Origin of the sequence: Amycolatopsis ultiminotia (assembly GCF_039536925.1) — a bacterium.
Taxonomy (GTDB): domain Bacteria; phylum Actinomycetota; class Actinomycetes; order Mycobacteriales; family Pseudonocardiaceae; genus Amycolatopsis; species Amycolatopsis ultiminotia.
In genome coordinates this window covers 22,135-79,805 of the sequence record NZ_BAAAZN010000031.1, presented here as the reverse complement: position 1 = coordinate 79,805, position 57,671 = coordinate 22,135, and the positions used below count along the sequence as shown (strand labels likewise).

Below are 57,671 nucleotides of genomic sequence, written 5' to 3'. Positions count from 1 at the left end.
TCGGACGTGAAGTTCATCCAGCCGGTGAAGGGCTGGGACACCAGCGCCGCCGGCAAGCAGGTGCCGGGGCTCGACGTGTGGTCCACGGCCTACCGGCAGGGCAAGTTCGACGAGGTGGCCCCGCACTTCGCCGAGATCAAGGACGCGGTGATGGGAATGGTCAACGACAGCGTCTTCGACCACGTCGCCATCCCCGAGGCGGCGGGAACCGCTGCCGAGCGGATCGACCGCAGCCTGGGGAGCTGAGCGGATGGCCGTGCTCTCGATCCGGTCCAAGGCACCGGAATCCTCCCCGCCGCGGCGGAAGAAGCCGGTGCGGCGGCGCAACGTGATCGGTGCCCTGCTGGCCGTGCCCGCGATGGTGCTGTTCGTCGTCTTCGCGATCTACCCGATGCTCCGGGTGTTCTACCTGTCCCTGTTCGACTACAGCCTGACTACCCCGCCGGAGTTCATCGGATTCGACAATTTCACTTATCTGGCAACGGATCCCCAGTTCGGCGCCGCACTGTGGCAGACCGTGCTGTATGCGGCGGGCACCTACGTCCCGGCACTCGCACTGGCGCTCGTACTCGCCCACGTACTCAACAGCCGCGCTCCTGGCAGCGGCCTGCTGCGGTTGCTGTACTTCCTGCCGGTGGCGATCAGCTGGGTTGCGGTTTCGGTGATCTGGCGGGTCGTGCTCAACCCGGACGGCCTGCTCAACCAGGCGCTCGGCCTGCACCTCAACTGGCTCACCAGTTCCGGCAGCGCGATGTGGGGCCTGGTCGTGATGGGCGTGTGGAAGGAGACCGGGTTCTTCCTGATCCTGTTCCTCGCCGGGCTCCAGTCCATTCCGGAAGAGCTCTACGAAGCGTCCCGGTTGGACGGTGCGGGTACCTTCGCGCGGTTCCGGTACATCACCTGGCCGATGCTGCTCCCGGTGACCGCGGTGTGCTCGGTGATGGCGGTGATCCGCGGGTTCCAGGCGTTCAGCCCGCAACTGGTGCTCACCAACGGTGGATTCGGCACGCAGGTGGTCAACCTGTTCGTGTACAAGACCGCGTTCGAGAACGCCCGGATGGGCCGGGCCTCCGCGGTCGCGGTGCTGATGTTCCTGCTGTTGTTCGGGCTGACCCTGCTGCAGCTGAAGGTCTTCGCGAGGAGGGACCGATGAGCGGGCCACGCAGTGGTGCCGCCCGGGTGGGGCGCCTGACGACGCTGATCGTCGCCGGGCTCGGCGGGCTGGTGTTCGCGTCCGTGCTGGTGTACGCGGTGCTGACCGCGCTCAAACCGGCATCGGAGGTGCTGGCCGTTCCGCTGCGCTGGCTCCCGACGACCTTCGAATGGTCGAACCTCACGCTGCCGTTCACCGAAACACCGTTCGCGCGGTACTTCCTCAACAGCACCGTGGTCGGGATCAGCGTCACCCTGCTGAACGTCGTGACCTGCACCGCGGCCGGGTTCAGCTTCGCGAAGTTCCGCTACCGCGGGCGCGACGCCGCGTTCATGATCGTGCTGGCAACACTGATGATCCCGGTGGAGATCATCTACGTCCCGCTCTACAGCCTGGTGTACTCGCTCGGCTGGGTGAACAGCTTCGCCGGGCTGATCGTCCCGGCCGGGACCAGTGCGTTCGGGATCTTCCTGATGCGCCAGGCGATCGGCAACGTCCCGGACGAGCTGCTCGAAGCGGCCCGGCTCGACGGCGCGGGCGATCTGCGCACGCTGGTGTCGATCGTGGTGCCGGTGGTGCGCGGTCCGATGGCGGCACTGGCGTTGTTCATCTTCATGCTCAACTGGGATTCCCACCTGTGGCCGCTGCTGATCGCTTCCGACGACGAGCACCGCACGCTCCCGGTGGGGCTGGCCGCCATGCAGGCGGACAACCTCGGCAGCGCTGCGGTGCCGATGATGCTCGTCGCAGCCCTGCTCGCGGCGTTGCCGACGGTGCTGCTGTTCGTCACGCTGCAACGCCGGTTCGTGGAGGGCGTGACCATGTCGGCCGGCATCCGATGACCGCCACCTGGGTCGCGGTCGACGGCGGCCAGAGCGGACTGCGGCTGGTCTCCGGTCCCGATCGCCGTGTCGGCAAGGGCCCGGGATTCGACTACAGCCACGGCGATCCGGTCGCCACGATCACCGCGGCCGTGCGGATCGCGGCGCAGGACGCGGGGCTGTCCGGCCCCGCCGGTGTGGTCTGCCTCGGCCTGACCGGCTGCCCGGCCGAACCCGAAGACCGCACCCGGCTCGGCGTCGCGGTGGCCGCGGTGCTGGACGCCGCCGAAGTGCGGCTGTGCGAGGACATGGTGATCGCGCACGCCGGGGCACTGCCGCCGGGGCACGGCGTCGTGCTGGCGGCCGGGACCGGCGTGGTCTGCCTCGCGGTCGGCGAGAACGGGTCGTATCGGAAGGTCGACGGTGGCGGGCACCTGCTCGGAGACGCCGGGGGCGGGTTCGCCATCGGACGGGCCGGGCTCACCGCGGTGCTCGCCGCCGCGGACGGCCGGGGCCCGGCGACCACCCTCACCGCCGCCGCCGAACTCCGCTACGGACTCGGGCCGGGGCTGGCCCAGCGGATTCACCAGGCACCCGCTCCAGTCGCCACCATCGCCGCATTCGCACCCGAGGTCTTCGCCGAGGCCGCCCGGCAGGATCCGGTCGCGAGCGCGATCGTGACCGGTGCGGCCGAAGACCTCGCGCACACCGTCGCCGCAGCCGTGCGGGCGCTCGAGCGCGACGGTGTTCCGGTGGCCTGTACCGGCCGGGTGTTCGAGTCGGGTGAACTGCTGCTCGCCCCGCTACGGGAGCAGCTGGCCACGCTGGCTCCGGAGGCACAGCTCGTCCCGCCCGCGGGCGATCCGCTCGACGGGGCCGTCCGGCTCGCCACCGCCGCTCCCGGTACGTACGCCGGTCTCCTGTCCGTGCACCACGGTCCAGCCGTCTTTCCCACCGTCGAGGAGACCACAGTGGACGCTCTGCTCCCTTTCCCGCCCGGTGCCCTTCTGGTGTCCTGCCAGGCGCAGCCGGGCAACCCGCTGCACGGCCCGGCGTCGATGGCGAGGATGGCCGCCGCCGCAGCCGCCGGCGGTGCGCGTGCGATCCGCGCGAACGGCCCGGTCGACGTCGCCGCGATACGGTCCGAAGTGGACCTACCGGTACTCGGCATCAACAAAGTCGCCTTACCGGAAGGAGTGTTCATCACGCCTTCGTTCGAAGACGCCGCCGCGGTCGTACGGGCGGGCGCCACGATGGTGGCCATCGACGGCACCACGCGGCCACGTCCGGGCGGTGGCACCCTCGCCGCGCAGATCCGGCAGATCCACCGGGAACTGGGCGTACCGGTGATGGCCGATGTCGACAACGTCGCCGCGGGCGTTGCGGCCAGGGCAGCCGGCGCCGACGTGGTGGCCACGACCCTGGCCGGGTACACCGGCGGCCCGGTGCCGGAGGGACCGGACATCGAGCTGGTCGCCGCACTGGCCGGACGGCTGGACTGCCCGGTGGTCGCCGAGGGCCGCTACCGCAGTGCCGAGGACGTTCGGGCGGCGGTCGACGCGGGCGCGTACGCCGTCGTGGTCGGCACGGCCATCACGAACCCGATGGCGATCACCACCCGGCTTGCGAAAGCCCTGTCTTGACCGCGCGAATCGGCCACGGACAGGTCGTGCTCGACGTGCCGGCCGGAACCCCGCTCGGCGGTTACGCCGCGCGAGCCGGCACGAGCACCGGCACGCTCGATCCGCTCGAAGTGCACGCGGTGACGATCAGCGCGGGCGGGCGCCGGTTCGTCTGGGTGGTCGCCGACCTGCCCGCGGTGAACACCGATCTCGCCGGACCGCTGGCGAGCAGACTGGCCGGTGCGCTGCGGACCCGCCCGGAGCTGGTCTGGCTGTCGGCGACGCACACGCATTCCGGACCGGAGCTCGGCTGCCGGCCCGGCGGTGGCCGGACCCCGCCGGCGTGGCGCAGCCGGGTGGCCAGAGCCGGGCAGGACGCGGCCGCGCAGGCGATGGTCGCCGAGGCACCCGCCCGGCTCACTGTCCACACCGGACTCCTCCGCGGAGTGGGCGGGCAGCGCAGCGGAGCACGTCCGAGGACGGATGTGCCGGTGACCGTGCTGGCCGTCCGCGACCGAAGGCTGGTCCGCGGGATCGTCGTCGTGCTGCCGGTGCACCCGACCGTGCTCGGTGCGGACAACCTGCTGGTCAGCGCCGATCTGGCCGGCGCGGTCCGCCGGGCGGTGGCGGCCCGGCTCGGCGGCTGGGCGATGGTCGCGACCGGCGCCGCAGGGGACGTCAGCACCCGGCCGCACCGCCGCGAACAGCGACCGGGTGAGCTGGACCGGCTCGGCGCGCTGGCCGCCGAACAGCTCCTCGCGCTGGTCAACGCACCGGGCAGGCCGATCGACCTCGGCCACCTGCCGATTGCCGGCGCGCGGACCTGGTCGCTCGGCCTGCCGGGACGTACGGACGAACCGATCCCGAAGACAGCGGCTCTCCGCAGCCGGCTCGACGCGGCACAGCGAACCGGCGACGCGGTGGCAGTCCGCACCGCGGAGACCGCGCTGCAGGGCGCCGAACTGGCCGCGTCCGCGAGGATCCGGGACCCGCGCCTGGTGGTGAGCGCGATCCGGCTCGGCGAGCTGGCGCTGATCGGCCTCGGCGGCGAGCCGTACCTGGCGATCGAAGCCGCGTTGGCGTCCGAAGTGGACAATCCGGTCACCTTGGTCGGCTACACCGGGGGATATCTCGGCTACCTCCCCAGCGCTACCGCCTACAGCACGAACGTCTACGAGGTCAACATCTCCCCCGTCGCCGCAGGCAGTGCCGAACTCGCCGTATGGGAGGCGGTCCGGCTGTGGCACAACTGCTAAAGCCAGATCTCATGTGGCGGCCGCGAAGGGGATTCGGGCTGACCTTCCCTGGATCAGGCGCGCAGATGGGCGGCGAGCAGATCGCGGGAATCGTGGTCCCAGTTGTGCTCGATCAGCCGGGTGTGCGGGATCAGCCTGCGCACCAACGGGTTGCGGGATCGGCGGATCCGGTCGGCGACCGCGGGCAATGCGGCCAGCCGGTGCTGGATGGACTGGAGATCGCCGAAGCTGAGCAGCCCCCGTTCCAAGCGGTCCCGCATTGCCCGCGGGTCGGCCGGTACGGCGAGGGAGAACAGCGACTTGTCCCGTCCGTAGCAGAAATCGTGCAGGAACAGCAGGTCTGTGACGTTCTGTTCGGTCGCGGCGGCCCCGAACACCGCCAGGCCCAGATGCGCGCGGAAGTCCGCGTCCGGCAGATCAGGGTTGCCCGCGTACTCGCGAAGCGCGACACGGTTGACCGTGACCACGGGGTCCCGGTACGGATTCTCGTCCAGGCCGAGGAAGTCGAACCCGAAGGGGCGAAGTCGGCGGCCGACGAGATTGGTCTCGTTGAACTCGGCGTGCTGCGCGACGAAGGTGAAGAACTCCTGTGAGGGAAAGTAGGCAGCGAAACCGTGATCACGCACCCAGCGAACGCTCTCCGCCACGTTCGCCGGCGGCTGGCTGATGACGTTCAGGTCGAAGTAGTAGGCCCGGGAGACCTTCTTCGCGAACTCGAGGTCGACCGTCCACTGGCTGAAGATCACCGTCCACCGTGGATCGTAGGGCAGTTCCGCGCCATTGGGCCCACCGACGAAGTAGTTGGGGTGCACGATGATGTCTGCCGCCGGATTGTGCGACCACACCTCGTCGGAGAGCCGTCGGACGAATTCGAACTCGATCTCGTAGTAGTGCCGTGCACCGCCGCAGTCGCCACCGGTGCAGATGTCGATGTCCGAGGATTCGATGAGCAGACCGTCGGCGTTCGGGTAGAAGTCGAAGTACAGTTCGCGCGCGTAGTCGAGCATGAACCGTTTCGCGTCCGCCTTCGTCGGATCGAGGTTGTAGCCCCAGGAGTGGATTCCCTGCAGCCGGGCCAGTTTTCCGTCGGACTGCTGGGCTTTGAGGTCCGGGCGAACGAGGGCGTACTGGTTGGTTCCGTCGTAGGTGTAGGGCGTGAACCCCAGCAGGACCCGGATGTTCCTGGTGTGCGCGTAGTCGATGAGTTCGCCGGCGAAGTTCTCCACGACGTTGCGGTGTGCCCGGTTGTACTGCCAGGTGATCGGGTACCTCCGGGACCGGAATGCGCCGCCCATCCAGAGCACGACCCGCTCGACGCCGTCCTCGGCGAAACTGTCCATGATGGACTTCCAGGTGTTCAGTCCGGCCGTCGGGATGCGGCAGAACGTCAGATAACAGCCCCGGCCGACAGGCCCGCCTGCGGGCGTTACGGGGTTTTCCGTCCGCGGTAGCGGCACCGCGTGTGCCGGACCCGCGGAAACCGCCGCGTCGAGGACCGTGCCCGCGAGCGCGGCACTGCCGATCCGTAACACGTCACGTCTGCTGACCATGCTGGCCCCCACGGTGTCCGGAGGTGTTCCTTCGACGTTAGGCCGGGGTTCAGCAAAGGAGAAGCAGGCTTGAGTGGTTGCTGTAGACCACTGGTGATCTCAGGAAGAACGGCCGGGCTGCAGGATCGCGGAGTCGGACGGCCGGGCCTCGGCAGCAGGAGCCGGCCGGGTGATGGCAGGCAGAACGACGGCAACGGTCAGACCGCCATCGGGATTCGGGGTGGCGGTGACCGTGCCCTGGTGGCTTTGCGCGATCGCTCGAACGAGAGTGAGCCCGAGGCCGTGGCCCGCGGACTGGACCCTGGTGCGCCGGCGGTAGAACGGCTCGAACAACCGGCGGGCCTCCTCTGCCGTGACGGTCCCCCCGGTGTTGCTCACGGTGAGCACCACGGTGGCCCCCTCGACCACCGTGGTGAGCTGCGCGGTACCGCCGGAGTGGTTGTGCCGGATCGCGTTGTACAGCAGGTTGGAGACCAGCTGGTGCAACAGGTCCTTGTCCCCGTCGACGTATCCGGGATGCAGGTCGCGGTGCACGCTGATCCGGTGGTCGGCTGCTTCGGACCTCACTTGTGCCAGCGCGTCCACCGCCACCGCAGTGAGGTCCACGGGCTGTGCATCGGTGATGCCGTGATCGGCGACGGACAGGGCGAGCAGGGATTCCACAGTCGCGATGCTGCGGTCGTTGGTGGTCAGCAATTTGGGCGCCAGCGTGGCCAGGTCGTGTTCCTCGGGGTGCGCGACGGCGACCTGCAACAGCGTGCGGGTGGTCGCGAGCGGGGTGCGCAGCTCATGCGAGGCGTTGGCGGCAAAGCGTTGCTGTGCCTGGAAACTGGCGTGCAGCCGGTCGAGCATCGTGTCGATCGTGTCGGCGAGTTCGGTGAACTCGTCCCGGCGCCCGCCGAGGTGGATACGTTCGTGCAGGGTGTGTCCCGCGACGGTGCGTGCGGTGCGGGTGATCCGGTGCAGCGGAGACAGGATGCGTCCCGCGATGAACCAGCCGGCGCCGAACGCAACCAGGGCCAGTCCGATCAGCGCCACCCCGGACGCTTCCAGCAGCACGGTCAGGAAATCGTCCGCGGAGGCGATGAGCGCGAACGGAGGCGAGCCGCCGACGTGGGTGGCCGGGATCATCCTCGTCGGCTGGGCCGAGGGCTTCAGGTCATAGGTCGGCAGGTAGCGCATCAGGAGGTACACCGTGGCCAGCAACACCAGGCCGCAGGCCAGCACCATGCCGCCGTAGAGCAGGGTCAGCCGCAGCCGGATGGACAGCCGGGTGCGGCGCAGTGCCGGGCGGACACTCACGAGGCGGCGGCGAGGTAGTAGCCGGCACCGGTGGCGGTGTGCAGGATCGGTGGGTCACCGAGCTTGCGCCGCAGGGTGGAGACGGTGATGCGGACCGCGTTGGTGAACGGATCGGCGTGCACGTCCCACGCCTTCTCCAGCAGGTGTTCCGCGCTCAGCACCGCACCGTCGGCTCGCAGCAGCAGCTCCAGCACCGCGAACTCCTTGCGGGTCAGGCGCAGGGCGTGGTCACCGCGGCGGACGTCGCGACGAGCGGGGTCGAGCCGGAGGTCGGCGTAGGTCAGCACCGGAGGGTGCGCCGGGGTGGCCCGCCGCTCCAGCGCACGCAACCGCGCCACGAGCTCGGGGAAGTCGAACGGTTTGACCAGGTAGTCGTCCGAACCCAGCTGCAGCCCGTGCACCTTGTCGGCAAGGCTGCCCGCCGCGGTCAGCATGAGGATCCGGCAGTCCGGCCTGCTGGCCACGACCTGCTCGCAGACCTGGTCCCCGTGCACACCGGGGAGATCGCGGTCGAGGACCAGTACGTCATACTCGTTGACCGCCACGCTGTCCAGCGCGCTCGCGCCGTCGCCCGCGACGTCGACCGCCATACCCTCCCGGCGGAGACCGGCCTGCAGTGCCTCGGCGAGGAAAACCTCGTCCTCCACGATCAGCACCCGCATCCGTCCGCCCTCCCGTTCCGTGCGCGCCCTGGCCCGAGCAGCGTGATCCCGATGATCCACAACCGCACATATCGAAACCGTATGGAGATCAACAGACGCTGACGATAACCCCGGACCGGCTGGATGGATGCGACCGCGGCACCGCCCCGGTCCCCGGCGGAACAACCACCGCCGGGCCGTTCACCACCACGGAGGAATCCCTTGTCCTACTTCCGAAAGACCGCCATGGTCGTCGGCGGCCTCGCCATCCTGCTCGGCACCGGCGGCACCGCGTTCGCCGGCACCGGCGCCACCGACACCGTCCCCGGGCACCCGATCGCCTGCCGGCCTGCCCAGCAGGTGCCGCCGGGCACGCCTTCGGTACCGGCACAGCCGATCGGCAGCAAGCCGACCCACGAGGTGCCACCGGGCACCCCGTCCGTCCCCGCGCAGCCGATCACCTGCCAGCCTGCCCAGCAGGTGCCGCCGGGTACCCCTTCGGTCCCCGCACTGCCGATCGGCCACGCCGAGTGACCGCTTGAGCTCCGGCGGCTCGCGTGGCCGGGACGGTCCCCGTCGCGCGAGCTGCCGCCTGGCCCGGACCACCCGTCGCGCTCAGCCGGACTCCGGCGCAAGCGCTTGCGACGTGCGGTTTCGTGGCACCGGGCAGCCCGCGGTCAGCCTGCTTTCCGGAGGGTCTTGCGGTGCTCGCGGTTGATGTCCATGAGCCCGTCCAGCGCCTCGCGGGTGCGGATCAGATCGACGATGTGCTCGGACAGCCGGTCGCGCTCCTGTGCCATGCGCTCCAGTGCGGCGTCGGAATTCTCCTCGCTGGGCGCGTCGCCGCACGGCAGCAGTTCCGCAATGGTCCGGCTGGACAGACCGGCGGCGTACATCCGCTGGATGAACTCGACCCGCTCGACGTGGTACTCGGTGTAGTGCCGTTGCCCGCTGGCACTACGGGTGCTGCTGAGCAGCTCCTGCTCCTCGTAGTAGCGCAACGACCGGACGCTCACCCCGGTCCGTGCAGCCAGTTCCCCGATGCGCACCTTCGTCCTCCCGCCTGTGGCTCGTGCCACAGATCTTTGCCCCTCACATCGATGTCAGGTTCTAGCTTAGCGGTGGCACCGCGAACCGGGTGCCACAGAACTCGAAGGAGCACGCGGTGGCAACGCTTTTCGACAGTTACCGGCTCGGCGGGCTGACCCTGCCGAACCGGGTGGTGATGGCCCCGATGACCCGGGCAAGGGCCGCAGAGGGCGATCTGGCGACCCCGTCGATGGCGACGTACTACGCACAACGGGCGACCGCCGGGCTGATCGTCACCGAGGGGGTGCAGCCGAGCCTGATCGGACAGTCCAACCCACGCACACCGGGTCTGTACACCGACGAGCACGTCGCCTCGTGGCATCCGGTGACCGCGGCCGTGCACGCCAACGGCGGACGGCTTTTCGCCCAGCTCATGCACGGTGGCCGGGTGTCGCACGTGGACACCACCGGACTGCCGCCGGTCGGCCCGTCGGCAGTGGCCGCGACCGGCGAGGTCTTCACCCCGACCGGACGGCTGCCGGCACCGATCCCGCGTGCGCTGGAAACCGCCGAGGTACCCGAGCACGCCCAGTCGTACGCCGTGGCTGCCCGGCACGCCGTCCAGGCCGGGTTCGACGGCGTCGAACTGCACGGCGCCAACGGCTATCTGATTTCGCAGTTCCTCTCGTCGAACGCCAACCTGCGCACGGACCGCTACGGCGGTCCGGTGGCCAACCGGATCCGGTTCGCGGTCGAAGCAGTGGCCGCCACCGTCGATGCCATCGGCGCGGAAAGGACCGGTATCCGGCTCTCCCCCAGCGGCGGGTTCTGGGGTGTGCAAGAGACCGAGGTCCCCGAGCTCTACGCCGCACTGCTGAAGGAACTGGCTCGCCTCGAGGTGGCCTACGTGCACCTCGAGGCCACCGTCGACGAGGAGATCCTGCTCGAACTGCGCCACGCCTGGCCGGGCACGCTGATCATGAACCCGGTGTTTCCGATGGGGCCCAAGCAGGCCGGCCGGGCCGAAGCCGAGCACTGGCTCGAACTGGGTGCCGATCTGATCAGCTTCGGCCGTGCCTTCATCGCCAACCCGGACCTGGTCGAGCGGCTGCGCACCGGGGTCCCGATCGCCCCCGTCGACGAGGCCACCTACTACGAGGGCGGCGACCGGGGTTACCTGACCTACCCGGCGTATCAGTACTCAGCCTGACGCTCCCCGACCCGCGCGGAAGCCTCGTCCAGCGCCGCGGTCTCGTCCGCGGTCAGTTCCAGCGTTGCCGAGGACAGCAGTGCCGGAAGCTGTCCGACCGTGCGGGCACTGGCGATCGGGGCGACGACCTCCGGACGGCCGCGCAGCCAGGCGATGGCCACCGTGGAAATCTCCGCCGCGTGCGCGGACGCCACCTCTTCGAGGACGTCGAGGACGGCGAGCCCGGCGTCGGAGAAGAACTGGTTGGCGAGGAACTGCCGCGGGCCCTCGCCGAAGTCCTCCTTCCTGCGGTACTTGCCGGTGAGGAACCCGCTGGCCAGCGCAAAATACGGCACCACGGCGATGCCGGCGTCGGTGGCGACCGGAGCGATCTCGCGCTCGTAGGGCAGGCGTTTGACGAGGTTGTAATCCGGCTGGAGGACGGCGGGCGGTTCGTACCCTTCGCGGCGCGCGATCTCCAGCCATTCGGTGATCCGGGCGCCGGTGTAGTTCGACAGCGCGACCGCGCGGATCTTGCCTGCCTTGCGCAGCGCTTCGAACGCACCGGCGGTCTCCGCGAGCGGGGTGCTCGCGTCGTCGCGGTGGGCGTAGTACACGTCGATGTAGTCGGTGCCCAGCCGCTTCAGCGAGGCGTCCGCAGCCGCCGCGACGTTGTCCGCGGCCAGCCCCTGGAACTGGGGGTGGATGCTCACCTTGGTGCCGATCACCACGCTGTCGCGGTTCTTCCGCGCCGCCAGCCAGGACCCGATGATCGTCTCCGACTCGCCGCCGGAATTGCCCGGCACGAACGCGGAGTAGTTGTCCGAGGTGTCGATGAAGGTGCCACCGCCTGCGACGAACGCGTCCAGCACCTCGTGCGAAGACGCCTCGTCACTGGTCCATCCGAACGTGTTTCCCCCGAGCACCAACGGGAAGACGTCGATACCGGTGCGGCCGAGCTGTGTCATCGAAGATCCTGCCTCCATCGCCCACGCTGTCCTTCATCCAAGGGATACCACAAGCCGGGTGGTCGGCCGTTGATCTTCTTGCCAGGTGGTCGGCGCGGTGCTATTGCACGAGCCGATCGCGAAGAATGTCGAGATCCTCAGCGGTGACACCTGCGTCGAGGAGGTACTGCCAGGCGTCGAAACCATCGAGAACGTGCAGCACGGCGTCCCGCGTCGTGGTATCGCGTTCCTCCAGGACGGCCCGGATGAGCGGGCCCTGATCGTCCACGCCCAGCGCGGCGTACAGGGGTTTCAGTGCCTCGGTCGACAGGTCGTAGTCCGCCGCGATGGCGTCGGGTTCGACCCCGGCCAGTGCGAGCAGCAGGAGCGAGACCAAGCCGGTCCGGTCGCGGCCGGCACTGCAGTGGAACAGCACGCCACCCGGTTCCGTCCGCGCGAGGGCGGTCAGCACCGCGGCGCAACGTTCGGCTTTCCGCTCGAGGAAAACGCGGTAGTAGAGCGGGCTGCCGTCGAGCTGTTCGGTGCGCACGTACTGCCAGAACTCGACGTCGCCGGCATCGTCGAGGGGAACTTCGATGCGCACCGTGCCGGGTGGGGTGAGCGCGCCCGCCGCGGAGCCGCCGAACTGCGCGGCACCCACGAATCCCGCCCGAGCCGCAGCAGCGGGCCGGATCTCGTCGGCGTTGCGCAGGTCGACGATGGTCCGGACGCCGCGGGAGCGAGCTTCGGACCACCCCGCTTCGGTGGCGAAGCGGAGGTCAGCCGCGCGGAAGAAGGCGCCCCGGCGGGTGTGGTTTCCCGATCCGGCCGGCAGACCGCCGAGATCCCTGGTGTTGAAGAACCCTTCCCAGTCCACCACTCGGTTTGTCCCCATCCGGGCACATTACCGCCGGCCCGGATGGGACGGACCGACGAGAAAGTCACCGAACCGCGCCGGGGTTCCGAGGCGTTCGGTGACTCCGCGGGCCGGTCAGCGGCGCGGTTCCCAGCGGAAGAGCCGGGACGCCACGGCCAGTGCCACGACGAGCCAAGCCACGACCGGGCCGAACTGCGGCAGGGCCTGTGCCCAGGTCGCAGTGCCGTTCCAGGCATCGACCACCAGTTCGGTCGACGCGCCGCCGGGAAGCAGGCGCTTCGGCACCGTGAGCTGGTCGGTGCCGGTGATGCCGACCCAGAAGGACACCCCGATCACGATCATGGTCACCGGCAGCGTGGTCACCTGGGCGTGTTCGGGCGAGTTGGTCAGTCCCGCCGTCGCCAGGCCGAAGCCGAGCATCAGGATCACCGTCAGCAGCACCGCCACGACCAGCATCGGGACGTTGGCGGGTGCGCCGACGACCACGCCGAGCACGATCAGGATCACCGCGATCTGGAGCACCGCGATCCCGGCCAGCGGGAGCACCAGGCCGGAAAGGATGCCGCGGTCGCTCGCCGCGGTGGAGCGCAGCCGTTTGAGGAAGAGATTCTGCCTGCGCGAGGCCAGGGTGGTCACGACGCTGGTGTAGAAGCCGATTCCGGTCACCACGAACAGCATCGCCGCCGCGATGAAGCCGATACTGCCCAGCTTTTCGAAGACGTCGTGCTGGTAGATCAGGTACGCGCTGAACGCGACGGGCAGGATGATGCTCGTGAGCAGGACCAGCCGGTTGCGGAAGATCTGGACCAGCTCACCGCGAGCGATGGCAAACATGGGGATTCCTTTTCTGGGAAGGTGCTCAGTCGTTGCCGATGGAGCGGAAGACGTCGTCGAGTCGGGTCGGGCCTGCCTGCAGGTCCCGCAGTTCCATCGCGTGGTCCTGTGCCCAGCCGAGCAGGGTGTGCAGATCCTTCTGCAGGCCGAAGGTCTCGATCAGGAATTTGCCCTCGGCGTCGCGCGTCGCGGGCAGTGGCAACGCGGGCGAGTGGTTCGGCAGCCGGAAGGTGATGGTGGCAGGCAGCATCCGGGTCAGCTCGGAAACCGTGCCCTCCCGGTGGAAGACGCCGTTGTGCATGAGCCCGATGCGATCGGCCCGCTGCTGGGCCTCTTCGAGGTAGTGCGTGGTGAGCACGATCGTGGAGCCCTCGGCACGCAGCCGGTCCACCGCGTCCCACAGTGCGTCCCGCGACTGGATGTCCAGTCCGGTCGTCGGTTCGTCGAGGAAGATCAGTTCCGGCGTCCCGTACACCGCGGTGGCGAAGTCCAGCCGGCGCTTCTCACCACCGGAGAGCTGGGAAACCTTGGTGCCCGCCTTGCGGGTGAGGTCGACGATGTCGAGCACCCGGTCGATCCGGTCGGTGCGCCGGGTGAGGCTCCCGATCAGCCGGACCGATTCCGCTACCGTCAGATCCGGGGAGAACCCGCTCTCCTGCAACATGATTCCCATCCGCGGGCGGACCGCGGCCCGATCGCGCGGGTTCTTCCCGAAGACCCGCACCGAGCCGGAGGTGGCACTGCGGTGGCCTTCGATGATTTCCAGGGTGGAGGTCTTGCCCGCACCGTTCGTGCCGAGCAGGGCGTAGAACTCGCCGCGCGCCACTTGGAAGGACAGGTCCTTCACCGCGTGGAAATCGCCGTAGGTCAGGTTCAGACGTGCAACGTCGATGACTGGTGTCGAGGGCATGCCAAGAGTTCACCGGTTTTCCCCGGCACCCGGCAGTGCAACCACGTCATCTATCCCACATGACATTCCGCTGCCGAAGACATGACGTGGCGTCACTGTTCGCACCGGCGCGCAGGCAGGCATGCTCAGCCGGCGACTGTCCTCGCCGGTACCACGGAGGCACCATGAACACCCGGCCCGTGCGCGTCCTGCTGACCGTGATCATGACCGGGTTTCTCTTGGTGTGCCTGGTGTTTCTTCTGTACCAGCTGCACGTGCCCTACCCCGCCGGAGTGCACCGCTGGCTCGCGGACCACAAGTGGCTGATGTGGACGGCCGCGATCGGCACCGTGGTCAGCTCGCTCGCCCTTGCGCCGTTGACGATGTTTTCCCGGCACCCCGCCGACGATCGATGACCACAGACAGCACCGACCGCACGGTTCAGTGCGGCAGGTCCGGTGTCAGTGTTGTGGGCCGCGGGGCAGGGTTGCCGAGCGACCTGGCCAGCACGCCGCCCGCCACCATCACCAGCCCGATGGTGACCAGGCCCCATTTGGCCGAGCCGAACAGGCTGGACATCCAGCCCACCCAGTACGGGCCGAGGAAGCCGGACAGGTTGCCGATCGAGTTGATCACCCCGATCGCCGCCGCCGCGGCCGCACCGGCCACGAAGGCGGCCGGCATCGCCCAGAACGCGGGGAACGCTGCCATCACACCGATCGCGCACGCGCACAACCCCGCGTAACCCAGCCACGGCGTACTGGTCAGGAAGGCCGAGACGATCAACGCCAGCCCGCCGACCACCATGGGCAGCATGGCGTAGGTCGCCGATTTGCCCGCGCGGTCGCACGCACGGCCCCAGAACACCATCGCCACCGCACCCACCGCGTACGGCGCCGCGGTGAGCAGCGTGACGGTCAGGTTGTCCTTGATCAGCAGGCTGGACTTGATGATCTGCGGCATCCAGAAGCCGAGACCGTAGAGCCCGAAGGCGATGCCGAAGTAGACCAGGCCCAACGCCACCGTCCGGCCGTGCACCAGCGCACGGCGCACCGGCATCGGATTGTTCCGCTCGGTTTCGGCCTGCTCCTTGGCGAGCACGTCCTCGATCGCGGTGCGCTCGTCGGTGGTGAGCCACTTGGCGTCCGCCGGACGGTCCGGCAGCAACCACAGCAGTGCGATGCCGAGCACCACCGCGGGCGCGCCCTCGATCAGGTACAGCCACCGCCAGCCGCTCAGCCCGGCCAGCCCTTCGAGCTTGAGCAGCAGTCCGCCCAGCGGCGCGCCCACCGCCGTGGACAACGGCACCGCGACCATGAACAGCCCGGTCACCGTGGCTCGCCGGGCAGCGGGGAACCAGTAGGTCAGGTACAGGATCATCCCGGGGAAGAAGCCCGCTTCGGCCACTCCGAGCAGGAAACGCAGCACGAAGAAGCTGACCTCACCGGAGGTCGCCGCCCCGCACGCGGCGACCACACCCCAGACGATCATGATCCGGGCCATCCACCGGCGGGCGCCGACCCGGTGCATGATCAGGTTGCTCGGCGCGTCGAGCAGGATGTAGCCGAGGAACAGCACACCGGCGCCGAACCCGTACGCGGTCGCGCTCAGACCGAGTTCGGCGTTCATGGTCAGCGAAGCCACCGCGAGGTTCGTGCGGTCGAGATAGGCGACGAAGTAGCAGACTGCCATCAACGGCACGAGCCGTCGCGTGGCTTTCCGCACCGCCACGGACGTCGGATCGGTCATGGCCCCCTCCTCGGACACCCGGCGGGAAGGCGACGCTAGCAGAGCGGGGCGTAAATTGGTAGGACCAGTTTACCCCTTCGACGGATGCGGAAGCCGGACTCGATCGGGAAGGATGGCCCCTGTGGGGACCAGCAACGAGCAGGTGTGGAGCGCTACGGTCGACCACCTGCGCGCACTCATCGACAGCGGCGAGCTGCCGTCCGGCTCCCGGTTGCCCGCGGAGCGCCGGCTGTGCGAGCAGCTCGACGTGAGCCGCGGCTCACTGCGCCAGGCACTACGGGTGCTGGACTCGATCGGCTACGTCTCCATCCGGCCGGGCTCGGGTACCTACGTCCGTGACCGCGCGGGCCCGGACCAGCCGCTGCGCAGCTGGTTCCGCGAGCACGACCAGCTGGTGGACCGGCTGTTCGACCTGCGCGTGACGGTCGAGCCCACACTTGCCGAGCGGCTGGCCGGACAGCACACCGAAGCGGTGCTCGCCACGCTCAAGGCCAACGTGGCGGAAATGGCCGCGGCCGCCGCCGAAGGCGACATGCTGCGGGTGATCGCCACGGACGCGGAGTTCCACCGCGTGATCGCGGACAACGCGGGCAGCGACGACGTGGCCGCGCTGCTGCGGTCGGTGCTGTCACTGGTCGGCGAGGAACGCCGTGCGGCGCTGCGGCTGCCGGGGCAGATCGCCAAGGCGGTCAAGGAACACCGCGCGATCCTCACCGCCGTCCGGCACCGCGACGGGGCACGAGCGCGTGAACTCACCCTGAGCCACCTGCGGGAGGCACAGAGCCTGGTGCACCGCTACACCGACGACACCGAAAAGTCCACTTCGGACTGAGGCTCAGTAGAGGTTCTGCCGGTAGTCCAGGTCGAGCCCGGTCCGCAGCATCTTTTCGTTGGCCATGGTGCGCACCACCTTGGCCTTGGCCCCGCTCGTCTCGTTGAGCTTGACGTGGTCGGTCCAGATCGCGGACGGTTTGGGCAGCTCGCCGGGATCGACGTGCCATTCGGCGTCCCACAAGCGGGATTCGCGCAGCGCCGGGGTGTGCCGGAGCCGGACCTGCGCGACCTCGACCACCAGTACCGCCTTCGGCGTGCTCCTGCGTTCGGACATCGACTCGCGCAGTTCGGGTTCGGTGCTGATGGTCGCGGTGCCGGTCAGCTCCAGCGTACGGTCGTCGCCGGGGGCGACCGCCACGATCGCCACCTCGGGACGTTCCAGGATGTTGTGGAAGGTGTCGGTGCGCCGGTTGCCGGGCCGGTCGGCGACCGCGACCGTGGTCGGCCCGATCGGCCGGACGACACCGGGCGGATCGCCCTTGGGGCTCGCGTCGGCGTTCCCCTCGTGGTCGTGCGAGGCGATCACCGCAAACGGCGCGGTGGCGAGGAACGCCTCCGCCGCCGGTCCGATGACCGTGCCCTCCTCGGTGTCTGCGGTCCCGCCTTCGCCGGGTCCCCACAGGTTCGACCGGATCACCGCCTTGCCGCAGTGCAGGAAGGCCTCCTCGACGGCGAGGCCGCCCCGGTCCACCGTCCCGTTGATGCGCAACGTCTCGCGCCAGCCGGGCAGCAGCACCAGCAGCGCGGCGCCGGTCCCCTGCGCGGCATCCGCCGGCACCGGCAACCGCAGCCGGGCAGACGTCTCCGGGGCGGCGAAGCCCGGAGCACCACCGACCACCGCCGCCCGCGGCCTGCCCTCGGTGTCGACATACCCGAGCACCGCCGCGGGCGCCCTGCCCAGCAGCGCGTGGCAGTGCGAGTCGAGCCGGTCGATGGACTTCATCATCACCGGCAGCGACCTGCTCCCCACGACGTGCTCGAGCTCGGCCACGTCACAGATCGTCCGCATGAGGTTAGGTTAACCTAATAATCCGGATCCGGCGACGACCGCTGCTCCCACCGCGGACGACGGCGCCTCCCCGGGAGGTGAGTCCGGGTTCCGATCGCGGGCCACGAACCGGGACCCGGTCCGGCAGTGTCTCGTTCACGCTTTCACGTACGCCGCCAGGTGTTCCCCGGTCAGGGTGGAGCGGGCGGCGACCAGGTCGGCTGGGGTGCCCTCGAACACCACGCGTCCGCCGTCGTGGCCGGCGCCGGGGCCAAGGTCGATGATCCAGTCGGCGTGTGCCATCACCGCCTGGTGGTGCTCGATCACGATGACCGACTGCCCGGCGTCGACCAGGCGGTCCAGCAGGGCGAGCAGCTGTTCGACGTCGGCGAGGTGCAGTCCGGTGGTCGGCTCGTCGAGCACGTAGACCGCACCCTTCTCGCCCATCCTGGTGGCCAGTTTGAGCCGCTGCCGTTCACCGCCGGACAGCGTGGTGAGCGGCTGGCCGAGGGTGAGGTAGCCGAGACCGACGTCGGCGAGCCGGTCGAGGATCTTGTGCGCAGCGGGCAGGTGCGCTTCGCCGGAGCCGAAGAACTCCTCGGCCGTGGCCACCGACATCGTGAGCACCTCGCTGATGTCCTTGCCGCCGAACCGGTACTTCAGCACCGACGCCTGGAACCGCTTGCCATCGCACTCTTCGCACACGCTGGCGACGCCGGCCATCATCGCGAGGTCGGTGTAGATCACGCCGGTACCGTTGCAGGCGGGGCACGCGCCCTCGGAGTTCGCGCTGAACAGTGCCGGTTTCACCCCGTTGGCCTTGGCGAACGCCTTGCGGATCGGCTCGAGCAACCCGGTGTAGGTGGCCGGATTGCTCCGCCGCGAACCGCGGATCGGGCTCTGGTCCACCGAAACCACGCCTTCCCGGCCGGCCACCGAACCGTCGATGAGCGAGCTCTTGCCCGAACCGGCCACGCCGGTGAGCACACACAGCACCCCGAGCGGGAGGTCCACCGCGACGTCCCGCAGGTTGTGCTCGTTCGCACCGCGGATTTCCAGCGCACCGGCGGACTCCCGCACCACGTCCTTGAGCGCGGCCCGGTCGTCGAAATGCCGTCCGGTCACCGTGTCGCTGGTCCGCAGCCCCTCGACGGTGCCCTCGAAACACACCGTGCCGCCCGCACTGCCCGCACCGGGACCGAGGTCGACCACGTGGTCGGCGATCGCGATGGTTTCCGGCTTGTGCTCCACGACGAGCACGGTGTTTCCCTTGTCCCGCAACCGCAGCAGCAGCTCGTTCATCCGCTGGATGTCGTGCGGGTGCAGCCCGATCGTCGGCTCGTCGAACACATAGGTGACATCGGTCAGCGACGAGCCGAGGTGCCGGATCATCTTGGTACGCTGCGCCTCGCCACCGGACAGGGTACCTGCCGGGCGGTTGAGGCTGAGGTAGCCGAGCCCGATCTCCACGAACGAATCCAGCGTGTGCACCAGGTTCGCCAGCAACGGCGCAACCGACGGCTCGGTCAGCCCGCGCACCCATTCGGCGAGGTCGCTGATCTGCATCGAGCCCGCCTCGGCGATGCCGACCTTGCCGATCTTCGACGAACGGGCCAGTTCGCTCAGCCGGGTGCCCTCGCACTCCGGGCAGGTGCGGAAGACGACCGCCCGCTCCACGAACGCCCGGATGTGCGGCTGCATCGCGTCGACGTCCTTGGCGAGGAACGACTTCTGGATCTGCGGGATCAGCCCGGTGTAGGTGAGGTTGACGCCCTCGACCTTGATCCTGGTCGGTTCCTTGTACAGCAGGTCGTTCAGCTGCTTCTTGGTGAACCGGCGGATCGGCTTGTCCGGGTCGAAAAACCCGCAGCCGCGGTAGATCCGGCCGTACCAGCCCTCCATGCTGTAGCCGGGGACGGTGATCGCGCCCTCGTTCAGCGATTTGTTCTCGTCATACAGCTGCGCCAGGTTCATGTCGTTGATCGAGCCCCGGCCTTCACAGCGCGGGCACATGCCGCCGGTGACGCTGAAGCTGCGCCGTTCCTTCACCTGCCGTCCGGCCTTCTCCACGGTGACTGCGCCCGCACCGCTGATCGAGGCGACGTTGAAGGAGAACGCTTGCGGTGAACCGATGTGCGGCTTGCCAAGCCGGCTGAAGAGGATGCGCAGCATCGCGTACGCGTCGGTGGCGGTACCGACCGTGGACCGCGGGTCGGCACCCATCCGCTGCTGGTCGACGATGATCGCGGTGGTCAGCCCGTCGAGCACGTCGACATCGGGCCGGGCCAGGTTCGGCATGAAGCCCTGCACGAACGCGCTGTAGGTCTCGTTGATCAGCCGTTGCGACTCCGCGGCGATCGTGCCGAACACCAGCGAGCTCTTGCCGGAGCCGGAGACGCCGGTGAACACCGAAAGCCGGCGCTTCGGGATCTCGATGCTGACGTCCTTGAGGTTGTTCACACGTGCGCCCAGCACGCGGATCAGGTCGTGGCGGTCGGCAACGGGCAGCTTCGCGTGCTGCGAATCCCGCTTCGTGGCGGTGCTCATCGGCTCTCCTTCGGCTCGGGCGTGGTCAGCGCAGTTCCTGGATTCGCAGCAGGTTGCCCGCCGGATCGCGGAACGCGCAGTCACGGACGCCGTAGGGCTGCTCGGTCGGTTCCTGGACGACCTCGGCGTCGCCCGCCTGCAGCCGCTCGAACGTGCCGTCGAGGTCTCTGGTGGCCAGCAGCAGCGTGCCGTAGGTGCCCTTGGCCATCATCTCGGTGACGGTGCGGCGTTCCTCGTCGGTGATACCGGGGGTGGCCTCCGGCGGGAACAGCACCACGTTCGTTTCGGGCTGGCCCGGCGGGCCGACGGTGATCCAGTGCATCCCCTGGTAGCCGACGTTATTGCGGACTTCGAAGCCGAGGGTGTCGCGGTAGAACGCGAGCGCGGCGTCCGGATCGTTCTGCGGGAGGAAGCTCGAGTGAATGGTGATGTCCATGGCGCTCACGCTAAGCGCGGTCCCCGGCCGCCGCTTCTCGATTCCTGATCGGTCTGGTCACCTGTTTCGCGACGCACGGCGGCATCCCCTCGGTCGACTGTGCGTGCTCGGCCCGGTACCGGCTCGGCGAAACCCCCACCAGCTCGGTGAACCGGGTGCTGAAGGTGCCGAGCGAGCAGCAGCCGACCGCAAAGCAGACCTCGGTCACGCTGAGCTCTCCCGCCCGCAGCAACGCCATCGCGCGCTCGATGCGCCGGGTCATGAGGTACGAATACGGTGACTCTCCGTAGGCCATCCGGAACTGCCTGCTGAGGTGGCCCGCCGACAGATGCACGCCCTTGGCCAGCGATTCGACGTCCAGCGGCTGGGCGTACTCGCGGTCGATCCGATCCCGGACCCGGCGCAGCCGGACGAGGTCGCCGAGCCGCGCGCCGGCGGCGGAACTACTGGTCACCTGCGCGATCGTGCCACGTGCTGGCAACGAGTCCCAGCCGGAAACTTTCCACCCGCGGTCGAGGTCGCTCGCGTGGGCCCTCCGGTCGTCAGTCCGCCGGGACGGCGCGGGTGCGCTGGTAGTGCCGCCGCGCTTTCATCCGGTTGCCGCAGACCGCCATGGAGCACCACCGGGCACGGTTGGGTTTGCTGTGGTCGACCAGGAACAGCCGGCATTCCGGGTTGGCACACGGGCGCAGCCGGCCGGGGCTGGACACCCGGAGCTCGTCCCAGGCGAGCACGGCGCGCGCCGCCGCGGACCGACCTTCCGGCAGATCCAGCGACCACGCCACGCCTTCACCGGTCAGCGATGCGGCGTAGTGGACGCCGTCGACAAAGCGCCTGAGCAACTCCGGCTTACCGCCGCCGCGGACGACTTCCTGCAACGCAGTGCGCGCGTCGAGCAGTGTCTGCCACTCGTCGTCGGAGGCCGGCTGGCCGTGCTCGACAAGCCAGCGACGGCCCGCCTGCGGATCGGCCAGCTCGTCGCGGTGCTCCCCGTCCAGGACGGGCGTGGTGTTCAGCAGGTCGAGCAGCAACGCCTCGTCGGTCATCCCTAACCCCTAAATCAGTCTTGACAGGTTAAAGTCTAGCGTGCTTCAGTCTAACCATCAAATTAGATTTAAGGGGTTATATATGACCGGGACAGTCCACCACCGCTACGCGACCGTGCAGGGCAGGCAGCTCTTCTACCGGGAGGCCGGGCCCGCGGACGCGCCGGTGCTCGTGTTGCTGCACGGGTTCCCGACCAGCTCGTTCATGTTCCGCACGCTGCTGCCCGAGCTGGCCGGCCGCTATCGCGTGATCGCACCGGACCACCTCGGGTTCGGCTACTCGGACGCGCCGCCCGCGGACGAATTCGACTACACCTTCGACGCGCTGACCGATCTGACCGCCGGACTGCTGCGCGAGCTTGGCGTGTCGCGGTACGCGATCTACGTGCAGGACTACGGCGCCCCGATCGGCTGGCGTCTCGCACTGGCCGACCCGTCCGCCATCACCGCGATCATCACGCAGAACGGCAACGGCTACGACGCGGGCTTCGTGCCCGATTTCTGGCAGACCGTGTGGGACTACCAGCGGGAGCAGACGCCCGAAACCGAAGCCGGCATCCGCGCTGCACTGACGCTGGAGATGGTGAAATGGCAGTACGTCACCGGCGTCGCCGACGAAAGCGTGGTCAGCCCGGACACCTGGCACCAGGATTTCGCACTGCTCTCCCGCCCCGGCAACGACGCCGTGCAGCTCGCGCTCTTCCGCGACTACGCGACCAATCCGCCGCTGTACCCCGCCTTGCACGAGTACCTGCGCCGTACCCGTCCGCCGGTGCTTGCAGTGTGGGGCAAGAACGACGAGATCTTCGGCCCGGACGGAGCACGGGCGTTCGCCGACGACGTGCCCGACGCCGAGATCCACCTCCTCGACGGTGGCCATTTCCTCCTGGAAAGCGCGGGTGCCGAAGTCGCCGAACTGATCCGCGACTTCCTCGGCAGGCACGGGTCGGCGTGAGCACGGCAACAACCCGAAGAAATTCATCGAGGAGGACCCGAAATGCCCGCATCGCTGAAGAATCGCAAAGTACTCGTGATCGGCCGTGGCAGCGGTATCGCGCAGGCGATCACACTGTCCATTCTGGACGTCGGTGGCACCGTGGTGGCGGCAGGCCGTGATCCCGGCGCACTCACCGCGGCCCACTCCGGCTCGCACGTCACCGTCGAGCGGGTCGATCTCACCGATGAAGCGAGCGTCGCCGCACTGGCCGCACGGAGCGGTACGGTCGACCACGTGGTGTCGACCGCGTCGGCACGCGCACGCGGCACCGCGGCGGACCTCGGCCACGACACCGTGCTGAATTCCTTCGACACCAAGGTGGTCGGCCCGATCCTGCTGGCGAAGCACTTCGCGCCGCGGATGCCGGAAGACGGCTCGTTCGTCTTCTTCTCCGGCGCTTCCGCGCGCAAACCGATGCCCGGCATGCTCGCGGTGGGCGCGACGAACGCCGCGGTGGACGCACTGACCCGGGGCCTGGCGGTCGAGCTGGCGCCGATCCGGGTGAACGCCGTCTCCCCCGGCACCATCGACACCGGGGCCTACGACGGACTCGGCGACCGGCGGAAGGCCGAACTCTTCGCGGCGCGTGCGGCCGGCAGCCCCGCGCGCCGCATCGGCCGTTCCGACGAGGTCGCCGACGCCGTGCTCTTCGCGCTCACCAGCACTTTCACCACCGGTGTTGCGCTGTCGGTGGACGGTGGTGAGTCCCTTGTCTGAACCCGGTCAGCCCGCGGTCTCCTCGACCGACACCCGGTCCGGGTAGAACGCCACGTGGTTCTTGATCGGGGCGACCGCGTCGTACGGCGCCTCGTAGACCCACACCGCGTTGGTGCCCTCCGGCACGCCGCCAAGGCTGTAGTACGCGGCTTCGCCCTTGTACGGGCAGTACGTGTGGTGCTCGGTGCGGCTCAGCACCGACGTGTCCACGTCCTCGAGCGGGATGTACTGCACCGGCGGATAGTTCGCCTCGCGCAGCACCTGGGCCCGTTCCGTCTCGGCGACGATCCGGTCACCGGCCCTGACCACGACGCGGGCGGGATTCGGCTCGACCGTGATCGGGTGGTCGGGACCGGGGATCTTCGGCTCTGGCATCGGTCTCCTCCTCCGCGCACCGGTGTGCGCCACCTCCCACAGTAGGCGCGTCAGGACGAAACGCGCTCGGGCGCGGTGCGGCGCAGCCAGTACAGCCCGATCACCGGCAGCACCAGCGGGATGAACACGTATCCCTGGCCGTACACCGACCACACCGTGGCGTCCGGGAACGCCTGCCGGTCGAAGATGCTGAGCGTGCCGACGGTGAGCACGCCGAGCAGTTCGACCGTGCACGAGGCGAACGCGATCCGCCACCACTTCACCCCGCCGCGGGCGAGCGCGACCGTGGCGAGGATGTACACCACGGCAGCGAACGCGGAGAGCAGGTAGGCCAGCGGAGCCTCGTGGAACTTCGTGCCGATCTGCACGCCCGCCCGCGAGGTCGCGGCGAGCGCGAAGATCGCGTACACCGCGACCAGTACCCGTCCGGGGCCGGTGGCCGTCCTACGCGCTTGCTCCACTCCACACCTCGTTCAGTCGCAGCACCATCACCGGGATGGCCAGGCAGGCGATGCCGAGCACGACCGTGCTCGACCGGCTGCGCTCGGCCAGCGCCCACGCCGCACCGACCGGCAGCACGACCAGGCAGCCGATCAGATAGGCCAGGTAGGTGGCGATGCTGCCCGGCCGCTCTCCGCCCGCCAGCAGCACCACACCGACCACGAGCTGGGCGACGAGCAGCAGTTCCACCACGGCGAGCGCGACGAGCAACGGAGTGTCCGGGAGCCGGTTGCGCACCGACTGCACGAAGCTCCACAACGCGACGAGCAGGGCGCATCCCGCCACTGCCACCGCGAAACCGAAGATCACCCGTTCCTCCTCCTGCCCGCCGCGCCCAAACTTACCCGCCTGGCTGAGCGCACCGGACGGGCGAGGCCTGCCGGCGTGGTCAGGGCCACGCCGTGCCGCGCCGGGAGGCCGTCGGCGGAAAAAGGATCACCGGCACGAGTTGATGACATTCTGCCAATTTCTCCGGACTCCTCGACGCCACCTGGGTCGGCAATCCGAAACGGCAACCGTTACCGCCCGACCGGGTGGTCAGGAATCACCCAGGGTCCCCGCAGTGGCGGACCGGGCGCACCGGCGTCGCCCTGATCAGCGGAGCCGAACCCCCGGGTTGGCGGATTGGCCACGGCGCACCCGCCGTGCGGGAATGGTGTTACCGTCCGACATCGGCCGGACGGCGTTTCACCGGAATGCGGAGGTGCCGTTTTCATGGATGTCCGCTGCTTCCTCGACCCGGTGTTCTTGGACGAACCACGGGAAACGCCCGAGCCGGCCGCGGACCTGCCCGCACCGGGACCGATGTGGACGGTCGGCGTGCGCGGGAGCTGGCTGCCGCCCGACCGCGATCTTCCCGTACAGGGCTGGAAAATCCAGGTCTCGGCCGAGATGGACAACGCGCGGGCGTACTCACCAGGGTGCCCGAGCACTGCCTCGACCACCGGGTTGCCCACCAGCACCTGCGCTCCCGCGCGATCCTGCTGGCCCGGAATTCGAAATACTTAGCACACTCCGGAAATGGCAAACTCAGCACGAGTTATCCTGCCGGCGAGTCCGCGCTGGAACGGATACTTCGCGACCTTTCCGCCGAGCTGCCCGGTGCGCACGGCGCCGGTATCCTGAGCGATCTGCGATACCGAGAAGTCCCGCTTTACGTGCGATACGGCGGATTCGCCGAACGCTGGACGGAACACGACGGAACCCGCGTGCCGGCGATCCGTCGTCCGGACGGGACACTGGTGCCGGATCCGCGGGAACCAGCGTTCTCCGTACCGGATTGGGTGCGGATTCCGGACTGCCTGGCCGAAAGCGTCGCTGTCCGCACGAGCAGCGCGCAGTCCCCGTACCGGGTCGCCGGCTGGGAGCACCACTACCTGGCGATGCAGCAGATGCCCGGAACGTCGCTGGGCAACTGGCTCGCGCTGCACTACCCGCTCACCCGCCGCGACAGCACCGAGGCCGATCTGCTGGCCTGCCGCGAACGCGCGCTGGCAGTAATGGCGCAAGTGCAGCGCATCATCGGCGAAATCCACCGCCGCGGGATCGTGTTCGGCGAGCTGCACGCGCTGAACGTGCTGGTGGACGGCGACGACACGGTGTCACTGGTCGACTTCGAGATGGCGATCGAAGCCGGGTCCGGGGACCGGCTCACACTCGGTGCGCCGGGGTTTCCCGCACCGGCCGACCGGCCCGGGTTCGAGATCGACGAGCAGCCGCCCGACTGGTCGCTGGTGCGCAAACAGATCGCCGAAGCCGTGCTCACGAGTGCCACGCCGGAACGCAGGGACCGGCTGTTCCCCGGCGATATCGAGCAGTTCCGGGCAGCCGGCGCAGGGTTCGCGGTGGGTGCTGCGGGAGTGCTGCACTCCTTGCACGTCACCGGCGCCGGGCGGTATCCCGAGCACGAGCAGTGGCTGCTCGGCTCAGTGCGCCGGGAACCTCCCGCCCGGCCCGGATTCTTCGACGGCAGTCACGGCATCGCCTACGTACTGGAGGAATTCGGCTACCACGACGAGGCAGACCGGCTGCTCACCGAGGCGCAGGCGCTGGTCGCGCAGACCACCGACCACGGACTGGGCAGCGGGCTGGCCGGCATCGGCCTCACCCGGCTGCACTTCGCAACCAGCCGCGGGGACAACGAGTTCGGCAGGCAGGCACTCGACACCGCGGTGCAGTTGGCCGAGGCGCTGGACACCGCGGCGCCACCGGGCCGGTTCGCCCGCGCCGGGCTGCTGAGCGGCTGGACCGGCCCGGCGTTGCTGTTCCTGCGGCTGTACGAGCGCACCGGGGAGGCGGCCTGGCTCGTGTTCGCCGACCAGGCGCTCGACCGGGACCTGGAGGAATGCGTCCAGGCGGACGACGGATCACTGCAGGTCCGCGACGGTGCGCGGCGCACACTGCGGTATCTCGGCGTCGGCAGCGCCGGGATACTGGTGGTCGCCGAGCAGCTGGCGCGGCATCGCCCGGAGGCGAAGGTGTGCCGGAGCCTGCCCGGACTACGGGAGGCGTGCCGCGGGGAGTTCGTGCTCCACCCCGGGCTGCTCCACGGCCGGTGCGGGCTGGCTGCTGCACTGTCCTTCGGACCGGCGCCGGACCGCCGCGTCCGCGAAGCCGTCGACCTGCACCTGGCCCGGCTGTCCTGGCGCGCCACCCCGTTCCGCGGCGGGCGGGCCCCGCTGCTGCGCCTCTCGACCGACGTCAGCACCGGCAGCACGGGGATCCTCCGCACCCTCTCCGCGCTACTGGACGGCACTGAACTGCTGCCTTTCCTCGGCACGACGGGCACCGGCACGGCCCGCCCAGCAACCTGAGCCTGCTCACCTGTTACTGAGTCCGCAGGAGACGGGATTCTGCCCCGGCGAAGCGAACCGAGACAGTGAGACGGCCGGATCCGCCGATCGCCTGCCGCGCTCGGTCGCCGTGCTGGACCGGGTCCGACCGGCCGCGGTAGTCGTGCCGTCGCTGATCCCCACCGGCCCGGACTGCTGCTGCCCGATGCACTGGCCGCGGCGCGATACTCCGTGGCCGGCGCAGCACTGGCGAGGTGGGTCGGTCGTGGTGCAGCTGGTGTCGCCGGGTGCTCTCGCGCGAGCGGTGCGCTGGCCGCGGCCGGATCCGGCAAGTTGACCGGACAGCTGACCGCAGGAGCCGTCCTCGGCTACGTCCCGCTCGGGCTCGGTTTGGTCACCGAGATCCCTTTTGCCCAGGGAGCACCGAAGCACTCCCGACATGCCGCCCCCGAGGCAGGCTGGGGTCGCTCTCGCCGGCGCGTTCGGCTCCCGGCTCGCCGGGCACGAGCTCGGCAAGGTCGTCGAACAGCTGCCCGAGTCGTCGAACCGCTACGCGAGCGGAATCGGCAAATCGGCCCTGGCCGGCCTGCTGCCGGCACGCCACGGCCAAGTGCTGCTCGGTGGCATCCCCGGCTACGAGCCGCGCGACCGGCCACGGTGTGCGCGGCCTGTCCGCGAGGCAAGCCCAGCTCATCGCGCTGACCCGGGCCTACGCTGCCGAAGCCGGCATCGTCGTACCGGACCAAGCAACCTCCACATTGGACCCGACGGCCGAGGTGCACGCGGAACACGGCGGCACCCTCGTGGTGATCGCGCACCGGCTGTCGTCCGGGCACGCCGCGTGCTCCTGCTCGACGGATCGGAAACCCTGCTGGGTCACCACGACCACCTCGTCACGGCCGCACCGCGTTACGTGGAAATGATGCGTGCGTGGCTACCCCGTCAGCCGGCCCGAAGCTGTCGACAAATCTCCTCGCCGACCGCCCAACCACTGGGAGCCGGCGACCGCCTGCCGATTTCACCTTCACCCGTTCAGCGCAGCCGGACCCGGTCCGGGGCCGGTACCTCCGCAAACACCGGTAACCTCGCCGCGACGGGCAGTGACCGGTCCGGCGGCGCGCTCACCGGGCCCGATCAGCGGCACCGCCAGGGGATCTTTCGTGATAGAAACCTGGGCTGTTCCATCCCGTGGCTCTGCGAAAGGTGTGTCATACCGGTATGTCGGACACAGTGTGACGACGACCACTCACACCGGCCGTCGTGTCCCTTCCCCCGCCGGCTTTCCGGCTTTCGCCGAGGATGACTCAGGAGTTCGTGGATCATCGTGGAGAACAACGACGAGCCCGGCAAGGCGTACGACAAGTCGATCCGCAAGAGGCTGACCAGAACCGTCCTCATCCCGAGTATCACGCTGCTGGTGCTGTGGACGGCGCTCTCGTCGTACTTCTTCATCAACGGCCTGTACGTGCGGCTCGTCGCGGTCTCCGTGCGTGACGTGTCGATCCCCGCGCTGACCGCGCTGTCCTCGCTGCAGCAGGAACGGCAGATCGCACTGCAGTACCTGGACAGCCCGGCCGCGGAACCGCAGGCACTGCAGCGACAGCAGCGGGACACCGACGGGAAGCTCACCGGACTGCAGAAAGCCTTCGACTCGACCATCTCGAGTGCACCGGACGAGATCGCGACCAAGGTCACCGCACTGCGGACCCAGCTCGACCGGCTGCCCGTGCTGCGCTCGCAGGTCACCTTCCGCAGCATCGACCACGCGCAGGTGAACACTTATTACAACGGCGTGCTCGACTCGGCGGCGACGCTGTTCGACACCCAGGCGCGCATCGTGCCCGACGCGACCGCCGTGCAGGGCGCCATCTCCGCGACCACGCTGTTCCGCGCGAGTGACCTGATGTCGCGGGAGACGTCACTGGTGTCCACCGGGCTCACCGGCGGTTCCATCAGCCCAGGGGACTTCGCGCAGTTCACCCGCCTCTCCGGCTTCTACCGCACCCAGCTGGACCAGATCGCGCCGTTCCTCGAACCGGCAGTACAGCAGCGCTACCGCGCCCTCGTGAACGGCGACGCCTGGAAACGGCTCACCGCCGCGGAAACCGCGCTGATCCAGCACGGCACGTGGTCCTCCGACGACGACAACCCGCTGCCGGTCGGCGCGAACGACTGGTACGAACTCACCACGCAGGTCGCGAACGGACTGAACCAGCTCACCTCCGAACAGGCCGATCAGGTGTCCGCCGCGGCCATCGACTCCGGTAACGCGCAGCTGCGCAACGCGATCCTCGGCAGCGTCCTCGCACTGCTCGCGTCGCTGGCCGCGATCATCGTCGCGGTACGGGTGTCGCGCTCGCTCGTCGACCGGGCGCTGATGACGCGGCTCGCCCGGCTGCGCAACGACTCGCTCGACCTCGCCCGCAACCGGCTGCCGAACATCGTCGGCAGGCTCCGCAACGGCGAACCGGTGGACGTGACCGCCGAACTGCCGAGGCTCGACCACGGACGGGACGAGATCGGCCAGGTGGCGGAGGCGTTCAACCTCGCGCAGACGACCGCGGTCACCGCGGCCGCGGACGAGGCGAAGGCCCGCAGCGGCGTGCACAACGTGTTCCTCGGCATCGCGCACCGCAACCAGGTGCTGGTGCACCGGCAGCTGCAGATCCTCGACGAGATGGAGAGCAGGGAGGACAACTCGACCCAGCTCGCGTCGCTGTTCCAGCTCGACCACCTCGCCGCGCGGGCGCGGCGCACCACGGAGAACCTGATCATCCTCGGCGGCAAGCAGCCCGGCAGGCGCTGGCGCAGGCCGGTGTCGCTGATGGAGGTGCTGCGCGCGGCGGTGTCCGAGACCGAGCAGTACTCCCGGGTGCAGGTCGAGCAGGTGCCGGAAGTCTCGATCGTCGGTACCGCGGTGGCCGACAGCATCCACCTGATCGCCGAGCTGGTGGACAACGCGACCTCGTTCTCCCCGCCCGGTTCGCCGGTCGAGGTGACCAGCAGGGTGGTCGCCCGCGGCGTCGTGGTCGACGTGTCCGACCAGGGCCTCGGCATGAAGGAGGGAGTGCGGGACTGGGCCAACGCGATGATGGCCGACGCCCCCGAATTCGACGCGATGGCACTGCGCGCGGACTCGAGCCTCGGCCTGTTCGTGGTCGCCCGGCTGGCCTCGCGGCTGGGCATCCGGGTCACCTTCGACCCGTCACGCTACGGCGGCACCCGCGCCACCGTGCTGATCCCGACCCAGCACCTCGCCGAAGAGACACCGGCCGACGAGCCCGAGGTCCCGGTGCTCGCGCAGGTCGGCGGCAGGCAGACAGCGGAGGAAGCGGGGCATGCGGTGGAACCCGTGCGCCAGGCGGAAACCGCCGGCTCGCTGCCGGTGCGCCAGGCGGAAACCGCAGGTTCGTTGCCCGTGCGCCAGGGCCAGGAGAGCAAACCCCGGCCCTACCCCGCGCACCCGCTGCCGCCCGCGGCGCCGAAACCCGCCGAGGCGGCGCCGCCTCTTGCGCAGGCACCGTCCTTTGCGCAGGCACCGTCCGCCGAAGTGACTCCGCCGGTCGAGCCGGTGCCGCCTGCTGAGGACCTCAGCCGGCTGCAGGGCGACCAGCGCCCCCAGCTGCCCCGCCGTCAACCGCAGCAGAACCTCGTGGCCCAGCTCCAGGACGAGCCCAGCACCGACGACGCGGACGTCACCGCTACCGGCGAGACCACCGTTCGCACGCTGACTGCGTTCCACAAGGGCACCCGTCGTGCCCGGGGTGGCGCGCATGAACAGTGACCGCGCCCCGCACCGGCGATACTGCACACCGAACACCCCACCCACCGAAAGTCAGGGTCTGTCCGCATGAACGAGTACCGGACCGCCAAACCCGATCTCAACTGGCTCCTCGACGACGTTGTCAACCGCGTCGTCGGCGCGCAGAACGCCATCGTGCTCTCCGCCGACGGGCTGTTGCTCGGCAAATCCGCCGGCATGAGCAAGGATGACTCCGACCAGCTGTCCGCCATCGCGTCGAGCCTGCAGAGCCTCGCCAAAGGGGTGAGCAGGCAGTTCAACCGGGGGCCCGTACTGCAGAACATGATCGAGATGGAGCGCGGGTACCTGTTCGTGTCGGCTGCGGGCCAGGGTGCTTGCCTCGCCGTACTCGCCGGTGCCGATGTGGACGTCGAGATGATCGCGTACGAGATGAACCGGCTGGTCAAACGCGTCGGCGACTACCTCGCGTCGGCACCGCGCGAAGCCGCGAACCTGCTACGGGAGGCCACGTGAGCGACGACAACTGGTACGACGAGGCAGCCGGGCCGTTGGTCCGGCCCTATACGATCACCAGCGGCCGGACCCCGTCCGACCACAGCAGGCTCGACCTGTCCACCCAGGTGATGACCCTGCAGGCGGACTCCGACCCCCGCGGGCTCGGCCCGGAGCACCAGGAAATCATCGAGCTGTGCCGGCGCCCGCTGTCGGTCGCCGAGATCGCCGCTTACGTGAAGCTGCCGCTCGGCGTCGTCCGGGTGCTCTGCGGCGACCTGATCGATCGCGGGCTCGTGATCACCCGCGCCCCGTCCCAGCAGCCGGCGCAGGCGCCGGACCACCACACTCTCCAGGCGGTTCTCGATGGCCTCATCAAGCTCTGAGCACACCGGGATCGACGCGGTCCCGACCCCGGTCAAGATCATCATCGCCGGCGGCTTCGGCGCGGGCAAAACCACCATGGTCAGCTCGGCCAGCGAGATTCCGCCGCTGTCCACCGAGGAGGTGCTGACCGAGGCGAGCACCCGGATCGACGACCTGTCCGGAGTGGAGCAGAAGAAGACCACCACGGTCGCACTCGACTTCGGCCGGATCACCATTTCCCCGCGGCACGTGCTGTACCTGTTCGGCACTCCCGGCCAGGAGCGCTTCTGGTTCATGTGGGACGACCTGGCCCGCGGCGCGATCGGCACCATCGTGCTGGTCGACCCGCGCCGGCTCGAGACCAGCTTCGCCGCGGTCGACTTCTTCGAACGACGCAAGATCCCGTTCATCGTCGCGGTCAACTGCTTCGACCACGCCCCGCGCTACACCTCCGACGAGATCCGCGAGGCACTCGTGGTGCCGGACCGGGTGCCGATCGTGATGTGCGACGCCCGTAAGCGCGACTCCAGCAAGATCGCGTTGATCCGGCTGGTGAAGCACGCGATGACGGTGGTCCCGCAACCCGCGTGAGTCCCGCCGGTGCGCCGGTGGCGGCCGGGCGCACCGGCGAGGCTCAGCCGACCGGCGCCATTCGCAGGTTGAAGTGCCGCAGGAGCTTCGGCGCGTCCACGATCCGGTAGCCGGGCACGCGTTCCGGATTCTTCGCGATGTCCGCGAGGACTTCGGCCACGTAGTCGTAGTGGCCCTGGCTGTAGACCCGCCGCGGCAGCGCCACCCGCACCAGTTCGAACGGCGCGGGGGTGACCAGCTCGTGGTTGTCGTCGAGCGTGCCGAGGTAGAGCGAACCCAGCTCCACACAACGGATTCCGCCCTCCAGATACAGCGAACAGGCCAGCGAGTGGCCGGGGAACCTGGAGGCCGGCAGGTGTGGCAGCAGCCGTCCGGCGTTGAGGTAGAGCGCGTGGATTCCGGCAGGCTGCACGATGTCCACCCCGGCCTCGTTCGCCAGCTGCGCCAACCGCGCGGCTTCGCCCGCCCGCGCGGCAAGGTAGTTCGGGTCCAGCACCTCCTGCAAGCCCTTGGCGACGCGGTCGAGGTCGTGCGCGCCGAGCCCGCCGTAGGTGCGGAACCCCTCGGTGGCGATGAGATTCCCTTCGCAAGCCTGCGCGAGCACCGGATCGTTCAGTCCGATGAACGCGCCCATCGGCGAGATACCGTCCTTCTTCAGGCTCGCCACACAGCCGTCGACCAGCTGGAACGCCTCTTGCGCGACTTCACGCGGGGTCTTGCCGCCGTAGCCTTGCTCGCGCTGTACCACCAGCCACGCGTTCTCCGCGAACCGGGCGGCGTCGAGGAACACCGGCACGCCGTGCGCCCGTGCGAGTTTCGCGGCCGCGGCGAGGTTGGCCATGGAAACCGGCTGACCGCCGCCGCCGTTGTTCGTGATGGTGATCAGCACCATGCCGACCCGATCGGACTCCGGACCGCTCAGCAGTGCCTCGAGTTCGGCCAGGTTGATGTTGCCCTTGAACGGTTCCGCGCTGTCGAGGTCGGTGAACTCGGCACACGGCAGGTCCCTGGCCTCGGCGCCGAGCAGTTCGACATTCGCCCGGGTGGTGTCGAAATGCGTGTTGCTGACCGAGATCCTGCCCGGCGCCAGCACACTGGAGAACAGCACGCGTTCGGCCGCGCGGCCCTGGTGCACCGGCAGGATGTGCGGGTAGTGCGTGAGTTCGGCGAGTGTGTCGCGGAAGCGGAAGAACGAGTCCGATCCGGCGTAGGACCGGTCCGCCGCTGCGGCGGCGGCCTCCTGGCGGGTGGAGACGGCACCGGTACCCGAGTCGGTGAGCAGATCGATGGTGACCTGGTTCGCGGGCAGGTTGAAGGCGTTGTACCCGGCCGCGGCGAGCGCCTGCTCCCGCTCCGCACGGGTGGTGATCGGGATTTCCGCCACGACTTGAGCGCGGTACGGGGGGAAGGTCCGCATGCGTTTTTCCTCCACTTCGGGGTGACCGCCGGAAACTACCGCAAGGCGGGTAGCGCGCTGAGCGCCGGTCGTTTCCGCGGGGGCAGTACCTGATACGCCTCCGAGGACAGGTAAACGGTGATTCCCGAGCCGAATTCGCCCATCCGCAGGGAAACGTGCGCGATCAGCCCGACCCCGTCCCGCAATGACCGATCGGAAACCGCGGCAATGGCCTTGTCCAATGTGGTTCCATCGAAATTGAATTGTGCCAGAATGGCCTGTACCCGAGCCCTGGCCACCTCATCGTCCGGCACATAACTGCGAATGGGCAGGTAGAGGCTGTAGTTGGCGGGCCGATGCCCGGAGCCTTCCACAAAAGAATAACTGGAGACCAGCGGCCGTCCGTCGAACGGACCCTTGCGCCCGCCGAGCAGAGCGAGGAATTCACGGATCAGTGCCGGATCGGTGCCGGGCACCAATTCGGCCGCACGTTCGGCGTCCTCGGACTCCGCCGCCTCGTGCGAGACGTACACCTTGACCCTCGACAGTGGACTGTCGTCGAGGTCGAGCGCGAAGAAGGCGAAGTTGTCCAGATCGCCGCGGCGCAGCGCGTACTCGATCACCGGATCGAAGGCCTCGGCGATGTTCAGTCGCCGCAACCCTTCGCTGACCAGGGAATCCGCCATGGTCGAGCCGCTGATCTGCGGGTTGAGGTAGACCTTGAGCCGCGGCGCGGCACCGGGCCGGAAGATCAGCGAGTACCACAGCGTGAACGGGCCACGGCGCTCCTCGTGCGGGAGGAAGAGGTCGGCCACCGCGTCGAGCCGGTCGGTGACCAGGCCGTATTCGGCAGCCACCCGGTCGAGAAAGTCCCGTGGCCCCGGATCGCCGACCGCCTCACCGAGAAGGCGTACCACACATTCACCGTCCGCATCGAAAGCCACCGAAAATTCGATCGGAGAAGTGTCGTCCGCCACATTTGAGGCAACCCTCGGCGGTTCGAAAACACTGGCCTCCCCCGCCGTCCCGAGCAATCCGCGAAGCAGGTCCAGGTGCCGACGTTCCGCGGGATCAAAACCCACCGCGCGGCAAAGCCGGTCGAGTTGTCCGCTGGTATGGGTGTACATCGACAAATCAGCCATCGACACACTCGCTTCGACCATGGCGCAGGTATTCACCGTTCATTAGTACGTTTGGCCCAGCCGACGGTGCGCCGGCTGGCGGACAGCCCGCCCCGAGCCGTGGAATAGATTAATCCGAAGATTACTCCGACGATACCCCCGCCGGAGCGACGGAAGCACCCGGAAACCGTGTCTGAGTGTGCCCGCGGAACCAGTGATTCACCTGAATTCCGCATGGACAGGCTCGGCCGAAGGCGCTAGCCGCGCCCCGCCGGGTGGCCTAGCGCACGTTCGAGCACGCCGGTCCGCAGCGGCGGCCACCGGAACCGGTGGGTGCCGGATGCGACGCGCCCACCGACGGTTCGGGTGGGCAGCTGAGCGCGTGCGATGCTGAGGACATGAGCGTCGATCCTGATTCCGGGTTGCTGTCGCCGGTGCGGGCAGGCACGCCGGCCGAACAGGCGACCGGCGACACCGCGTTCGCCGCGGCGATGCTGGAGACCGAGGCGGCGCTCGCGCGAGCGCAGGCCCGGCTGGGCTCGGTGCCCGCTGCGTCCGCGGAACGGATCACCACGGCCGCCCGGCGATTGGCCGCAGGCGGGCTGGACGTCGTCCAGCTGGCGCGCGGCTCGAGGGCCACCGCGAACCCCGTCGTCGGGTTGGTGCGTGAGCTGTCCGCGGCAGTGCCCGAAGACGCCGATCAGGTGCACCGCGGCTCGACCAGCCAGGACATTGTGGACACTGCGCTGATGCTGATCGCGCGGAACACGATCGAGCTGCTCGTCGTCGACCTCGATCGCGCAGCACAGTCGTTGGCCGAGCTGGCCCGCACGCACCGGGACACCGTGATGCCCGGCCGCACTCTCACCGCGCACGCCGTGCCCACCACGTTCGGGCTGAAGGCGGTCGGCTGGCGGCAGGGAGTGCTCGCGGCCGCACGGCAACTGCGTTCGCTGCGACTGCCCGTGTCGATGGGTGGCGCAGCAGGCACGCTCGCCGCGTACGTCGAGTACGGCGACGGCTCCGAGGACTACGCGGAGCGGCTCGTCGCCGCCTTCGCTGCGGAAACCGGCCTGGCCACGCCGATCCTGCCGTGGCACGCCGACCGCTCACCGATCGCCGAACTCGCCGGCGCGCTCGCACAGACGGCCACGGCGCTCGGCAAGATCGCCGTCGACGTCCTGGTCCTCACCCGCACCGAAATCGGTGAGCTGAGTGAGGCCGCGGGAGGCGGCTCGTCCGCCATGCCGCACAAGCGAAACCCCGTACTGTCCGCGCTCATCCGCTCCGCTGCGTTGCAGGTCCCGGTGCTCGCCGCCGGTGTCACGCAGTCCGGCCTTGCCGAGGACGAACGTTCGGCCGGGGTGTGGCAGGCCGAATGGCACCTGCTCCGCGAATGCCTCCGCCTCACCGGCGGTGCCGCGCACACCGCCACCGAACTGACCGGCGGCCTGCAGGTGCACGCCGAACAGATGCGGGAAAACACCGGCCACACGCACGGCCTGATCGTCTCCGAACGTCTTTCCGTCAGGCTGGCCCCACTGCTCGGCAAAGCACGTGCGGAGGAAATCCTGGCCACCGCGTCCCGCCGGGCAACCGAAGAAGACCGCTCCCTCACCGAAATCCTCACCACGACCGACGAGGTCACCGCCGTGCTCACCCCGGACGAGCTGACCGATCTCCTGACCCCGGCCGGCTACACCGGCGCCGCCGCCCGCCTGGTCGACCGCGCCCTGGAGTGACCCACCCGGCCCACGTGCGCTTCCCACCCAGTCACCCCGCACGACACGCCTAACGCAACAACCCGGACGGAACCGACCACCCGGACCGGCGACAATTCCCAAGTCGGCCTCGTTTGAACGTTTCACATCAGCGGGTTCGCGGCACGGCTGGCGTTGATCGTCGTACAGTTTGCCGTCACCACGTTCCGCGCGGCGTCACCCACCACCCATCGCGCCAAGTCAGACGGACGTCGGTGACCGTCGCCAACTCCGATCACATCCGGCACCGACGTCGAGGACAACACGCTCGACGAACCGCTCCAGCAGGTGGGCGACCTCCACAAGAACCGGCTACGCCCGCGGTTACCACTACCAAAAGCTTCTACGGCAAGGCCGACAGCTCCCCGGCCCCGCGCACCCCACCCGGACCACCAGCCATCCGCAACTTCCGGTCACCGCCAACCCCGCCGACGACCATGGACCACCGGCCACCGGCGACTTCCACTCACTCGCAACCACCGGCCACCGGCCACTTCCACTCACTCGCAACCACCGGCCACCGGCCACTTCCACTCACTCGCAACCACCGGCCACCAGCCACTTCCACTCACTCGCAACCACCGGCCACCAGCCACTTCCGCTCACTCGCGAGCACCGGCCGCCTTACGACTTCCGGCGGATTGCGCCCGGACATCCGGCCGGGCTACCGTCACAGCTCGCCGGTTAAAACGTTTAAATTCCGGCCTGGCCTCGCAGGGAGCCGCTATGCCCTCGCACCTCTGGCGACCGACCGCGACCGCGCTCGGTGCGGTTCTTCTGTTGGCCGGCATCGCTGCGCTGCCGTCGGGCGCGACATCCCGGTCCGGGCCGGGCACGGCCGCGGCGCCGCTCGATCTGTCCGCCGCGCACTGGGTCTGGTACCCGGAGGGCGATCCGCGCGTCTCCGCCCCGGCCGCGCAACGGTACTTCCGCACGACGTTCGCCGTCGCCGCCGGAGCCGTCGACGATGCCCGGTTCCTGGTGACCGGCGACGACCTGGTCGACGTCTGGCTCAACGGCAAGCCGCTGGCCTCCGCCGACCGCGGCAAGGGCGGGTGGCGCACCGCGATGTCCGTGGACCTGCAGCCGGCGTTGCAGGAGGGCACGAACACGATCGCGGTCGCCGCGCGCAACACCGGCGGGGCCGCGGGGCTGCTCGGCCACCTGCACGTGAGCACCGCGGGCGGGACCACCGACCTGGTCACCGACGCCGGCTGGAAGACCGCGCAGGCCGTGCCGCAGGGCTGGGAGAAGCCCGGTTTCGCCGACCGCGGCTGGCCGAAGGCCAGGGACCTCGGCAGCTACCGCACCGCACCGTGGAAAGACTCCATAGCGACGCCCGATGCAACCGCTGTCTCCCCGCTGAACGTCGCGTCCCCGAGCGTCGACGGGAACACGGCTCCGCTCGGCATCGACCCGGCGGCGCCACCCCGCTTCGGCTGGCAACTGGCGGCGACAGCGGCCCCGCACCGCCAGTCCGCGTACCAGGTCGTGGTTTCCGGCAATGGCAAGGACATCTGGGACAGCGGCAAGGTCGTCTCGGCCCAGCAGACGGATATCGCCTACCACGGACCCGCGCTGGCATCGATGACCGGATACAGCTGGCGCGTGCGGGTCTGGGACGAGCAGGGCCGCGCCGGGAACTGGAGTGCGACGCAGCGGTTCGAAACCGCGCTGCGCAAGCCGGCCGAGGAATGGCAGGGCGCGTTCATCGGCAGGCCCGGCGCCGGCCCGGATCTCGCCGGGGCGAACTGGATCTGGTTCCCCGAAGGGGATCCGGGCGCCGGCGTGCCACCGTCGACCCGGTTCTTCCGGCGCTCCTTCGACCTGAGCACCGCACCGGAAAGGGCGACGCTGGTGGTGACCGGCGATGACCGTGTCACGGTGTGGGTCAACGGAACCCAGGTGAGCTCGGCACCTCCCTCGACCGACTCGTGGCGGCACGCGAGTGTGCTGGACCTCGGCGGCAAGCTCACCGCCGGAACCAACACGATCGCGGTACGCGGCGAGAACACGACGCAGAGCCCGGCGGGCGTGCTCGCCAAGCTGACCGTCCCGGATGGACCGACGGTGGTCACCGACGGCGGGTGGAAAGCGAACCAGGACGGTCCGGATGGCTGGGAGCAACCCGGTTTCGACGACCGCGCGTGGACCGCGGCGCAGCCGGTGGCCGGGTACGGCAGCGGGCCGTGGGCATCGGAGGTCTCGATCAGTTCGCCGTCTCCTTTGCTGCGCAAGGGTTTCACCGTCGCCAAGCAGGTGCGGAGCGCACGTCTGCTGACCACCGCGCTGGGGTTGCAGGAGACCCGGCTCAATGGTCGGCGGGTCGGCTCGGACCTGCTCGCACCCGGCTGGACCGACTACGCAAAACGCTTGCAGTACAAGGAATTCGACGTCACCGACCAGATCCGCCAAGGCGAAAACGCGATCGGCGCGATGCTCGGCAACGGCTGGTACTCCGGCAGCCTCGGTATCGCCGGTGCGCAGCACTACGGCACTCGGCCCTGGTACTCGGCGCAACTGCAGCTGAGCTACGCCGACGGCAGCAGCTCGGTGGTGGCCACCGACGGCTCGTGGAAGACGATCGACGGGCCGATCCGCGCCGACGACCTGTACCAGGGCGAGACCTACGACGCCAGGCAGGCGGTCGCGGGCTGGGACAGTCCCGGATTCGACGACCACGCCTGGCCCACCGCCGTCGTGCGGACCGATCCGAAGCCGAACCTGGTGCCGCAGGTGGACAACGGCGTGACCGTGCAGCAGGAGTTCCACCCGGTGCAGATCACCCAGCCCGAACCGGGCGTGTGGGTGCTGGACCTCGGCCAGAACTTCGCAGGCAGGAACCGGCTCTCGGTGACCGGCCCGGCAGGCACGACGGTGACCATGCGGCACGCCGAGGTGCTCAACCCGGACGGCACGGTCTACACCGACAACCTGCGCGCCGCGCAGGCGAGCGACCACTTCACCTTGGCGGGCACCGGAAAGCCGGAGGTCTACGAGCCGAGGTTCACCGTGCACGGCTACCGGTACGTGGAGCTGACCGGCCTGGCCTCGCCACCGACCGCGGACACCGTGACCGGCAGGGCGATGTGGACCGACGGCAAGCAGCCCGGCACGTTCACCACCTCCGACCGGATGGTGAACCAGTTGCAGCACAACATCGTCTGGGGCGAGCGATCCAACATGCTGTCCATCCCGTCGGACTGCCCGCAGCGGGACGAGCGGCTCGGCTGGACCGGGGACATCGGGATCTTCGCCGGTACCTCGACGTTCAACCTCGACGTGCGCAACCTGCTCGGCAAGTTCACCGACGATCTGGTCGACGCCCAGCACGACGACGGCTCGTTCAGCGACGTGGCACCGGACGTGCTCGGCACCTCCGGCCGGGCAGGCTGGGGTGACGCGGGCGTGCTCGTGCCTTACACGATGTGGCAGCGCTACGGCGACACCAGTGTGATCGACCGGCACTTCGACGCGATGGTGAAGTGGGTCGAGTACCTGCGCAGCACCTCCGGCAGCGACCTGATCCGCGACCAGTGGACCCACGGCGACTGGCTCAACGTCAACGACAACACCGGCCAGGACCTGATCTCCACCGCGTTCTTCGGCTGGTCGGCGCGGCTCGTCTCGCGGATGGCGGCGGCAACCGGCCACTCCGCGGAAGCCGACGAGTACGGCACCTTGGCCGACCGGATCGGTGCCGCGTTCACCGGCAAGTTCGTCGCCGAGGACGGCACCATCGGCTCGAACAGCCAGACCGGCTACGTGCTGGCACTCGCGTTCGGTCTGCTGCCGGCGGACCGGGCGCAGGCCGCAGCGGACCGGCTGGCGGACAAGGTCGCTGCCGACGGCGGGCACCTCAGCGTCGGGTTCCTCGGGGTGGAGAACCTGCTGCCGGTGCTGGCCGACCACGGCCACGCCGGCGTCGCCTACCAGGTGCTGAAGCAGCCGGACTTCCCCGGCTGGGGCTACCAGCTCGGCAACGGCGCGACCACGATCTGGGAACGCTGGGACGGGATCAAGACCGACGGTTCGTTCAACGACCCGGCGATGAACTCGTTCAACCACTACGGTCTCGGCTCGGTCGGCGACTTCCTGTACCGCCAGGTGGGCGGGCTTTCGCCGGCGGCTCCTGGTTACTCGGAGCAGCTGGTGGCGCCGAAGCCCGGCGGCGGCCTCACGTCGGCGAAGTCGACGTACGAAACCCCGTACGGCGCTTCGGCCAGCGACTGGTCGATCGCCGGCGGCGAGCTCACGCTGCGGGTGAGCGTGCCGGCCGGGACCTCGGCCACGGTGCAGGTCCCGACCAGCCGGCCGGACGAGATCACCGCACCGCCCGAAGCGGTGCAGTCGGCGCCGGGCAGCTACTACCTGCCTGCGGGCTCGTACGTGTTCCGTGCCCCGCAGTAGGTGACGCGACCGATCAGTGCGCCAGCCCGTGCCCGCCGTGCGGATCCTGCGTTGCCGGACGAGCCGCGGCCGGCTCCTCTCCTTCCTCCTTCGGCATCCGGATCCGCCTGCGGGCAGGCAACACCGCGATCAGCAGGCCGAGTACGGCAATGCCGAGGTGCAGCCAGGTGTCGTTGTCCGCGAGGTCCAGCGGGTTGCCGAGGCCGGAGACCGGGTTCGTGCTGATGGTGCCGGTGAGCATCAGGCCCCAGACGAACAACACGCCGTAGCCGATGAGCAGCACCCAGCCGAACGTCCTCGCGCGGCCGGAGCCGAACGCCAGCAGCAGGCCGATCACACCGGTCACCACGTGCACCAGGTTGTTCATCGGATTGGCGGAGAACCCCCACAACACGTCGTGGTGGCCGGTGAAATCGCCGAACCCGGACTTGACGAACCCGATGATGCCGTAGGCGAGGAAGAGGAGTCCGAGGATGGCGGTCAGGACCTGCGTTGGCTGCAGACCCTCCACCCGTGCCCGAGCCCCATTCGCACGAGTCATGACTTCAGTCCCTTCCGTGCGGAGGTGACAGCGCTGTCCACCGCACGATTACCCGCCGGAACTGGCCCGAAACGCCGCAGTTCGACCGGCACCCGTCCGGGTGTGGGTGCCCTCGTCCAGGGTCACTTCCCCAACGCACGGCGCAACACGGTGATCGCCTGCGTGATCGCGGCTTCCGCAGCGTGCGTCTCACGCAGCGAATTGACCATCACGAAATCGTGGATGACGCCCTGGTAGCGCACGGCCGTCACCGGTACACCAGCCTGGCGCAGCTTCGCCGCGTACGCCTCACCTTCGTCGCGAAGCACGTCCGCCTCCCCGGTGATCACCAGCGCAGGAGGCAGTCCGGAGAGCTCGTCGAGCGACGCGCGCAGCGGTGACGCGGTGCTCTCGGCTCGCTGGGCCTCGTCGGTCGTGTACTGGTCCCAGAACCACTTCATGCCCTCACGGGCGAGGAAATAGCCCTCGGCGAACTTCTCGTACGACTCGGTGTCGAAGCTGGCGTCGGTGACCGGGTAGAAGAGCACCTGCTGCCGGAACTCCACGTCCCCGCGCCGCTTGGCCAACAACGTCAGCGCCGCGGTCAGGTTGCCGCCGACCGAGTCGCCGGCGATCGCGATGCGCGTCGGGTCGAGGCCCTTTTCCGCACCGTGCTGGGCAACCCACTTGGCCACCGCGTAGTTCTCCTCGATGGCGACCGGGTACTGCGCCTCGGGCGAACGGCTGTATTCGGGGAAGACCACCGCCGCGCCGATGCCGGCGGCGAGTTCGCGGACCAGCCGCTGGTGGGTGTGGAAGTTGCCGAAGACCCAGCCGGCTCCGTGCAGGTAGACGAGCACCGGCAGCGCGCCGGAAACTCCCTGCGGCCGGACGATCCGGACTTCGACCGGCCCGTTCGGTCCACCTGGGACAGTCAGCACCTCGATGTCGGCAGGCGCCAGGTCCACGTCGCCGTCCTGCACGCCGTCGACCGCCTTGCGGCCCTCGGCAGGCGGGAGCTGGAACAGGTACGGCGGCTGGTCGGTGGCTTCGGCGAACGCCTGCGCGGCGGGTTCGAGGATCAGGTGCTGCGGATTGGCGGTCATTGCTGCCTCCTCGGGAAGTGGTGTGCTGCCAAGTTAGCGCCAAATTCAGTTGGGCACAACTAAGTTGTGCACAATGAGATATGGAGCACTTAAGTTGCTTCACCGGGCAGGTTCCGGGATGATGGAGTGTTACCGGTCGGACCGCGAGGAGGAGTGCATGACCAGTCAGGACCCAGGTGAGACCGGTTCACTGCTGCTCGACGACCAGCTCTGCTTCGGGCTCTATTCGGCGTCGCGCGCGATCACTTCGCTCTACCGCACGCTGCTCGAACCGCTCGACCTGACCTATCCGCAGTACCTCGTGATGCTGGTGCTGTGGGAACACGACGCGCAGCAGGTCAAGGAACTCGGCGCCGCGCTGAACCTCGACTCCGGCACGCTCTCGCCGCTGCTGAAGCGACTGGAGAAGTCCGGGCTGGTGACCCGCGAACGCCAGGCCGAGGACGAGCGTTCGGTCCGGATCCGGCTCACCGACGACGGTGCCGCACTGCGTGCGAAGGCGGAGGAGATCCCGCCGCACATCGGTGCCGCAATGGGCCTCGACCCGGCGGTGCTGACCGGATTGCGAACCACGATGGACCGGTTGGCGGCGTCGGTGAACACCTATCGGGAGTCCTTCCCCCCGGCCTGACCCCGCCGTGGAGCACCCTGGTTAGCATGTGCCCCGGAGGGGAGTACGGCGATGAACACACGAGACGAAGCCCTGCGAGCGATCGAGGGGAGCCTCGACCAGCCCTCGGCCGCGCGGGTCTATGACTACTTCATCGGCGGGAACACGCATTACGCGGTGGACCGCATCTTCGCCGAGAAGGTCCGCGACCGGCTCCCGCTGATCGGCGACTACTGCCGCACCAGCCGCCAGTTCCTCGGCCGCGCGGCCCGCCAGTGTGTGCGCGCGGGCATCCGCCAGTTCGTCGACCTCGGTTCGGGCCTGCCCACCGCGGGCAACGTGCACGAAATCGCCGACGAGGAACGTCCGGAGCGCGACGTGCACGTGCTCTACCTCGACAACGAGCCGGTGGCTCTCGCGCATTCGGAGATCCTGCTCGCCGACACCGCGGATCCGGAGCGGCACCAGGCGCTCGCCGCGGACATGCTGGCGCCGGACGAACTGTGGGACCGGGTGACCGACTCCGACGTGATCGACGTCCGGCAGCCGATCGCGCTGATCCTCAACGCGGTGCTGCATTTCATCCAGGACGACGAGGGGGCCGATGCCATGCTGGCCGCCTACCGCGACCGGCTCGCGCCGGGCTCGCTGCTCGTGCTGTCGCAGATGACCAACGAAAACCCGGCGGACGAAGAGGAACGCCAGGCGCTGGCCGACCTCGTCCAGTACTACAAGTCGACCACCAACCCGGCGGTACTGCGCACGATGCCGGAGTTCGAACGGTTCTTCGGCGGCTGGCCGATGCTCGAACCGGGACTGGTGTACGCACCGGCGTTCCACCCGGACGACAACACGGTGTTCGCGAACGCCCCGTCGGAATCCCGCGTGATCGGCGGCATCGCCCGCAAACCGGCTCGCTGACCGGTTCCGGCCTTCCCCGCCCCGCGCGGCCGAAGTCGATCGCGACCTACCACCGCGGTGCCGCTTACGAAGCCTTCCGCAGCAGTTCCAAGGCTTCGTAGGTCGCGTCCCGGCCGAGTTCCACCGCTCGGCGCAGTACGGCCGGATCACGCTCCAGCACTGCGACGTCCGGCGCACCTGCCGGCGGGCGGATGCTGCTCAGCCGCGGGTCCTCCCGCAGCAAACGTTCGTCCTCGAGGTCACGCCGGTACTGCTCCCGCCAGGCGTCGATGGTGCCCGGCGCGTGCCGGCGCAGGAACCGCGGCACCACCACGTCCTGCACCCGCGGCGTCGGCAGCGGCAGCTCGTCCGCTCGCCGGGTGCGCAGCACGAGTACATCTGTCGCGCCCTGTGCGAGCGCGGTGCGGAACGGCAGCGGTTCGGCGATCCCGGCGTCCACGAACCGCCGCCCGCCCATCGCGATCGGCGGCCCGGCGAGCACCGGCATGCACGACGACGCGGCGAGTGCGGTCTTGATCCCGTCGACATCGGTGATGAACGGGTGCAGATCGGTTGACTCGCCGGTGTCCGCGTCGGTGGCCAGCGGGTGGAAGCCGACCGGATTGGCCAGTACCGCAGGGAAATCCATCGGCTCGAGCACCGAGTACACCTGGTGCACGAGGTACTCCAGATCGATCACCGCACGGCCGCGCAAGGTGTGCAGCGGATTGATGATCCGCCGCATCACCACCGGATTCCACCAGGTGCGCACCCCGGTCTGCGAACGTCCGCTCAGCAACCAGGCCGCATTCAGGGATCCCGCCGAGGACCCGTAGACGGCGTCGAACGCGGGCGTGGCGCCCAGCTCGTCGAGCGCGAGCACCATCCCGCTCGAGTAGGTACCCCGGCTGCTGCCCCCTTCGACGGCGAGCGCGAGCCGCCGCTCGTCGGTCCGCCGCCCCGGTACGCTGCCCGCCGCCATCCGATCGTTGATCAGTTCCAGAACCGGGTGCACGGCTCCATCCTGGTCGTTTCGTGCGATTCGTCGACCCGTTTTGCCCACCCCGCCGGGTGACTTTGGTTGCACCTCGTTGCACTGCACCCAGTTGCATATGACACTGCCGCATATGGCACTGGAGCACGCGATCCTCGTCTCGCTGTCCGAACGGTCCGGATCGGGCTACGAGCTCGCGCGCCGGTTCGAGAAGTCCATCGGGCTGTTCTGGAGCGCCACCCACCAGCAGATCTACCGCGTGCTGAAGCGGATGGTGCAGGACGGCTGGGTGGCCGCCGACGTCGTCGCGCAGGACGGGCGGCCGGACAAGAAGGTGTACACGGTGGGCGAGCCGGGGCGGGACGAGCTGCGGCGCTGGCTGGCCGAACCGTCGCCGTCCGCCGGACCGCAGGAGCTGGCCGTGAAGCTGCGGGGCGCGTCGTTCGGGGACGCCGGTGCGGTCGCCGCGGAGATCACCCGGCACCGCGACGCACACGCCACGCAGCTGGAGCTCTACCGCCAGATCGAGAAGCGGGACTTCCCTTCCCCGCACGCACTCCGCGGCCGTTCGCTGCACCAATACCTCGTGCTGCGCGGCGGCATCCGCGTGGAGGAGGGGCAGGTGGAGTGGCTCGAAGAAATCCGGACCGCGCTGCACGCCGACGAGGAGGACGACCGATGACGCCGTACCCGAACCTGCTGTCCCCACTCGACCTCGGCTTCACCACGTTGCGCAACCGCGTCGTGATGGGCTCGATGCACACCGGCCTGGAAGATCGGGCGGCGCACTTCCCGCAGCTCGCCGAGTACTACGCGGAACGCGCTCGCGGTGGCGTCGGGCTGATCGTCACCGGCGGATTCGCGCCCGATCGCACCGGTTGGCTGCTGCCGTTGGCCTCGAAGCTCACCACACCCGCCGAGGCGAAACAGCATCGGCGGCTCACCGACGCGGTGCACGCCGAAGGCGGCAAGATCGCGCTGCAGATCCTGCACGCCGGCCGCTACGCCTACCATCCGCTGAGCGTGTCCGCGTCCAGCCGCAAAGCGCCGATCAACCCGTTCCGCCCGCGTGCGCTGACCGGCCACGGCGTGCAGCGCACCATCCGCGCGTTCGCCGACTGCGCCGCACTGGCCCGCGACGCCGGCTACGACGGCGTGGAGATCATGGGCTCCGAGGGCTATCTGATCAACCAGTTCCTCGCCGAACGCACCAACCGGCGCACCGACGCGTGGGGTGGTTCGGCGGAGAACCGCCGCCGGTTCGCAGTGGAGATCGTGCGGCGCACCAGGCAACGGCTCGGCCCCGACGGCATCCTGATCTACCGGCTGTCCTTGCTCGACCTCGTCGAGGGCGGGCAGAGCTGGGACGACGTGCTGGCGCTGGCACACGAGGTGGAAGCGGCCGGCGCCACCATCATCAACACCGGCATCGGCTGGCACGAGGCACGCGTGCCGACCATCGTCACCTCGGTGCCGCGGGCGGCGTTCACCTGGGTCACCGGGAAACTCCGGCCGCACGTGTCGATTCCGGTGGTCACGTCCAACCGGATCAACCTGCCGCACGTCGCCGAGCAAGCACTCGCCGACGGTGCCGCGGACCTGGTGTCGATGGCCCGTCCGCTGCTCGCCGACCCGGACTGGATCCGCAAGGCGGAAAGCGGCCGCGAGGACGAGATCAACGTCTGTATCGCCTGCAACCAGGCCTGCCTCGACCACGCGTTCAGCCGGAAACCGGTGTCCTGCATGGTCAACCCGCGGGCCGGGCACGAAACCACCCTGCGCCTGCTGCCTGCCCGCCGGACCAAGCACGTCGCGGTGGTCGGCGCCGGTCCGGCCGGATTGGCCACCGCGACCGCGCTCGCCGAACGCGGCCACCGCGTGGAGCTGTTCGAGGCCGACGGGGAGATCGGCGGCCAGTTCGGCATCGCCCGCCGGATCCCGGGCAAGGAGGAGTTCGCCGAGACCATCCGGTACTTCACCCGCAGGCTCGAGGTCACCGGCGTCAAGGTGCACCTCGGCAGGCGGGCGGAGCCGGCCGACCTGACCGGCTTCGACGAGGTCGTGCTGGCCACCGGCGTCACTCCGCGGGTGCCTGCGCTGCCGGGCATCGGCCATCCGAAGGTGCTGTCCTACGTGGACGTGGTGCGGCACGGGAAGCCGGTCGGCGAACGGGTCGCGGTGATCGGCGCGGGCGGCATCGGCGTGGACGTGAGCGAGTTCTTGACCCACCCTTGCTCGCCCGCACTCGACCGGGACGCCTGGATGGCCGAATGGGGCGTCACGGATCCGGCGCTCGCCGACGGCGGAGTGACCGAGGCCCGGCCGGAACCGTCGCCGCGGCAGGTCTACCTGCTGCAACGCACGAAGGGCCCGATCGGCGCGCGCCTCGGCAAGACATCCGGCTGGGTGCATCGGGCGGCCCTGCGGGCCAAGGGCGTGGAGCGGATCACCGGCGTCACCTACGAACGGATCGACGACGAAGGCCTGCACGTGAGCGTGGCCGGGCGGCCGCGGCTGCTGGCCGTCGACACGGTCGTGGTCTGTGCCGGCCAGATTCCGGTGCGGGACCTCGCCGAAGCCCTCGGCGACGTGCCGGTGCACCTCGTCGGCGGCGCGGACGAGGCCCGCGAACTCGACGCGAAACGCGCGATCGACCAGGGCACCCGGTTGGCCGCCACGCTGTAGCCGCTTGCCTGCACTGGCAGGATGGCTGCGTGCGAGACGTATGCGTGATCGGGCTCGGGCTCATCGGCGGATCGGTGCTGCGGGCCGCCGCGGCGAGCGGCAGGACCGCGTGGGGTGCCACCACGTCCGAAGTGGACGCGGACGCGGCGAGCCGGAGTGGTTACCAGGTGACCGCGGACGTCGAGGCCGCGCTGCACCGGGCTGCCGAGGCGGACGCGATCGTGGTCGTGGCCGTGCCGCTGCCCGCAGTGGAGAACCTGTTGCGGCTGGTCGCGCAGCACGCGTCGCACTGTCTGCTCACCGACGTGGTCAGCGTGAAGGGCCCGATGCTCGAGGCAGTGCGCCGGCGCGCGCCGTACACGCGTTATGTCGGCGGGCATCCGATGGCGGGCACCGCGGAGTCCGGCTGGCTCGCGGGCAACGCCGAGCTGTTCCGCGACGCCCCGTGGGTGGTCGGCGTCGAGGAGGACACCGATCTGCAGGCCTGGGCCGAGGTGGCCCGGCTGGTGCTGGACCTCGGTGCGTTCGCGGTGCCGCTGCCCGCGGATTCGCACGACGAGACGATCGCGCGGATTTCTCATCTGCCGCACCTGTTCGCCGCGGTGCTGGCCTCCGTCGGCGCGCAGGGCGGGCCGCTGGCGATGGCACTGGCCGCCGGCTCGTTCCGCGACGCCACCCGGGTCGCAGGCACCGCACCGGAACTGGTGCGGGCGATGACCGAGGGCAACCGCGAGGCGTTGCTCCCGATCGTCGACGACGCGCTCGGCCGCCTCGGCGCGGCGCGCGGTTCGCTCGCCTCCACCGGTGGGCTGGCCGTGACGATCAACTCCGGGCACGAGGGCGCGCTGGCACTCGCCGCGGACCGCGATGCGTTGCGCTCCGGCGTCCGCATCGACCTCGCCGCTCCGGACGCCCGCGAAGGCCTCATCGCGCTGGGCGAACGCGGCGGCCGGATCACCGGGTTCGAGGAGGGCGTCGCACTCGGCGAGGTCTCCTGACCCGCTTGGCTGTCCGGACTTGCCCAGGCCGCCGGTTGTGTGAGGATGAGAGCCTCACGATCGGCGGAACGCGGAGGCACGCAATGGGCATCAATTTCGATGAGCTCAAGGACAAGGCGACCGGCGCCCTGCGCGACAACAGCGAGAAGATCGAACAGGGGCTGGACAAGGCAGCACAGTTCGCGAAGTCGAAGGTTTCCGGCCACGACTCGCAGATCGACGGCGGCGTGGACAAGGCAAAGGGCTTCCTCGGCAAGGTGAGCGGCAATCCCGAGGAGGGCGGCCGGTCCGAGGAGGGCGGCCGGTCCGACGAGGGCGGCCGGCCGGACGAGTCGCAGCCCGGCAACGGCCCGCAGCAGTAAGCCGCAGGCTCAGGTGCGCCGGTGATACGGCAGGAACCGGCGCACCAGCCGCAGCGGCGACTGTTCGACCAGGTCCGGGCCGCGTACCGCGTCGAACGTCGAGCCGAGCTGGTCGACCACCCCGGACAGGCGCGGGTTGTCCGGCATCGGCATGGACTCCGGGTCCCGCTGCTCGCGCATTGCGGTGGCCAGTTCCGCGAGCGCGTCGGTGACGAGTTCGATGTCCGCGGGCGACGGCGCGGGGGTGCCGCGTCCGATCGTCACGCCGACCTCGGTGACCGCGTCCGTCACGTGTTCGAGTCCGGCGATCACCGGCCACCACGCGACCGCCTGCCGTCCTGCCGGCGAGGGTTCCACGATGACCTGCTGGAACGCCGTGCGCAGGTCCGCGAGAGCCCGGTAGGCCGAGCGCCGGGCCCGCGAGCGCGCCATCCGCGATTCGGTCGTCGTGGTCCGCACCATGGCCGCCTGCACATAGGAGGCGACCGCGTCGAAGCTGTCCGCGAGCCGTCCCCCGACCTGCGGGCGGCGCGAACCCGGCCAGAGCAGGTAGCCGACCAGCAGCACGATCAGGCATCCGGTCACGGTGTCCACCAGCCGCGCCAGCACCTCCGGCCAGCTGCCCGTCCGCGCCAGGTCCATCTGCAGGATGATCAACGGCGTCACGAACGTGCCGAGCATGCCGTAATTGCGCACCTTGCCCACCGCAGCACCACCGGCGAACACCGCGATCAGCGCCACCAGCAACCAGCCGTGCGCGCCGACCGCGAGTACGACAGCGCCGATGCCGACACCCGCGATCGTGCCGAGCCCACGCAGCACCGCGCGGCCGAACACCGAGCCGAAGTCCGGTTTCAGCACCACGCCGACGGTCAGCGTGATCCAGTAGGAGCGTTCGAACGGCACCAGCAACGCCACCACCTCCGCCACCGCGACGCACACGGTGAGCCGCAGCGCGGCCAGCCAGGTCAGCGGACCGGAGATGAGCGAACTCGCCCACTCGCGCACGCGGCGCAGCGGCGAAACCGGCGCACGCCGTTGCCGGTCGTCGCCCTTCTCGATCCGCGCCAGCCCGGCATAGAGCGCGCCGAGCAACGGGTCGACGACCTTTTCCGGCGGCTCGGGCGGAGCGGGCAGCGGCTGCGCGGCCAGCACCGAGGCAGCGGTCCGGGTCAGGTAGTCGATCGCCTCGTCCGGCGCGCGCCCGCCCGCGTTCACCATTGCCACTCCCGCCTCGACGGCCGGGGTCGCGGCGGAGAGCCGGTTGAGCAGCCGGCGGTAGGTGGCGTCGCGGCCGGACAACCACGAGCGTGCGATGAGCAACCGGTCGTACGCGGTGCTCATCGCGGTGGTCAGCTGGTGCCGGGCGGCCCGCGACGCCGGTTCGTCGGTGGCCGAAAGCATGGCCGCGAGCTCGATGTAGACCTGTGCGACGGCGGTGCGTTCCTGGCTCGTGGCACGCACCGTCCAGGTCGAAAGGGCGACCAGCAGCGCCCATCCCGCACCCACGCAGAAGTAGCCGAACAGGACTTCGACCCGCAAGCCGGTGGCGTGCTGTGCGGTGCCGAGCACGCAGAACACGAACATCTGCAACGCCGCCACCGAAGCGTTGCTCCCGGCCGCGCTGATCAGCGCGGAAACCGCGGCGATGACCACGATCGCCGGAATCGACCACGCCGGCATGCCGCCGGTGAGCAGACCGACCAGATAGCCCCCGCAGGCAGCCACGGTCGAACCACCCAGCCGGCGTGCGCGGTACGGGTAGGTCCCAGCCGCTTCGGACAGCACGACCGGCAGCGCCCCGGTCGACATCAACGCGCCGACTGCGATGTCGCCGAAGCCGTAGGCGACCGCGAGCGGCACGGCGAGCGAGATCGCCGCGCGGGTGACCATGTTCCACGGAACGGGGACCGGTTTCGGACGCAGCAGCTGCACCAGCCAGTGCGGCGCGGCGAAGTCGGGGCGGCTCACGCCCCTATCTTGACCTACCGGCAGTCCGCTGGATTGATGAGCAGACTGCCGACAACGTTCTCAGGAGGACATCGATGCCCGGCCGCAGGTACTCGTTCGAGATCAACCGCGTCAGCACCGCGCCACCGGACACGCTGTTCCGGCTCGAAACCGACGGTTCGCTGTGGTCGTCCTGGGCCCGGCCGCTGATCCCGCAGTCCCGGTGGGCCGAACGCGGCGACGGCGGCGGGGTGGGCGCGATCCGCGAGGTCGGTCTCTGGCCGGTCCTGTTGCGGGAGAAGACCGTGGAGTACGAACCGGGCCGGCGGCACGTCTACACCTTCGCCGGCCCGGCCCCGGTCGACGACTACCGCGCGGAGGTGTTCTTCACCGCCAACGCCGCCGGCGGCACCGATCTGCGGTGGACCGGCGCGTTCACCGAATCCGTACCAGGCAGCGGTCCGGTCCTGCTCGTCCTGCTCCGCGGAGCGATCCGGATCCTCTCCGCCCGTCTGGTCAACGGGGCGGAGAAGCAACACTGACCTGCCCCCGGCCCCGCGGCCGCTGCCGGTTCCGGCCGGCTGATCAGCCCGCGCCGAGGCACACGAACGGCCGGCGCAGCGGATCCACCGCCACCGCCTCGGCAAGGGCCTGCGCAGGCGAGGTGCCCTCGGAGAGCCTGCGGTGGAGATCGGCCATGGTGTCCGCGGCGGCTCGATCGCCGACCCGCGCCACCGCGCCGATCACCGTGCGGGAACCGCTGGCCAGCAGCGTGCCGGCAAAGCCGAGCGCTTCCTCGCCCGGCCGGATGTGGCTCATCGCCAGCTCGCAGGCGGCCAGCACGACCCGTTCCGGCGGCTGCGTGAGCCGGGTGGTCTCGTGCGCGAACAGCGGTCCGTCGACGAGTTCGACCCGGGAGAACAACGCGTTCGCCGGTTCGTGCGCGCCGTGCGCCACCAGATGCGCCATCCAGGCACCTTCGAGCGCGGACAGCACCGACGCACTGGTCGCTTCCTCGCCTTCGACCAGCCGTGCGTCCGGGTACACCGAACGCAGCTTGCTCACCTCGCCGACCGCACCCGGTACCCCCGGACCGCCGGTCAGCAGCACCGGACCGTGCCCGGCGGGGCGGTTCGCGGTGATCCACGCGGTGGCCGACGGCGCGATCGACACCGGATGCCCGCGCAGCGAAGGCAGTGCACCCCACGGCATGGCGTACAACTGTCCAATCGGGACGATGATGATTTCACGATCGTCCAGCGTTTTCACCAGCGGCGCGGAGATCAGCCGGTCGAGTTTGTCGGCGCGGCGGCGGGCGGAGCCTGCGACCGTCTCGGCCAGCATCGGCGGCAGGTGGTCCGGCGCGAGCGCGTCGAGGTCGGCGTGCAGCTGCCGGGCCGTCTCCACGATGTCCTCGAGCGGCCCGAGCTTCAGCAACCGGAACGTGCCCCGGTCGACGACCAGCGAGTACAGCTGGCCGTTGTAGGGCACCAGGCTCAGCAGCACCCGATCGCCCAGTGCGGCGACGACCTCGTCCGGCGTGGCAACCGGACGCGGACGGCCCCACTGGCTGGTGTACCAGCCGAGCCTGCTCGCTTCCCGCTGCAGCTCGGCGTAGCGCTGTTCCAGCGCCCGCACCGGCTCGCCGTCCAGCCGGGCGCGCTGGATGGTGCGCTGCACGTGCCGCATTTCGGTGATGTGCCGCGTCAGCACCGGATCCTCGATCACCGGCAGCGGTTCGTAGCGGTACACCTGCGCCCGGGTGCGCTCCAGCCAGGCGAACATCCGGCGGGCACCTGCCGCATTGCGCCGTGCGCGCCGCAGCACCAGCCGCATCGCCAGCCTGCCCAGCTCCTGGCCGTGCACCGCGGTGCCGCACAGCAGGTCGAGCCCGCCCATCCGGTCCCGGATCATGCCCAGCTCGCGCAGCCCGGCACGGGCCTGCGCGAGCGCGGACCGTGGCCGGTCTTCGGCGACGGCCAGTTCGGCCCGGCAGAGCCGGAACAGCATCCGGTGGTCGATCGGGGTCGTCGCCTGTGGCCGCGGCACCTTGGTCAGTACCTGGGCGGCCTCTTCGGTTTCCCCGCGCCGCAGCAGCAGCCGCACGGCGAGCAACCGGGCCACCGCGACCTCGTCCCGCAATCCCAGCTCGGCCAGCCGGCCGGCCTGCTCGACCAGCGCAGCGGGCAGCCGGGGCGGGCAACGCGTGTCGGGTGTGGACAGGACCCGGTGCACATCGGCCCGCAACCGGGCCAGTCCGGCGATCTCCGTCCAGGTTCGGTTGCCACGGCGCAGGAACCGGCGCCGGGCAGTGGACGCGAGCTTGCGTGCCAGCGCGAAATCCCCTTCCAGCAGGGCAGCCGCGGCACGGGCGACCTCGGCTTCGGCGAGGAACTGCCAGGAACCGTTGGCACGCAGTTGCGGCAGCGCCTCGTCGAGTGCCCGCGCGGCCTCGTCGGCGAGCCCGGCGGTGAGCAGGGCACGGGCCCGGTCGAGCCGGATCAGCGGCAGCGAGCCGGGCGATTCGGTGACGAGGATCCGGGCTGCCTGCTCGTAGCTCGACAGCGCCTGCGGTACGTCCCCGATGAGCTGGGCGTAGTCACCGAGGTTCTGCCGGATCTTGCCCTCGAGCCGGGTGTGCCCGTGTCGCTGCGCCAGTTCGAGTGCACGGTGCAGGTCTGCTTGCGCGGCGTTCGGGTGGTTCAGGTTCAGGTGCACGAGGGCCCGGTTGTTCAGCGTGCGGACCAGCGCGAGGCGGTTGTCGTCGAATTCGGCCTCGATGCCGGGAAGCACCGCGTCGTGCACGGCGAGCGATTCGGCGAACCGACCGGCGCGCATCAGCACCACCGCGCGTTGCACGGTGGCCATCAGCCCCAGTTCACGGTGCTCCGGCAGCTGATCGAGGACCCGCTCGGCGGTTTCCAGGTAGTCGAGCCCGGCCTCGGTGGTGGCGACCTCCGCGGTCGCCGCACCAAGGCTGATCAGCACCCGGACCTGCAGCTCGATCTGCTCGGGACCGGGTTCGAGCACCTTTTCCAGGCGCACCAGCGCCTGCCGGAACAGCCGTGCCGCAGCTCCCGGCCCATGATCGAACGAGGCGGCCCGGCCGCGTGCGTAAAAGCCGGCAGCCGCCTCGGTCAATCGATCACGAACTGGCGGCACGGACACGGACTCCATGGGAGCACACCCCCACCACTCGCGGTAACGCCCGTCCGGGTTCGTCCCGGTTCACAGCACGACGGTCGGCGTCACCACTGTGCGGCGGTGTGGTCCCTCCCCGAGGTGCACGAGGATCTGGGTGGTCCCGCCGGGCACGTTGTCCAGCACGAACCGGCCGCCCTCGTCGGTCGTGGTCGCGAAGGTGCCCTGGTCGGCCACCCGGACCTCCACCTCGTACTCGCCCGCGGGTGCGAGCCAGCCGTCGATCCGGTGCAGTTTGCCGATCAGGGTCAGGTTGATCATCACGGTCAGGTCGCTGACGGTGAAGGTGATCGTGCCGGTGGCGGTGCTGCGGACGCCTGCCATTTCGTCGAGCCGTTCCCAGCGCGCGACCTCGACGTCGAGGTTCTCCAGTTCGATCGCGAACTGGACCCGCTGCACCAGATCATCCGGTGGCGGGTCCAGTTCGTCGAGGTACCGGCCGATGTCGTTCAACAACGTCTCGTCGTCGGGCAACGCGCTGCCGTTCCCCGGCCTGCCGATGTCGTTCACCGGCCACCTCCTTCTCCTGCAAGGAGATCGCGCATCGAATCGAGGCAACGACCTCTGGTCGGTCCGACGCTGCCCCGCGGCATCCGCATGGCTTCGGCGACCGCTTGGTATTCGGCCCGGCCGGCGAGCACGGTCAGCCGGAGCAGTTCCTGACAGCGAGCGGGCAACCGGAGGAAGGCCCGCCAGACCCGCCGATCCCGATCGGCGCGAACGGCTTCGTCCTCTGGTGCGGGCTGGGTGCTCTCCAGATTCGCCGCGACCTCGTCACTCAGCGGGACGGGCTGGGCGCGCCGCCCGTACGGCCTCGTGGCTTCCCTGCGGGTGGTGGTGATCAGCCAGGCCGCGAGCGCCCGCGGATCGCGCAGCTTGCCCAGCTGGCTGAACAACGCGAGCCATACGGTCTGCACGACGTCCTCGGCAACCTGCCGATCCAGCCCGTTGGCCCTGGCAACGTGCCAGACGAGCGGAGTCAGCTCGTCGACAAGCTTCGCCATGGCGCGCCGGTCCCCGCCCCGCGCCGCCTCCATACAGGCGGCGTGCAGGTCAGCACCGGTCAAGCCTTCCCATGGCGGATCTACCTCGGTGGTGTGCACGTCGGTCACCGTAGCTGCCTCACTCCCCAGGTGGGTTGACTTGCGCAACAGTGTCATTGAACTCGTGAATGTCATCGATCCAGATCTCACGGCGCGGTCGTAGGTAGTAGGGGTCCTGTCTTTCAAGAGCAGCGAGGCCGCACCGGGATACATCGATCCCGGATTTTCTCGAGAAGTTTTTCCCACCCCGACCGACCAGCGGTTTCACCCGAAAGGATGGCACCAGGACGACGGCAGTGACCTGAACTGGACCAAGGTAGGCCGAGCCGGGGCAGGCAAGGCCCACCGCGGCCGGATCGGGTTGGACCGGGTTGAGGTGGTCTCGGCTGGGCAGTGTTGGACTTGGCCGGTTGAGGTGGTCTCGGCTGGGCAGTGTTGGTCCCGGCTTGGCCGGACCTGGCCGAGTTGAGCCGGGCTCGGCTGGACCTGGCCGGGTTGAGCCGGGCTGGTCCGGGCTCGGCTGGGCTGGACGCGGCTGGGCTGGGCTGGACGCGGCTGGGCTGGGCCGGGTTGGTCCCGACTGGGCCGGTCTGAACTCGGCTCGGCGCGGCCGGTCTGAACTCGGCTCGGCTCGGCCGGTCTGAACTCGGCTCGGCTCGGCCGGTCTGAACTTGACTCGGCTCGGCCGGTCTGAACTCGGCTCGGCTCGGCCGGTCTGAACTCGGCTCGGCTCGGCCGGTCTGAACTTGACTCGGCTCGGCCGGTCTGAACTCGGCTCGGCTCGGCCGGTCTGAACTCGGCTCGGCTCGGCCGGTCTGGACTTGACTCGGCTCGGCCGGTCTGGACTTGACTCGGCCAGGCTGAGCCGGGTTCGGCCGAGCTGAGCCGGGCTCGGCTGGACCTGGCCGGGTTGAGCCGAGCTGGTCCGGGCTCGACTGGGCTGGACGCGGCTGGGCTGGTCCCGACTGGGCCGGGCTGGACTTGACTCGGCCAGGTTGAGCCGAGCTGGTCCGGGGTCGGCTGGGCTCGGTTGGGCTGGACTTGGCTCGGCTTGACTCGGCCGGGTTGAGCCAGACTCGGCCGGGTTGAGCTGGGCAGGGCTCGGTTGGGCAAGGCCCGGCAGGGCGACCGCCTCCGCTGTCCGACCGACGACCCATACTCACCACCCACCCACCAACCATCCCGCCCGGCCGAGGATCCACCGTCGGCGATCCGTCGGGTCAGCGAGTCGCCGGTCAGCGGTCCGCCGGGTCGACGATTCGCCGGGTCAATTGATCACCAACCCCCTGGGCTCACCAGCACATCGCCGACCGGCGACCCCGCAGCGCTCGGCCGATCGCAGCCGGGCCGCCCACCGACCGGTCGCCACGAGCGTCTCGGAGGCACAGACCGCCGGTTGCCAAGCCCCCTCCTGGCAACCGGCACCCCCACCCGGCGCCCCGCTCATGACGTGCACCGACAGTTCGCCACCCCCACGGCGAAGGTGAACACCACCACCCCGCCGAACCCACGAACCGTCGGCACTCAACCCACCGACGGCGCGCTCCCGCTCACGAGCACCACTCACAACGGACGGCGCTCCCCCAGACCGGCAGCCCGGGAGACCCCCACGAACGGGCCCGACAGCCGTGCTCACCCGGATCCGAGCTCACCCAGATCCGGGCGCACCAGAGCCCCCACTCACGCGCGCACCTCGCCAACCCCGCGTACTCACCCACACCCGAACGCATCAGAGCCCACCCGCACCCGCATTCATCACAGACCACGCCCACCAAAGACCGCACTCACCCAAGCCTGTAGCGACCAAAAATCATGCTCACTCGACCCAGTACTCAGCAAATCCCGCACGACTACTCACCGAATCCCGCGCGCTCAAAGACCGTGCTCACCCGCCCCGACACTCACCAGGACCGTGCTCCCTCAACCCCGCACTCACCGATCCCGCGCGAACCAAAGACCCCGCCGACCAGGTCGCCGGGGCACGAACCACACATCCGGCCGCACTCACACGGCCCGCTGGTCCCTGCGGTAGTTCGCTGGCGCTTCCGCCCGATGGCGCGACGCCGGATCGGCCGAAGACTCCTGCCGACAGCCCAGCGGTCCGCTACCAGCGATGCACAGTCGACCACTGGCGTCCCCTCTTGTCGGCAGTCGCCTGCTCACCACCGGCATAGGTGTCGGCCACCGGCATAGGTGTCGGCCACCGGCATAGGTGTCGGCCACCGGCATAGGTGTCGGCCACCGGCATAGGTGTCGGCCACCGGCATAGGTGTCGGCCACCGGCATAGGTGTCGGCCACCGGCATAGGTGC

General features: G+C 69.6%; 52 protein-coding genes (1 of these 52 running past the window's edge). 26 read left to right on the top strand and 26 right to left on the bottom strand.

The annotated features are described in order from the left end of the window. The 5 genes in view from ABD793_RS40725 to ABD793_RS40705 are tightly spaced (at most 4 nt apart) and all read left to right on the top strand, a layout consistent with a single transcriptional unit that may run on beyond the window. Positions 1-246, top strand: the 3' portion of a protein-coding gene (locus ABD793_RS40725; protein ID WP_344869060.1) for an ABC transporter substrate-binding protein. It extends 1,065 nt beyond the left edge of the window; only the last 246 of its 1,311 coding nucleotides appear in the window; its start codon lies beyond the left edge, outside the window; it ends in the stop codon at positions 244-246. A 4-nt stretch (positions 247-250) separates the two neighbouring features. Continuing rightward, positions 251-1,153 (top strand): carbohydrate ABC transporter permease, encoded by a 903-nt coding sequence (locus ABD793_RS40720; protein ID WP_344869059.1) that lies wholly within the window; start codon positions 251-253, stop codon positions 1,151-1,153. Then, positions 1,150-1,995, top strand: coding sequence for a carbohydrate ABC transporter permease (locus ABD793_RS40715; RefSeq protein WP_344869058.1), 846 nt, complete (start codon positions 1,150-1,152; stop codon positions 1,993-1,995). The genes ABD793_RS40720 and ABD793_RS40715 overlap by 4 nt, the downstream gene beginning before the upstream one ends. Continuing rightward, entirely contained in the window at positions 1,992-3,617 is a 1,626-nt protein-coding gene (locus ABD793_RS40710; protein ID WP_344869057.1) for a putative N-acetylmannosamine-6-phosphate 2-epimerase, read from the top strand. Before ABD793_RS40715 ends, ABD793_RS40710 begins: the two co-directional genes overlap by 4 nt. Next, the gene (locus tag ABD793_RS40705; protein ID WP_344869056.1) at positions 3,614-4,852 is read left to right on the top strand and encodes a hypothetical protein; all 1,239 of its coding nucleotides are present in this window, start codon (positions 3,614-3,616) and stop codon (positions 4,850-4,852) included. The genes ABD793_RS40710 and ABD793_RS40705 overlap by 4 nt, the downstream gene beginning before the upstream one ends. Positions 4,853-4,905: 53 nt before the next feature. On the opposite strand, the gene ABD793_RS40700 is transcribed toward ABD793_RS40705, so the two are convergent. The 3 genes from ABD793_RS40700 to ABD793_RS40690 form a co-directional block, all read right to left on the bottom strand. Continuing rightward, positions 4,906-6,402, bottom strand: coding sequence for an alpha-amylase family protein (locus ABD793_RS40700; RefSeq protein ID WP_344869054.1), 1,497 nt, complete (start codon positions 6,400-6,402; stop codon positions 4,906-4,908). A 99-nt stretch (positions 6,403-6,501) separates the two neighbouring features. Then, the gene (locus ABD793_RS40695; protein WP_344869053.1) at positions 6,502-7,704 is read right to left on the bottom strand and encodes a sensor histidine kinase; all 1,203 of its coding nucleotides are present in this window, start codon (positions 7,702-7,704) and stop codon (positions 6,502-6,504) included. Beyond that, a complete protein-coding gene (locus ABD793_RS40690; RefSeq protein ID WP_344869051.1) occupies positions 7,701-8,366 on the bottom strand; it encodes a response regulator transcription factor in 666 nt (221 codons plus the stop codon). Before ABD793_RS40690 ends, ABD793_RS40695 begins: the two co-directional genes overlap by 4 nt. Before the next feature lie 201 nt (positions 8,367-8,567). On the opposite strand from ABD793_RS40690, the gene ABD793_RS40685 reads away from it, so the two are divergent. After that, the gene (locus ABD793_RS40685; RefSeq protein ID WP_344869050.1) at positions 8,568-8,879 is read left to right on the top strand and encodes a hypothetical protein; all 312 of its coding nucleotides are present in this window, start codon (positions 8,568-8,570) and stop codon (positions 8,877-8,879) included. 143 nt (positions 8,880-9,022) lie between these two features. On the opposite strand, the gene ABD793_RS40680 is transcribed toward ABD793_RS40685, so the two are convergent. Beyond that, positions 9,023-9,394: a MerR family transcriptional regulator gene (locus ABD793_RS40680; protein WP_344869049.1), complete on the bottom strand. Its 372-nt coding sequence runs from the start codon at positions 9,392-9,394 to the stop codon at positions 9,023-9,025. Positions 9,395-9,510: 116 nt separating this feature from the next. On the opposite strand from ABD793_RS40680, the gene ABD793_RS40675 reads away from it, so the two are divergent. Further along, on the top strand, positions 9,511-10,584 hold the full coding sequence (locus tag ABD793_RS40675) for an alkene reductase (RefSeq protein WP_344869047.1): 1,074 nt from the start codon (positions 9,511-9,513) through the stop codon (positions 10,582-10,584). Here the strand turns inward: ABD793_RS40675 and ABD793_RS40670 are convergent. The 4 genes from ABD793_RS40670 to ABD793_RS40655 form a co-directional block, all read right to left on the bottom strand. Next, the gene (locus tag ABD793_RS40670; RefSeq protein WP_344869046.1) at positions 10,569-11,531 is read right to left on the bottom strand and encodes an aldo/keto reductase; all 963 of its coding nucleotides are present in this window, start codon (positions 11,529-11,531) and stop codon (positions 10,569-10,571) included. The two genes, ABD793_RS40675 and ABD793_RS40670, sit on opposite strands and share 16 nt — an antisense overlap. 100 nt (positions 11,532-11,631) lie before the next feature. Next, entirely contained in the window at positions 11,632-12,405 is a 774-nt protein-coding gene (locus ABD793_RS40665) for a tyrosine-protein phosphatase (RefSeq protein ID WP_344869045.1), read from the bottom strand. 96 nt (positions 12,406-12,501) lie between these two features. After that, positions 12,502-13,221: an ABC transporter permease gene (locus ABD793_RS40660; protein WP_344869044.1), complete on the bottom strand. Its 720-nt coding sequence runs from the start codon at positions 13,219-13,221 to the stop codon at positions 12,502-12,504. 25 nt (positions 13,222-13,246) lie between these two features. Further along, positions 13,247-14,131, bottom strand: coding sequence for an ABC transporter ATP-binding protein (locus ABD793_RS40655; RefSeq protein ID WP_344869043.1), 885 nt, complete (start codon positions 14,129-14,131; stop codon positions 13,247-13,249). 164 nt (positions 14,132-14,295) lie between these two features. Here ABD793_RS40655 and ABD793_RS40650 point away from each other — a divergent pair, with 164 nt between their 5' ends. Further along, positions 14,296-14,526, top strand: a complete 231-nt coding sequence (locus tag ABD793_RS40650; RefSeq protein ID WP_344869042.1) for a hypothetical protein — start codon at positions 14,296-14,298, stop codon at positions 14,524-14,526. Between the two features lie 25 nt (positions 14,527-14,551). Here the strand turns inward: ABD793_RS40650 and ABD793_RS40645 are convergent, their stop codons facing one another. Continuing rightward, entirely contained in the window at positions 14,552-15,859 is a 1,308-nt protein-coding gene (locus ABD793_RS40645) for an MFS transporter (protein WP_344869041.1), read from the bottom strand. Positions 15,860-15,980: 121 nt separating this feature from the next. On the opposite strand from ABD793_RS40645, the gene ABD793_RS40640 reads away from it, so the two are divergent. Next, a complete protein-coding gene (locus tag ABD793_RS40640) occupies positions 15,981-16,691 on the top strand; it encodes a FadR/GntR family transcriptional regulator (protein ID WP_344869039.1) in 711 nt (236 codons plus the stop codon). Between the two features lie 3 nt (positions 16,692-16,694). Here ABD793_RS40640 and ABD793_RS40635 read toward each other — a convergent pair whose 3' ends face one another. The 5 genes from ABD793_RS40635 to ABD793_RS40615 all read right to left on the bottom strand — a co-directional run bounded on the left by ABD793_RS40635 (position 16,695) and on the right by ABD793_RS40615 (position 21,710). Further along, a complete protein-coding gene (locus tag ABD793_RS40635) occupies positions 16,695-17,702 on the bottom strand; it encodes a pyridoxamine 5'-phosphate oxidase family protein (protein ID WP_344869037.1) in 1,008 nt (335 codons plus the stop codon). Between the two features lie 135 nt (positions 17,703-17,837). Further along, on the bottom strand, positions 17,838-20,228 hold the full coding sequence (locus tag ABD793_RS40630) for an ATP-binding cassette domain-containing protein (RefSeq protein ID WP_344869036.1): 2,391 nt from the start codon (positions 20,226-20,228) through the stop codon (positions 17,838-17,840). A gap of 25 nt (positions 20,229-20,253) precedes the next feature. Then, positions 20,254-20,664: a VOC family protein gene (locus tag ABD793_RS40625; RefSeq protein WP_344869035.1), complete on the bottom strand. Its 411-nt coding sequence runs from the start codon at positions 20,662-20,664 to the stop codon at positions 20,254-20,256. 10 nt (positions 20,665-20,674) lie between these two features. Continuing rightward, entirely contained in the window at positions 20,675-21,118 is a 444-nt protein-coding gene (locus ABD793_RS40620) for a helix-turn-helix transcriptional regulator (RefSeq protein WP_344869034.1), read from the bottom strand. 88 nt (positions 21,119-21,206) lie between these two features. Then, positions 21,207-21,710, bottom strand: a complete 504-nt coding sequence (locus tag ABD793_RS40615) for a CGNR zinc finger domain-containing protein (RefSeq protein ID WP_344869033.1) — start codon at positions 21,708-21,710, stop codon at positions 21,207-21,209. An 82-nt stretch (positions 21,711-21,792) separates the two neighbouring features. Here ABD793_RS40615 and ABD793_RS40610 point away from each other — a divergent pair, with 82 nt between their 5' ends. Further along, entirely contained in the window at positions 21,793-22,665 is an 873-nt protein-coding gene (locus ABD793_RS40610; protein WP_344869032.1) for an alpha/beta fold hydrolase, read from the top strand. Between the two features lie 42 nt (positions 22,666-22,707). Continuing rightward, entirely contained in the window at positions 22,708-23,424 is a 717-nt protein-coding gene (locus ABD793_RS40605) for an SDR family oxidoreductase (protein WP_344869031.1), read from the top strand. Positions 23,425-23,430: 6 nt separating this feature from the next. Here the strand turns inward: ABD793_RS40605 and ABD793_RS40600 are convergent, their stop codons facing one another. From ABD793_RS40600 to ABD793_RS40590, 3 genes are read right to left on the bottom strand one after another with little or no spacing between them, the layout of a single operon-like run. Then, positions 23,431-23,799, bottom strand: a complete 369-nt coding sequence (locus tag ABD793_RS40600) for a DUF427 domain-containing protein (RefSeq protein WP_344869030.1) — start codon at positions 23,797-23,799, stop codon at positions 23,431-23,433. 50 nt (positions 23,800-23,849) lie between these two features. After that, positions 23,850-24,260 carry a hypothetical protein gene (locus ABD793_RS40595; RefSeq protein ID WP_344869029.1) on the bottom strand — a complete coding sequence of 137 codons (411 nt, stop codon included), beginning with the start codon at positions 24,258-24,260 and terminating at the stop codon, positions 23,850-23,852. Beyond that, positions 24,244-24,609 carry a hypothetical protein gene (locus ABD793_RS40590; protein WP_344869028.1) on the bottom strand — a complete coding sequence of 122 codons (366 nt, stop codon included), beginning with the start codon at positions 24,607-24,609 and terminating at the stop codon, positions 24,244-24,246. The genes ABD793_RS40595 and ABD793_RS40590 overlap by 17 nt, the downstream gene beginning before the upstream one ends. Before the next feature lie 611 nt (positions 24,610-25,220). Here ABD793_RS40590 and ABD793_RS40585 point away from each other — a divergent pair. The 6 genes from ABD793_RS40585 to ABD793_RS40560 all read left to right on the top strand — a co-directional run bounded on the left by ABD793_RS40585 (position 25,221) and on the right by ABD793_RS40560 (position 32,304). Beyond that, positions 25,221-27,113: a class III lanthionine synthetase LanKC N-terminal domain-containing protein gene (locus tag ABD793_RS40585; RefSeq protein ID WP_425548853.1), complete on the top strand. Its 1,893-nt coding sequence runs from the start codon at positions 25,221-25,223 to the stop codon at positions 27,111-27,113. A gap of 599 nt (positions 27,114-27,712) precedes the next feature. Next, the gene (locus tag ABD793_RS40580) at positions 27,713-28,015 is read left to right on the top strand and encodes a P-loop NTPase family protein (protein WP_344869027.1); all 303 of its coding nucleotides are present in this window, start codon (positions 27,713-27,715) and stop codon (positions 28,013-28,015) included. 401 nt (positions 28,016-28,416) lie between these two features. After that, on the top strand, positions 28,417-30,876 hold the full coding sequence (locus ABD793_RS40575) for a sensor histidine kinase (protein ID WP_344869025.1): 2,460 nt from the start codon (positions 28,417-28,419) through the stop codon (positions 30,874-30,876). 66 nt (positions 30,877-30,942) lie between these two features. Then, positions 30,943-31,368, top strand: coding sequence for a roadblock/LC7 domain-containing protein (locus ABD793_RS40570; protein ID WP_344869023.1), 426 nt, complete (start codon positions 30,943-30,945; stop codon positions 31,366-31,368). After that, entirely contained in the window at positions 31,365-31,733 is a 369-nt protein-coding gene (locus ABD793_RS40565; protein ID WP_344869021.1) for a DUF742 domain-containing protein, read from the top strand. The genes ABD793_RS40570 and ABD793_RS40565 overlap by 4 nt, the downstream gene beginning before the upstream one ends. Beyond that, positions 31,714-32,304 carry a GTP-binding protein gene (locus tag ABD793_RS40560; protein ID WP_344869020.1) on the top strand — a complete coding sequence of 197 codons (591 nt, stop codon included), beginning with the start codon at positions 31,714-31,716 and terminating at the stop codon, positions 32,302-32,304. The genes ABD793_RS40565 and ABD793_RS40560 overlap by 20 nt, the downstream gene beginning before the upstream one ends. A 43-nt stretch (positions 32,305-32,347) precedes the next feature. Here ABD793_RS40560 and ABD793_RS40555 read toward each other — a convergent pair whose 3' ends face one another. Beyond that, positions 32,348-33,721, bottom strand: a complete 1,374-nt coding sequence (locus tag ABD793_RS40555) for a tryptophanase (protein ID WP_344869019.1) — start codon at positions 33,719-33,721, stop codon at positions 32,348-32,350. 35 nt (positions 33,722-33,756) lie between these two features. Beyond that, positions 33,757-34,827 (bottom strand): tryptophan dimethylallyltransferase family protein, encoded by a 1,071-nt coding sequence (locus tag ABD793_RS40550; RefSeq protein WP_344869080.1) that lies wholly within the window; start codon positions 34,825-34,827, stop codon positions 33,757-33,759. A 392-nt stretch (positions 34,828-35,219) separates the two neighbouring features. Between ABD793_RS40550 and ABD793_RS40545 the strand changes: the two genes are divergently transcribed. Next, a complete protein-coding gene (locus ABD793_RS40545; protein ID WP_344869018.1) occupies positions 35,220-36,563 on the top strand; it encodes a class-II fumarase/aspartase family protein in 1,344 nt (447 codons plus the stop codon). 744 nt (positions 36,564-37,307) lie between these two features. Further along, positions 37,308-40,991 (top strand): family 78 glycoside hydrolase catalytic domain, encoded by a 3,684-nt coding sequence (locus tag ABD793_RS40540; RefSeq protein WP_344869016.1) that lies wholly within the window; start codon positions 37,308-37,310, stop codon positions 40,989-40,991. A gap of 13 nt (positions 40,992-41,004) precedes the next feature. Here ABD793_RS40540 and ABD793_RS40535 read toward each other — a convergent pair whose 3' ends face one another. Together ABD793_RS40535 and ABD793_RS40530 are read right to left on the bottom strand one after the other, a co-directional pair. Further along, complete coding sequence (locus ABD793_RS40535; protein ID WP_344869014.1) at positions 41,005-41,532, bottom strand: DUF4383 domain-containing protein; 528 nt, start codon at positions 41,530-41,532, stop codon at positions 41,005-41,007. A gap of 122 nt (positions 41,533-41,654) precedes the next feature. Next, on the bottom strand, positions 41,655-42,617 hold the full coding sequence (locus tag ABD793_RS40530) for an alpha/beta hydrolase (RefSeq protein ID WP_344869012.1): 963 nt from the start codon (positions 42,615-42,617) through the stop codon (positions 41,655-41,657). Between the two features lie 157 nt (positions 42,618-42,774). Here ABD793_RS40530 and ABD793_RS40525 point away from each other — a divergent pair, with 157 nt between their 5' ends. Next, complete coding sequence (locus ABD793_RS40525) at positions 42,775-43,248, top strand: MarR family winged helix-turn-helix transcriptional regulator (protein WP_344869010.1); 474 nt, start codon at positions 42,775-42,777, stop codon at positions 43,246-43,248. A gap of 51 nt (positions 43,249-43,299) precedes the next feature. Further along, positions 43,300-44,148, top strand: a complete 849-nt coding sequence (locus ABD793_RS40520) for an SAM-dependent methyltransferase (protein WP_344869009.1) — start codon at positions 43,300-43,302, stop codon at positions 44,146-44,148. Between the two features lie 64 nt (positions 44,149-44,212). Here ABD793_RS40520 and ABD793_RS40515 read toward each other — a convergent pair whose 3' ends face one another. Then, positions 44,213-45,142 carry a patatin-like phospholipase family protein gene (locus ABD793_RS40515; RefSeq protein ID WP_344869007.1) on the bottom strand — a complete coding sequence of 310 codons (930 nt, stop codon included), beginning with the start codon at positions 45,140-45,142 and terminating at the stop codon, positions 44,213-44,215. Between the two features lie 112 nt (positions 45,143-45,254). Here ABD793_RS40515 and ABD793_RS40510 point away from each other — a divergent pair, with 112 nt between their 5' ends. The 4 genes from ABD793_RS40510 to ABD793_RS40495 all read left to right on the top strand — a co-directional run bounded on the left by ABD793_RS40510 (position 45,255) and on the right by ABD793_RS40495 (position 49,166). Continuing rightward, a complete protein-coding gene (locus ABD793_RS40510; RefSeq protein ID WP_344869005.1) occupies positions 45,255-45,803 on the top strand; it encodes a PadR family transcriptional regulator in 549 nt (182 codons plus the stop codon). Next, entirely contained in the window at positions 45,800-47,806 is a 2,007-nt protein-coding gene (locus ABD793_RS40505) for an FAD-dependent oxidoreductase (protein WP_344869003.1), read from the top strand. Before ABD793_RS40510 ends, ABD793_RS40505 begins: the two co-directional genes overlap by 4 nt. A 29-nt stretch (positions 47,807-47,835) precedes the next feature. Further along, complete coding sequence (locus ABD793_RS40500) at positions 47,836-48,804, top strand: prephenate dehydrogenase (protein ID WP_344869001.1); 969 nt, start codon at positions 47,836-47,838, stop codon at positions 48,802-48,804. Positions 48,805-48,887: 83 nt separating this feature from the next. Then, complete coding sequence (locus tag ABD793_RS40495) at positions 48,888-49,166, top strand: antitoxin (RefSeq protein ID WP_344868999.1); 279 nt, start codon at positions 48,888-48,890, stop codon at positions 49,164-49,166. Positions 49,167-49,175: 9 nt separating this feature from the next. Here the strand turns inward: ABD793_RS40495 and ABD793_RS40490 are convergent, their stop codons facing one another. Beyond that, complete coding sequence (locus ABD793_RS40490; RefSeq protein WP_344868997.1) at positions 49,176-51,137, bottom strand: FUSC family protein; 1,962 nt, start codon at positions 51,135-51,137, stop codon at positions 49,176-49,178. A gap of 74 nt (positions 51,138-51,211) precedes the next feature. On the opposite strand from ABD793_RS40490, the gene ABD793_RS40485 reads away from it, so the two are divergent. Next, complete coding sequence (locus ABD793_RS40485; protein WP_344868996.1) at positions 51,212-51,658, top strand: SRPBCC family protein; 447 nt, start codon at positions 51,212-51,214, stop codon at positions 51,656-51,658. Between the two features lie 43 nt (positions 51,659-51,701). Here the strand turns inward: ABD793_RS40485 and ABD793_RS40480 are convergent, their stop codons facing one another. Genes ABD793_RS40480 through ABD793_RS40470 form a run of 3 tightly spaced genes read right to left on the bottom strand, consistent with a single transcriptional unit; the run spans position 51,702 to position 55,429 of the window. Beyond that, positions 51,702-54,293, bottom strand: a complete 2,592-nt coding sequence (locus tag ABD793_RS40480) for a CHAT domain-containing protein (RefSeq protein ID WP_344868995.1) — start codon at positions 54,291-54,293, stop codon at positions 51,702-51,704. Positions 54,294-54,344: 51 nt separating this feature from the next. Next, positions 54,345-54,827, bottom strand: a complete 483-nt coding sequence (locus tag ABD793_RS40475) for a carboxypeptidase regulatory-like domain-containing protein (RefSeq protein WP_344868994.1) — start codon at positions 54,825-54,827, stop codon at positions 54,345-54,347. Continuing rightward, on the bottom strand, positions 54,824-55,429 hold the full coding sequence (locus tag ABD793_RS40470) for an RNA polymerase sigma factor (RefSeq protein WP_344868993.1): 606 nt from the start codon (positions 55,427-55,429) through the stop codon (positions 54,824-54,826). The genes ABD793_RS40475 and ABD793_RS40470 overlap by 4 nt, the downstream gene beginning before the upstream one ends. Between the last annotated feature and the right edge of the window lie 2,242 nt (positions 55,430-57,671).

Coding starts and splice junctions, on each gene's coding strand:
- ABD793_RS40720 (WP_344869059.1), top strand. CDS start 251: ATGGCCGTGCTCTCGATCCGGTCCAAGGCACCGGAATCCTCCCCGCCG.
- ABD793_RS40715 (WP_344869058.1), top strand. CDS start 1,150: ATGAGCGGGCCACGCAGTGGTGCCGCCCGGGTGGGGCGCCTGACGACG.
- ABD793_RS40710 (WP_344869057.1), top strand. CDS start 1,992: ATGACCGCCACCTGGGTCGCGGTCGACGGCGGCCAGAGCGGACTGCGG.
- ABD793_RS40700 (WP_344869054.1), bottom strand. CDS start 6,402: ATGGTCAGCAGACGTGACGTGTTACGGATCGGCAGTGCCGCGCTCGCG.
- ABD793_RS40690 (WP_344869051.1), bottom strand. CDS start 8,366: ATGCGGGTGCTGATCGTGGAGGACGAGGTTTTCCTCGCCGAGGCACTG.
- ABD793_RS40670 (WP_344869046.1), bottom strand. CDS start 11,531: ATGACACAGCTCGGCCGCACCGGTATCGACGTCTTCCCGTTGGTGCTC.
- ABD793_RS40665 (WP_344869045.1), bottom strand. CDS start 12,405: ATGGGGACAAACCGAGTGGTGGACTGGGAAGGGTTCTTCAACACCAGG.
- ABD793_RS40660 (WP_344869044.1), bottom strand. CDS start 13,221: ATGTTTGCCATCGCTCGCGGTGAGCTGGTCCAGATCTTCCGCAACCGG.
- ABD793_RS40655 (WP_344869043.1), bottom strand. CDS start 14,131: ATGCCCTCGACACCAGTCATCGACGTTGCACGTCTGAACCTGACCTAC.
- ABD793_RS40650 (WP_344869042.1), top strand. CDS start 14,296: ATGAACACCCGGCCCGTGCGCGTCCTGCTGACCGTGATCATGACCGGG.
- ABD793_RS40645 (WP_344869041.1), bottom strand. CDS start 15,859: ATGACCGATCCGACGTCCGTGGCGGTGCGGAAAGCCACGCGACGGCTC.
- ABD793_RS40635 (WP_344869037.1), bottom strand. CDS start 17,702: ATGCGGACGATCTGTGACGTGGCCGAGCTCGAGCACGTCGTGGGGAGC.
- ABD793_RS40630 (WP_344869036.1), bottom strand. CDS start 20,228: ATGAGCACCGCCACGAAGCGGGATTCGCAGCACGCGAAGCTGCCCGTT.
- ABD793_RS40625 (WP_344869035.1), bottom strand. CDS start 20,664: ATGGACATCACCATTCACTCGAGCTTCCTCCCGCAGAACGATCCGGAC.
- ABD793_RS40615 (WP_344869033.1), bottom strand. CDS start 21,710: ATGACCGACGAGGCGTTGCTGCTCGACCTGCTGAACACCACGCCCGTC.
- ABD793_RS40610 (WP_344869032.1), top strand. CDS start 21,793: ATGACCGGGACAGTCCACCACCGCTACGCGACCGTGCAGGGCAGGCAG.
- ABD793_RS40605 (WP_344869031.1), top strand. CDS start 22,708: ATGCCCGCATCGCTGAAGAATCGCAAAGTACTCGTGATCGGCCGTGGC.
- ABD793_RS40600 (WP_344869030.1), bottom strand. CDS start 23,799: ATGCCAGAGCCGAAGATCCCCGGTCCCGACCACCCGATCACGGTCGAG.
- ABD793_RS40570 (WP_344869023.1), top strand. CDS start 30,943: ATGAACGAGTACCGGACCGCCAAACCCGATCTCAACTGGCTCCTCGAC.
- ABD793_RS40560 (WP_344869020.1), top strand. CDS start 31,714: ATGGCCTCATCAAGCTCTGAGCACACCGGGATCGACGCGGTCCCGACC.
- ABD793_RS40555 (WP_344869019.1), bottom strand. CDS start 33,721: ATGCGGACCTTCCCCCCGTACCGCGCTCAAGTCGTGGCGGAAATCCCG.
- ABD793_RS40550 (WP_344869080.1), bottom strand. CDS start 34,827: ATGTACACCCATACCAGCGGACAACTCGACCGGCTTTGCCGCGCGGTG.
- ABD793_RS40545 (WP_344869018.1), top strand. CDS start 35,220: ATGAGCGTCGATCCTGATTCCGGGTTGCTGTCGCCGGTGCGGGCAGGC.
- ABD793_RS40540 (WP_344869016.1), top strand. CDS start 37,308: ATGCCCTCGCACCTCTGGCGACCGACCGCGACCGCGCTCGGTGCGGTT.
- ABD793_RS40535 (WP_344869014.1), bottom strand. CDS start 41,532: ATGACTCGTGCGAATGGGGCTCGGGCACGGGTGGAGGGTCTGCAGCCA.
- ABD793_RS40530 (WP_344869012.1), bottom strand. CDS start 42,617: ATGACCGCCAATCCGCAGCACCTGATCCTCGAACCCGCCGCGCAGGCG.
- ABD793_RS40525 (WP_344869010.1), top strand. CDS start 42,775: ATGACCAGTCAGGACCCAGGTGAGACCGGTTCACTGCTGCTCGACGAC.
- ABD793_RS40520 (WP_344869009.1), top strand. CDS start 43,300: ATGAACACACGAGACGAAGCCCTGCGAGCGATCGAGGGGAGCCTCGAC.
- ABD793_RS40510 (WP_344869005.1), top strand. CDS start 45,255: ATGGCACTGGAGCACGCGATCCTCGTCTCGCTGTCCGAACGGTCCGGA.
- ABD793_RS40505 (WP_344869003.1), top strand. CDS start 45,800: ATGACGCCGTACCCGAACCTGCTGTCCCCACTCGACCTCGGCTTCACC.
- ABD793_RS40495 (WP_344868999.1), top strand. CDS start 48,888: ATGGGCATCAATTTCGATGAGCTCAAGGACAAGGCGACCGGCGCCCTG.
- ABD793_RS40485 (WP_344868996.1), top strand. CDS start 51,212: ATGCCCGGCCGCAGGTACTCGTTCGAGATCAACCGCGTCAGCACCGCG.
- ABD793_RS40480 (WP_344868995.1), bottom strand. CDS start 54,293: ATGGAGTCCGTGTCCGTGCCGCCAGTTCGTGATCGATTGACCGAGGCG.